At 40.1% G+C, this 57,671-nt stretch carries 53 protein-coding genes (2 of these 53 only partly in view); 24 read left to right on the top strand and 29 right to left on the bottom strand.

Annotation, left to right across the window (positions count from 1 at the left end; translation table 11 throughout):
* On the top strand, positions 1 to 1,771 hold the 3' portion of the coding sequence (locus tag G0Q07_RS19615) for a sulfatase-like hydrolase/transferase (protein ID WP_163348749.1). It extends 128 nt beyond the left edge of the window; 1,771 of the gene's 1,899 nt are visible here — the last part of the coding sequence; its start codon lies beyond the left edge, outside the window; the stop codon is at positions 1,769 to 1,771.
* 46 nt (positions 1,772 to 1,817) lie between these two features.
* Here the strand turns inward: G0Q07_RS19615 and G0Q07_RS19620 are convergent, their stop codons facing one another.
* The 11 genes from G0Q07_RS19620 to gpmI all read right to left on the bottom strand — a co-directional run bounded on the left by G0Q07_RS19620 (position 1,818) and on the right by gpmI (position 12,253).
* The gene (locus tag G0Q07_RS19620) at positions 1,818 to 2,150 is read right to left on the bottom strand and encodes a hypothetical protein (protein WP_163348750.1); all 333 of its coding nucleotides are present in this window, start codon (positions 2,148 to 2,150) and stop codon (positions 1,818 to 1,820) included.
* Between the two features lie 32 nt (positions 2,151 to 2,182).
* Complete coding sequence (locus G0Q07_RS19625; protein WP_163348751.1) at positions 2,183 to 2,686, bottom strand: hypothetical protein; 504 nt, start codon at positions 2,684 to 2,686, stop codon at positions 2,183 to 2,185.
* 6 nt (positions 2,687 to 2,692) lie between these two features.
* Positions 2,693 to 3,256: a hypothetical protein gene (locus tag G0Q07_RS19630; RefSeq protein WP_163348752.1), complete on the bottom strand. Its 564-nt coding sequence runs from the start codon at positions 3,254 to 3,256 to the stop codon at positions 2,693 to 2,695.
* Between the two features lie 4 nt (positions 3,257 to 3,260).
* The gene (locus tag G0Q07_RS19635; protein WP_163348753.1) at positions 3,261 to 6,278 is read right to left on the bottom strand and encodes an SPOR domain-containing protein; all 3,018 of its coding nucleotides are present in this window, start codon (positions 6,276 to 6,278) and stop codon (positions 3,261 to 3,263) included.
* Positions 6,279 to 6,280: 2 nt separating this feature from the next.
* Positions 6,281 to 7,099 (bottom strand): hypothetical protein, encoded by an 819-nt coding sequence (locus G0Q07_RS19640; protein ID WP_163348754.1) that lies wholly within the window; start codon positions 7,097 to 7,099, stop codon positions 6,281 to 6,283.
* Positions 7,100 to 7,160: 61 nt separating this feature from the next.
* Positions 7,161 to 7,724: a hypothetical protein gene (locus G0Q07_RS19645; RefSeq protein WP_163348755.1), complete on the bottom strand. Its 564-nt coding sequence runs from the start codon at positions 7,722 to 7,724 to the stop codon at positions 7,161 to 7,163.
* A gap of 144 nt (positions 7,725 to 7,868) precedes the next feature.
* Complete coding sequence (locus G0Q07_RS19650) at positions 7,869 to 8,498, bottom strand: hypothetical protein (protein WP_163348756.1); 630 nt, start codon at positions 8,496 to 8,498, stop codon at positions 7,869 to 7,871.
* 244 nt (positions 8,499 to 8,742) lie between these two features.
* The gene (locus tag G0Q07_RS19655) at positions 8,743 to 9,006 is read right to left on the bottom strand and encodes a DUF3109 family protein (protein WP_163349015.1); all 264 of its coding nucleotides are present in this window, start codon (positions 9,004 to 9,006) and stop codon (positions 8,743 to 8,745) included.
* Positions 9,007 to 9,245: 239 nt separating this feature from the next.
* On the bottom strand, positions 9,246 to 9,815 hold the full coding sequence (locus tag G0Q07_RS19660; protein ID WP_163348757.1) for a hypothetical protein: 570 nt from the start codon (positions 9,813 to 9,815) through the stop codon (positions 9,246 to 9,248).
* Positions 9,816 to 10,058: 243 nt separating this feature from the next.
* Entirely contained in the window at positions 10,059 to 10,634 is a 576-nt protein-coding gene (locus G0Q07_RS19665) for a DUF3109 family protein (protein ID WP_163348758.1), read from the bottom strand.
* 113 nt (positions 10,635 to 10,747) lie between these two features.
* The gene (gpmI, locus tag G0Q07_RS19670) at positions 10,748 to 12,253 is read right to left on the bottom strand and encodes a 2,3-bisphosphoglycerate-independent phosphoglycerate mutase (RefSeq protein WP_246222946.1); all 1,506 of its coding nucleotides are present in this window, start codon (positions 12,251 to 12,253) and stop codon (positions 10,748 to 10,750) included.
* Between the two features lie 245 nt (positions 12,254 to 12,498).
* Between gpmI and G0Q07_RS19675 the strand changes: the two genes are divergently transcribed.
* The 9 genes from G0Q07_RS19675 to G0Q07_RS19715 all read left to right on the top strand — a co-directional run bounded on the left by G0Q07_RS19675 (position 12,499) and on the right by G0Q07_RS19715 (position 25,519).
* A complete protein-coding gene (locus G0Q07_RS19675; RefSeq protein ID WP_163348759.1) occupies positions 12,499 to 14,898 on the top strand; it encodes an ATP-binding protein in 2,400 nt (799 codons plus the stop codon).
* A 75-nt stretch (positions 14,899 to 14,973) separates the two neighbouring features.
* Positions 14,974 to 16,251, top strand: coding sequence for an MFS transporter (locus G0Q07_RS19680; RefSeq protein ID WP_163348760.1), 1,278 nt, complete (start codon positions 14,974 to 14,976; stop codon positions 16,249 to 16,251).
* An 82-nt stretch (positions 16,252 to 16,333) separates the two neighbouring features.
* Positions 16,334 to 17,680, top strand: a complete 1,347-nt coding sequence (locus tag G0Q07_RS19685; RefSeq protein WP_163348761.1) for a sigma-54-dependent transcriptional regulator — start codon at positions 16,334 to 16,336, stop codon at positions 17,678 to 17,680.
* Positions 17,681 to 17,862: 182 nt separating this feature from the next.
* Complete coding sequence (locus G0Q07_RS19690; RefSeq protein WP_163348762.1) at positions 17,863 to 18,771, top strand: Cbp1 family collagen-binding glycoprotein adhesin; 909 nt, start codon at positions 17,863 to 17,865, stop codon at positions 18,769 to 18,771.
* Positions 18,772 to 18,904: 133 nt separating this feature from the next.
* Positions 18,905 to 19,765, top strand: a complete 861-nt coding sequence (locus tag G0Q07_RS19695) for a DUF4382 domain-containing protein (protein ID WP_163348763.1) — start codon at positions 18,905 to 18,907, stop codon at positions 19,763 to 19,765.
* 647 nt (positions 19,766 to 20,412) lie between these two features.
* A complete protein-coding gene (locus tag G0Q07_RS19700) occupies positions 20,413 to 22,545 on the top strand; it encodes a TonB-dependent receptor (protein ID WP_163348764.1) in 2,133 nt (710 codons plus the stop codon).
* Between the two features lie 248 nt (positions 22,546 to 22,793).
* Entirely contained in the window at positions 22,794 to 23,423 is a 630-nt protein-coding gene (locus tag G0Q07_RS19705; RefSeq protein ID WP_163348765.1) for a tetratricopeptide repeat protein, read from the top strand.
* Positions 23,424 to 23,630: 207 nt separating this feature from the next.
* The gene (locus tag G0Q07_RS19710) at positions 23,631 to 24,671 is read left to right on the top strand and encodes a sensor histidine kinase (protein ID WP_163348766.1); all 1,041 of its coding nucleotides are present in this window, start codon (positions 23,631 to 23,633) and stop codon (positions 24,669 to 24,671) included.
* Between the two features lie 80 nt (positions 24,672 to 24,751).
* Complete coding sequence (locus tag G0Q07_RS19715) at positions 24,752 to 25,519, top strand: LytR/AlgR family response regulator transcription factor (protein ID WP_163348767.1); 768 nt, start codon at positions 24,752 to 24,754, stop codon at positions 25,517 to 25,519.
* Between the two features lie 188 nt (positions 25,520 to 25,707).
* Here the strand turns inward: G0Q07_RS19715 and G0Q07_RS19720 are convergent, their stop codons facing one another.
* From G0Q07_RS19720 to G0Q07_RS19735, 5 genes are all read right to left on the bottom strand, one after another.
* Positions 25,708 to 26,091 (bottom strand): response regulator, encoded by a 384-nt coding sequence (locus G0Q07_RS19720; protein ID WP_163348768.1) that lies wholly within the window; start codon positions 26,089 to 26,091, stop codon positions 25,708 to 25,710.
* Between the two features lie 139 nt (positions 26,092 to 26,230).
* Positions 26,231 to 26,470 carry a DJ-1/PfpI family protein gene (locus tag G0Q07_RS20495; protein WP_203532615.1) on the bottom strand — a complete coding sequence of 80 codons (240 nt, stop codon included), beginning with the start codon at positions 26,468 to 26,470 and terminating at the stop codon, positions 26,231 to 26,233.
* Entirely contained in the window at positions 26,443 to 26,805 is a 363-nt protein-coding gene (locus tag G0Q07_RS20500) for a DJ-1/PfpI family protein (protein ID WP_203532616.1), read from the bottom strand. Before G0Q07_RS20500 ends, G0Q07_RS20495 begins: the two co-directional genes overlap by 28 nt.
* Before the next feature lie 224 nt (positions 26,806 to 27,029).
* Positions 27,030 to 28,031, bottom strand: a complete 1,002-nt coding sequence (locus G0Q07_RS19730; protein ID WP_163348769.1) for a family 43 glycosylhydrolase — start codon at positions 28,029 to 28,031, stop codon at positions 27,030 to 27,032.
* Positions 28,032 to 29,378: an MFS transporter gene (locus G0Q07_RS19735; protein WP_163348770.1), complete on the bottom strand. Its 1,347-nt coding sequence runs from the start codon at positions 29,376 to 29,378 to the stop codon at positions 28,032 to 28,034.
* 430 nt (positions 29,379 to 29,808) lie between these two features.
* Here G0Q07_RS19735 and G0Q07_RS19740 point away from each other — a divergent pair, with 430 nt between their 5' ends.
* The gene (locus G0Q07_RS19740; protein WP_163348771.1) at positions 29,809 to 30,744 is read left to right on the top strand and encodes a glycoside hydrolase family 43 protein; all 936 of its coding nucleotides are present in this window, start codon (positions 29,809 to 29,811) and stop codon (positions 30,742 to 30,744) included.
* Positions 30,745 to 30,929: 185 nt separating this feature from the next.
* Here the strand turns inward: G0Q07_RS19740 and G0Q07_RS19745 are convergent, their stop codons facing one another.
* A complete protein-coding gene (locus tag G0Q07_RS19745) occupies positions 30,930 to 32,297 on the bottom strand; it encodes a DUF4270 domain-containing protein (protein ID WP_163348772.1) in 1,368 nt (455 codons plus the stop codon).
* A gap of 202 nt (positions 32,298 to 32,499) precedes the next feature.
* Positions 32,500 to 33,300 (bottom strand): glycogen/starch synthase, encoded by an 801-nt coding sequence (locus G0Q07_RS19750; protein WP_163348773.1) that lies wholly within the window; start codon positions 33,298 to 33,300, stop codon positions 32,500 to 32,502.
* Between the two features lie 149 nt (positions 33,301 to 33,449).
* Between G0Q07_RS19750 and panC the strand changes: the two genes are divergently transcribed.
* The 10 genes from panC (at position 33,450) to G0Q07_RS19800 (ending at position 42,487) form a co-directional block, all read left to right on the top strand.
* The gene (gene panC / locus G0Q07_RS19755; protein ID WP_163348774.1) at positions 33,450 to 34,286 is read left to right on the top strand and encodes a pantoate--beta-alanine ligase; all 837 of its coding nucleotides are present in this window, start codon (positions 33,450 to 33,452) and stop codon (positions 34,284 to 34,286) included.
* Between the two features lie 19 nt (positions 34,287 to 34,305).
* Entirely contained in the window at positions 34,306 to 34,656 is a 351-nt protein-coding gene (gene panD / locus G0Q07_RS19760) for an aspartate 1-decarboxylase (protein ID WP_163348775.1), read from the top strand.
* Positions 34,657 to 35,614: 958 nt separating this feature from the next.
* Positions 35,615 to 36,094, top strand: a complete 480-nt coding sequence (gene rfaE2, locus G0Q07_RS19765; protein WP_203532617.1) for a D-glycero-beta-D-manno-heptose 1-phosphate adenylyltransferase — start codon at positions 35,615 to 35,617, stop codon at positions 36,092 to 36,094.
* A 76-nt stretch (positions 36,095 to 36,170) separates the two neighbouring features.
* Positions 36,171 to 37,529, top strand: coding sequence for a DNA repair protein RadA (gene radA / locus G0Q07_RS19770; RefSeq protein WP_163348776.1), 1,359 nt, complete (start codon positions 36,171 to 36,173; stop codon positions 37,527 to 37,529).
* A 143-nt stretch (positions 37,530 to 37,672) separates the two neighbouring features.
* A complete protein-coding gene (locus G0Q07_RS19775; RefSeq protein WP_163348777.1) occupies positions 37,673 to 38,098 on the top strand; it encodes a DUF4296 domain-containing protein in 426 nt (141 codons plus the stop codon).
* Between the two features lie 8 nt (positions 38,099 to 38,106).
* Positions 38,107 to 39,297 carry an amidohydrolase family protein gene (locus tag G0Q07_RS19780; RefSeq protein ID WP_163348778.1) on the top strand — a complete coding sequence of 397 codons (1,191 nt, stop codon included), beginning with the start codon at positions 38,107 to 38,109 and terminating at the stop codon, positions 39,295 to 39,297.
* Positions 39,298 to 39,350: 53 nt separating this feature from the next.
* Positions 39,351 to 40,367: a tRNA dihydrouridine synthase DusB gene (gene dusB / locus G0Q07_RS19785; RefSeq protein ID WP_246222947.1), complete on the top strand. Its 1,017-nt coding sequence runs from the start codon at positions 39,351 to 39,353 to the stop codon at positions 40,365 to 40,367.
* 8 nt (positions 40,368 to 40,375) lie between these two features.
* Positions 40,376 to 40,756 carry a YkvA family protein gene (locus tag G0Q07_RS19790; protein ID WP_163348779.1) on the top strand — a complete coding sequence of 127 codons (381 nt, stop codon included), beginning with the start codon at positions 40,376 to 40,378 and terminating at the stop codon, positions 40,754 to 40,756.
* Between the two features lie 277 nt (positions 40,757 to 41,033).
* Positions 41,034 to 41,780: a sulfite exporter TauE/SafE family protein gene (locus G0Q07_RS19795; RefSeq protein WP_163348780.1), complete on the top strand. Its 747-nt coding sequence runs from the start codon at positions 41,034 to 41,036 to the stop codon at positions 41,778 to 41,780.
* Positions 41,780 to 42,487: a class I SAM-dependent methyltransferase gene (locus G0Q07_RS19800; protein ID WP_163348781.1), complete on the top strand. Its 708-nt coding sequence runs from the start codon at positions 41,780 to 41,782 to the stop codon at positions 42,485 to 42,487. The genes G0Q07_RS19795 and G0Q07_RS19800 overlap by 1 nt, the downstream gene beginning before the upstream one ends.
* 57 nt (positions 42,488 to 42,544) lie before the next feature.
* Here the strand turns inward: G0Q07_RS19800 and G0Q07_RS19805 are convergent, their stop codons facing one another.
* Positions 42,545 to 43,834 carry a hypothetical protein gene (locus tag G0Q07_RS19805; RefSeq protein WP_163348782.1) on the bottom strand — a complete coding sequence of 430 codons (1,290 nt, stop codon included), beginning with the start codon at positions 43,832 to 43,834 and terminating at the stop codon, positions 42,545 to 42,547.
* A 140-nt stretch (positions 43,835 to 43,974) separates the two neighbouring features.
* Between G0Q07_RS19805 and G0Q07_RS19810 the strand changes: the two genes are divergently transcribed.
* Positions 43,975 to 44,415, top strand: coding sequence for an FKBP-type peptidyl-prolyl cis-trans isomerase (locus tag G0Q07_RS19810; protein ID WP_246222948.1), 441 nt, complete (start codon positions 43,975 to 43,977; stop codon positions 44,413 to 44,415).
* Positions 44,416 to 44,417: 2 nt separating this feature from the next.
* On the opposite strand, the gene G0Q07_RS19815 is transcribed toward G0Q07_RS19810, so the two are convergent.
* The 10 genes from G0Q07_RS19815 to G0Q07_RS19860 all read right to left on the bottom strand — a co-directional run bounded on the left by G0Q07_RS19815 (position 44,418) and on the right by G0Q07_RS19860 (position 56,123).
* Positions 44,418 to 45,035, bottom strand: coding sequence for a MarC family protein (locus G0Q07_RS19815; protein ID WP_163348783.1), 618 nt, complete (start codon positions 45,033 to 45,035; stop codon positions 44,418 to 44,420).
* Between the two features lie 221 nt (positions 45,036 to 45,256).
* Positions 45,257 to 47,380 carry a peptidylprolyl isomerase gene (locus G0Q07_RS19820; protein WP_163348784.1) on the bottom strand — a complete coding sequence of 708 codons (2,124 nt, stop codon included), beginning with the start codon at positions 47,378 to 47,380 and terminating at the stop codon, positions 45,257 to 45,259.
* Between the two features lie 164 nt (positions 47,381 to 47,544).
* Positions 47,545 to 48,810, bottom strand: a complete 1,266-nt coding sequence (locus G0Q07_RS19825; protein ID WP_163348785.1) for a hemolysin family protein — start codon at positions 48,808 to 48,810, stop codon at positions 47,545 to 47,547.
* 6 nt (positions 48,811 to 48,816) lie between these two features.
* Entirely contained in the window at positions 48,817 to 49,515 is a 699-nt protein-coding gene (gene lptC, locus G0Q07_RS19830) for an LPS export ABC transporter periplasmic protein LptC (RefSeq protein WP_163348786.1), read from the bottom strand.
* On the bottom strand, positions 49,490 to 51,133 hold the full coding sequence (locus G0Q07_RS19835; RefSeq protein ID WP_163348787.1) for a tetratricopeptide repeat protein: 1,644 nt from the start codon (positions 51,131 to 51,133) through the stop codon (positions 49,490 to 49,492). The genes lptC and G0Q07_RS19835 overlap by 26 nt, the downstream gene beginning before the upstream one ends.
* Positions 51,134 to 51,167: 34 nt before the next feature.
* Positions 51,168 to 52,262, bottom strand: a complete 1,095-nt coding sequence (locus tag G0Q07_RS19840) for a hypothetical protein (protein WP_163348788.1) — start codon at positions 52,260 to 52,262, stop codon at positions 51,168 to 51,170.
* Between the two features lie 168 nt (positions 52,263 to 52,430).
* On the bottom strand, positions 52,431 to 53,165 hold the full coding sequence (locus G0Q07_RS19845; RefSeq protein ID WP_163348789.1) for a type III pantothenate kinase: 735 nt from the start codon (positions 53,163 to 53,165) through the stop codon (positions 52,431 to 52,433).
* Positions 53,165 to 54,010, bottom strand: coding sequence for a carboxylating nicotinate-nucleotide diphosphorylase (gene nadC, locus G0Q07_RS19850; RefSeq protein WP_163348790.1), 846 nt, complete (start codon positions 54,008 to 54,010; stop codon positions 53,165 to 53,167). The genes G0Q07_RS19845 and nadC overlap by 1 nt, the downstream gene beginning before the upstream one ends.
* A gap of 4 nt (positions 54,011 to 54,014) precedes the next feature.
* Entirely contained in the window at positions 54,015 to 55,586 is a 1,572-nt protein-coding gene (gene nadB / locus G0Q07_RS19855; RefSeq protein ID WP_163348791.1) for an L-aspartate oxidase, read from the bottom strand.
* A 159-nt stretch (positions 55,587 to 55,745) separates the two neighbouring features.
* Positions 55,746 to 56,123 carry a cupin domain-containing protein gene (locus G0Q07_RS19860; protein ID WP_203532618.1) on the bottom strand — a complete coding sequence of 126 codons (378 nt, stop codon included), beginning with the start codon at positions 56,121 to 56,123 and terminating at the stop codon, positions 55,746 to 55,748.
* 186 nt (positions 56,124 to 56,309) lie between these two features.
* Here G0Q07_RS19860 and G0Q07_RS19865 point away from each other — a divergent pair, with 186 nt between their 5' ends.
* Positions 56,310 to 57,482: an efflux RND transporter periplasmic adaptor subunit gene (locus G0Q07_RS19865; protein WP_163348792.1), complete on the top strand. Its 1,173-nt coding sequence runs from the start codon at positions 56,310 to 56,312 to the stop codon at positions 57,480 to 57,482.
* A 17-nt stretch (positions 57,483 to 57,499) separates the two neighbouring features.
* A protein-coding gene (locus G0Q07_RS19870) for an efflux RND transporter permease subunit (RefSeq protein WP_163348793.1) crosses the window boundary here: on the top strand, positions 57,500 to 57,671 show its 5' end (the start). The gene runs 3,029 nt beyond the window's last position; the window shows 172 of its 3,201 coding nt (coding positions 1-172); its start codon is at positions 57,500 to 57,502; its stop codon lies off the right edge, out of view.

Below are 57,671 nucleotides of genomic sequence, written 5' to 3' on the forward strand. Positions count from 1 at the left end.
CAACAGTCCTTTTTTAGGATGTTACGGCGATGATTTTACAACTACACCCAACCTCGACAAATTAGCCTCGGAAGGATTTTTATACACTCACGCTTATGCAAATGCCCCTGTTTGTGCTCCTACCCGAAATACAATTTTAACCGGTGTTTATGCCAGTTCAAATGGCAACCAGCATATGCGAAGTTATTATCCGCTTTCAGAAACGGTGCTGCCCTACCCTGTTTATTTGCAACAGGCCGGTTACTACTGTACCAACAACAGCAAAACTGATTATAACACGAATAATGTTGATGAGCAAGCTATTTGGGACGAATGCAGCAAAACTGCACACTGGAAAAACAGACCGGCAGAGAAACCATTTTTCGCCGTATTTAACACTACAATTTCGCACGAAAGCAGTATTCATAAATCTATTCCGAATAATGAGTTGCGGCACAGTCCCGACGAAGTACCAATCCCCCCGTATCATCCGGCAACACCAGAGATGAAGCACGACTGGGCACAATACTACGACAAGGTGGAAGACATGGACGCTCAAATTGGAAAGTGGCTAAAAGAGTTGGACGATGCAGGATTGGCTGAAAATACAATTGTATTTTATTATGGCGACCATGGTGGAGTTTTGGCGCGCAGCAAACGTTATGTGTACGAAACCGGCACACAAGTTCCTTTTATTGTTCGTATTCCTGAGAAATACAAATATCTATTCCCTGAAAAACAAGTCGGAACAAAAGTAAACCGATTAATAAGTTTTGTTGATTTAGTACCTACACTGCTTAGTATTATTGGGGTTGAAATTCCGGATTATTTGCAAGGCGATGCATTTCTGGGCAAACAAAAAACTGCTGATCCTGAATATGCATATATGTTTCGGGGGAGAATGGATGAACGTTACGACATGTCTCGTGCCGTGCGCAATCAGCAATTCCGTTACATCCGCAATTACATGCCGAACCGAATATACGGGCAGCGTATAGACTATTTATTTAAGGCTCCTTCCATTCGATCGTGGAAAGAGGCTTACGAAAAAGGCGAATGCAACGAAGTACAAAGTGCCTTTTGGGAAACAAAGCCCGTTGAAGAATTGTACGATACGGAAAATGATCCCTGGGAAATTAACAACCTGGCCAACAATCCGGAATACAAAGATATACTGGAAAAAATGCGTGCTGCGAATAAAGAATGGGTAACACGAATTAAGGATACAGGTTTTATTCCTGAAGCCGACCGTGTTGACCGCGCCGGGGAAACACCTATGTACGATTACATGCGATCGGGGGAAGTGAATTTGGAAGAAATTATGGAAGCTGCAGAAATAGCTACATTAGGAAAAGTAGAGAATGTTGACCACTTAAAAAGTTACCTAAAAAGCAATGAAAGTGCAGTTCGATACTGGGGCGCTTCAGGACTACTGATTCTTGGAGATAAAGCAGTTTCTGCAATTCCGGATTTAAAAGCAGCCACCACCGATGAGTCGGCAAATGTAGTTTCTGTTGCTGCAGAAGCACTTTATAATTTAGGCGAAAAAGAAATGGCCAAAAAAGCTTTACTTTCTGTTTTGAAGAATTCTAACGAATTTGCCCGTTGCCATGCCCTAAACGTAATCGACTGCATTGATGAAAGTAGCAAAGAAATTCAGGAAGGAGTGGTTGATATGATTTCAAACGCCGATTCGAAAACCAGAAATAAATACGATATGCGGGCAGCAAAATGGCTAATTGAAAAGTGGGGATTAAATCCTGACGATTATAAAATTGACTTTGCCTGGTAACGAAAACGTAACACCGATTAAACCGATTAACGCTGTTTAATCGGAGTTATAGCTCATCGCCACATTCCCAAACCAATACAGGGCGGTGCTTGTTTTCATTAAAATCCACAGGATCTGCTGTAGCTCCCCATTCAACTCGTCGTCCATCGTAGTGATACACTTCGCAATCGGAACACGACCAGTAGCCACAATAAAGATGATAGAAATATTCCTCATTATAAGACCAACGTTGCACCTGACAACCATAACATTCTCCTGAGCTTTCGAGCTCGGTAAGCCGGGGTTTTAGCCATTCTGGTATAAGTATGGGCTCCGGCTCGCGGTCTTCGCACGAAACGAGTGCAAGTCCTAAAAATAACATAAGGAGTGCTTTTTTCATCGTTGTTTATTTACGTTAGTTTGTTCCATTTATCAGTCATCGTAAACGGTTAAAATCACATTAGTTTCATAATCCTTTGCTCCATGAACAATTGACAATCCCGACAGACGAATTTGAATGGGAATTTCAGTTATTTGCCCCTTGCCTCTAAAAAAATAACTCGATATATTCTCAATTCTCTGATAATTCGTGCCGTCATATATTTTACTTTTATTGTGTTTATTTTTATTCCCATAACCGTCTCCTGCCCTGACAATTTCAAGCTGTATTTCCTCATCCCATATTAAATCTTCCTTTCGAACTTCCAGCTTCCATTTTCTGTTAGGATTTAACTTCTTATCCCATTCGTCTCCCGATAAAACGGATAAATACAGCGACGATTCACTTTCTATCGAATTTGGAAAATCTGCTCCGGCATCACTAATTGTAAAACTGTTTTGGTCGAAGTCAATGGTACCGTCAACCAAAACTTCCATCACCTGCGCTTTAGGCACAAAACTGCAAGCCAGTAATCCTATTATTAGTAAAAATTTCATTTTCAATTAATTATCAGTTATTGTGTACAAAACGGTAAATTCGTAATCACCCATTGCCTCTATCTGTGTGAAATCTGAAATTTCAAGAAAGTACTTTAAATGGTGCCCCATGTTTACCCCGTCGCCGGTAAAACAGCTTCCAATTCCGGTAATTATTGGTCTAGGAGCACTAGCTACCTTTACTTTTCCTGCGGAACTCCCCTGATTTTTACTGCCAAAAGCCGATGCAGAAGAGGCTTCAATAAAAAACGAAATTCCCTTTGGAATTACTCCTTCTGATATTTCTGCTTTTATCGACCGGGTGTTTCCATTTTCACGAATAGCCGAAGAATAATTAATCCAAATGGATTCATTTGATTTATTCACAACTTCAGGTGCACCCCCTGGGCCGGAAGCAGCATTAATGCTAAACTCAACGTTTCCAATATCGGGTTCAATATCCAATATCGCAATTTCAGGAACCGAAAATCTTACGTTTATGTTGCCATTGCCCCATTGCGCCATAAGAGGCAAAGTGTGCATGCAAACAAAAGCTAAAACAAGTACTGCCTTTACAGCTAAATGTTTCATTTTATTATTTATCACTTTTGAATTCATTGTATGGTATTATTTTTTCGTCCTTAAATACAACAATAAATGGATTTGTATAGAACGAACTTAATCTTTTTCGCTCCTTTTGTGCTTCTTCAACAGTGTCGAACTTGCCAATAAAATATTTGTGTAAGTTATCAATTTGTTTTTCGAAATAAGAAGATTGCCCTCTCAGAAATTTTGAATTCTCTGCCAGTGACCTGCTGAATGCACCTATTTGTACCGAATAATATAGCTGTGACGTTTTTTTCTGAGGTTTTAAAACAGTCGTCACTTTCATAGGTGCAAAACCTTCATTTGCCGATAGTGTAGTATTTTGTGATTTGAAGATTATTTTTTTCTTTTTTGATTCCAAAACAATATCCACTTCGCGCTGTTCCCCTGGATTTAAATGGAAAGTATATGTGGATTGAGCAGCAGAATAACCCGCAGGAATAGTATTAGTATATATTCGAAACAAGACCTCTCCCGGCCTTACCAATGGGAAAGTAAATTCCCCTTCCTTATTCGTTGTAATTCTGTATGTTTCCAGATTCGACTTTAGTTCAATTAATATATTATCAGGTTGTGCGGATTGGTCATTTAAAACAGAAAGAGCACTTTCTCCCAGTTTTATCTGACCACTTAAACGAGCACCTTTCTGAATCTGTATATTTATTTCTGTTTCTTCATTTTCAATAATTTCTACTTCTAGTGGCATAGGAATATTGGGAATTTCGCCGATGTCTAAGCGAGCTCTATCAATGGTAAGGAGTTGGCGCCCCGGAGACAATAATTTAAACTCATACTCGCCATTCCTGTCTGTAACCGCTGTTTCGCTCGATATACGTATGAATACGTCGCTAACAGGTTCTCCGAGCTGATTTGTAATTCTCCCTCTTATTTTTCCGGCTTTTACGATTTGCTTGATCGGAATACCCAAACTGTAAGAATAAGTTGCAGATAAGGTAAACTCAGGATTATCCACCTCATTTTTAAAAATTGTGTAAAAACTACGTAAGGAGAAGGTATGTTTTTTCAGAAATTTATAATCCAGATTAAGCTGCATCAGGTTTCTGTTTCTATAATAATCATTAATGTCGTATGCATTTTGAATATAGCAGTTTAAACGAAGATTCTTTGAAATCCTGCTTGTGGCTGCAAGTCCTGCCATTAAACGACGTTGATCGCCGGAAACAAACTGATTGATGTTGGACCAGTTCCCAAATAATCGAACCGAATTTCGTGAATTGAATCTGTAAGTCAGATTTGCAGATGCACGGAAGCTATTTTGTATGTTTTTATTGGTTTCTGCTAAAAGGTTAGTTGTTTCTCCAATTTCACCGCGAAGAGTATAGTCAATTCTTTTGTATCGATGTCCATATTCCAGGTTCCACGAATCGGTTTTGTAATGAAACTTATCTTTAATCAAACGATCTTTGCTCTCAAATTCCCGCCAGTAAATTTTAACATTACCTCCCTGACTGATTCTGTAATTTAACGATCCCTGAATGGATTTTGAATAGGGAGCTGTAACAAAAAATGTATCGAGCTGAGCATTTCCAAAATCTTCTCTGGCATTAAAAGAAACACTCATTTTCTGCGAAATACGGGCGTTTATATTCGTCGAAAAAAATTTGGAGTTGGAGTAGTAACCCGGGTAATTTTTACCAACATTGAAATATATTCCCGATATTTGAAATATGGAAAATTGGCTGTTAATACTTGATCGTATGGCATTCGAAGTTTCATCGTCCACCATTCCTCGCGACAATTCCAAATCAACCTTTGTGCGCTTAAACGGATTTAGCTCAGTAACAAAACTAAACAGTTGAACAGGGTCATTCGATTCCTGATATTTTTTCCCTAAATAATAGAACGAGATATTATTTTTTGAATTAAAGTCAAATCCCGCAAATACTGAAAACTCATTTTCGATGTCTTCATAAAACCGCGGTTTTACATAAAAAAAACCAGCCCCAAATCCATTCTTTAGTAGAAATTTTGCCTCAACACCACGTCCAAATCTTGACGCCTCAGTAAGAGGCGTAACTGTGTATGATTTCTCGCCTAAAAATAAATCGATGTTTTTATTTGAATAGGAAAGATAATACTGGTCGTATAACCCCAGAAAACTAAGGTTCGTATTATTGGGCCAGCGCGCCATAAAACCAAGCCGGTGCTTCCCTTCCGGATCAAGGGTTCCGTTCCCATCAATCTGAAATTGTTTAGCCGACTCATAGTTGCCCCCTCTGTTTGTAGATAAATAGCTTACAGATGCTTTCACTGGGAATCGGAAAAATAAATCCTTTTTGGCTTTTCGTGAAGGCAGCACCATTGTTGACGCATACACACTTTCCAAAATTCTCTCGCCTACTTGAGCGCGAACCGTAAATGATTCCGTTTTACTTTCGAACAGTTCCTCTGACGTAGGTTTTGTAATTTGAATCTGAGTTGATTCCCCGGGATCTAGTTTCACATCTGGCGAACCTACCAAATCGCAGTTACTGGCATTTATGTACAACTTCTTATCGGTATTTCCAAGATTCCGAATCAAATAAGTAGCACTAATATTTTCTCCTGCCAAGATGTGGTTTTGTTGTTCAATAAGTTGAAACGTAATATTTTCGATTTCCAATATTTTTACCTGCACAATCTGTGATGAAAGGTTTATACCTACATCAGCTTTCATCTTATTTATCTGAATTGGATAGCTTCCCACCGGACAGTCAAAAGGAGCTCTGATGGAGACAATACTCAACTTTTTTTCATTGGGTTGCAAGCTAAGTTTTCCGGGCCGGGTAATTACAACCCATCTATCAGGGATGGAGAATTCATGCGTTACTTCTATGCTGTCTGAACTCTGGTTCTGAGTAACAAATGCCAGATTTACTACTTTCCCCGGAAGTACAGCAACTTCATTTTTAACAAAACGTACGTTTACATTACGCGCTGATTGAGCACAAACACCAAAATTTAGTGAGCTGAGTAATACGATTATTAAAAAACATTGTTGAAGCATTTTCAAATTTCAAGCGAAATATTAGTGCCATAAATATGGTCTTCATCGCAGTCGGCTACTAAAATTCCAGTATAATTCCCTGGTTTTATACCTTCCAGAACAAGAGATGATTTTATTGAAGTGCCTGGAAATGTTTTCCTGCGATCTGCTTTGAAAATACCCAGCGAGTTTCCGCTTGCATCAAATACCTCCAGACTCATCTCCGGTTTTAGAATGCACTCTCCTATATTCTCCACAGCAACATTTAAAACACCTACATCATTGTCTTTAACCAATTCCAATCCCAAAAATTGCAAGTCTTTTTTTCCAGTATCTCCAATAGTTGTTATTACCTGAATGGCGTATCTGATTGCAGTATTTATTTTTACTCCTCCAGTGGATGGAGTCGTGTCGGGCGTAGTAATTCCTTCCACCATTATTACACTCCAGTAAGTGCCTTTTAAGGAATCGTCTTGTGGTACGTTTACTTCAAAGTCGATGAATACTTTTTCGTTGGCTTCCAGAGTAATCAATTGAGGGCTGTAATTTATCCAGGCAGCATTTGAACGCTCCAAAGTTCCGGGAGAATCATGCGTGCTTTCTCCTGTATATGAGAACCAATAATCGCGCAAATAAATTCTTACACTTTTTTTATCCGTTCCGTTATTCTGTATTTCAATTCTATCTCTGTATGTTTCCCCTTGGTTACTGGCGTTTTCATGAGTCAGGCCATTTAAAACAAGGATGTTTGCACCGGCAGAACTGCCTATAGCGAACAAGATAAAAAAAGAAAAAAGGATTTTGACACAAATGCGATAGTTGACAATAATTGATTTTAACATCTTTGCTATTTTAAATGCTAAAATTATCAATCTTCTTGTTTTTAACAATTATTTTATGACTCTAATTATCGTCGGTAAGGGTATATATAACGCTAACAGAAGTTTCTCCTTTTTCTGAATTGCTGTAAAAACTATTTTCATCAATCTCCAGATTATACGAAAGCGGATGTCCGTTCTGAACGCCCACTCCAGTATAGCAACTACCTATTCCTGAAATAATATCTACCGGACTATTTGACAATACAATACTTCCATTGGATAATCCAAGTTCTCCAATTCCAGCGCCAATATTTTCTCCAACTTTTAGTTTAATTGAAATTCCATTGGGTATATCGCCAACCACTGTAGCTGTTATTTTTCTTTTCTGATTGCTTGTAACAATAGAAGAATAGTTCAACCAGATATTGGATTCTTGTTTTGACTGAAGATCAATTTTTTCACCAGCGGTTGTAGGTGCTGCTGATTGGAATTCAACGTTAGAATTTCCTTCAACCTTTAAAGACAACAAAGCCACATCGGGAATAATAACACTGGCCTTGTGCTCTGCTTCTTTGTCAGATGCTAAACCGTAATTAGCAAAAGAACTCAGAATGAAGAAGATTAAAATTGAGATCCTATACTTCATGCATCCAAAGTTAGATTATCGACGCATAAAAAACAATAGGACAATTGCCCGTTTTGGGGGGTTAAAAATACTGAGAAGGACAAAAAAAGAGGCAGACTTTAAAGCCTGCCTCACACTATCCCTTATCTCTTATCTAAAAGTCTACTATAAGCTTGTAATCGTATAAGTAATTGTTGTATCAAAATCTTTAGCAGTTAAAGCTTTGTAGTTGTCACTTGTTTCATCCATTTTCAATGTGTAAGTTAACTGGTGACCGGAACTGCTTCCTGTTCCTGTGTAACAGTTCTTGATGGTAGTGACTACTGGTTGTGAGTCGCCTGAAAGTACAATTGTTTTTTTCTCCGTTTTTCCTACCTCGCCTTTTCCTTTTCCTGCATCTTCTGCCGCTACCAATTCAATGGTTACTCCATTTGGAAGATTATCGCCCTTCATAGATACCGAAATACTGTTAGCGGAACTTTTTATGATCGATGAGTAGTTTAACCATACCGAATTGTCGCTTGCACTTTCTACATCAAAATTTAAACCCTGCCCTGCAGTTTCAGGCGCAGCCGGCATAAGCGCAATGGTTGCATCAGAAGAAATTCCTACTAATGAATAAGATGGAATACCAACTTTAATGTTATGTTCCGCGCCGCCTGAGCCTCCTCCACCGGCAGGCCCTACAACTGCTGCTCCACTCATTATTCCATCACCTCTATCTCTTTGGGCTTTTGCAAAATTAGATACCCCGAAAACAAAAATCGCTATTAAAATAAGTGTTACTTTTTTCATGATGTTGTGTTGTTTATTTGTTTGTAAATATTTCTTCAAAAAATTTTGTAGCGTCCAACTACACCACAACATAAGCAATCAAAATGCCATAACACCCAATCCATTCATTATCATACACTTACACTTCGCACCAAAGACAAATCACGTCCCTGCATGGGACATTAATTTATCTTTTGGGACAGCAACCCAAATAAGGACTGGTGAGATTAAACATAAAATAGAAGAAAAACCTTACGGGATTAGCCTATTTTTGCGACAGAATATACTCGTCTGCGATTTCGAGCTCCTTATACCACTCGGCACCATATTTTGCAGTGAGTGACTCCTTTAGGAATTTGCAAAGCGGAAGTTTTTCTGATGCACCACATCTACGACCTGGCTTGCAAATATCAAGTTCATGGTAGTTTACGGCATCAAAACGTTTGTATTCGGTAATTCGAATGAGGAATAAATGACAAGACAAGGGTTTACGGAATTTTGATTTCCCCTCAAAATATGCTTTTTCAATGGCACACTTTTAAATATCCTTTCTAATCACACCAATTGATATGTCAATTCGCTCACAAAGCAAAGAGACACATTTCAACCGAGCAGATTAGCACTTTAAATAGTTTCAGATTATCAGCCCATAAAAAGACAAGAAGTCAATTGCCTGTTCTGGGAAGTTAAAAATACTGAGAAGGACAAAAAAAAGGCAGACTTTAAAGCCTGCCTCACACTATCCCTTATCTCTTATCTGAAAGTCTACTATAAGCTTGTAATAGTATAAGTAATTGTTGTATCAAAATCTTTAGCAGTTAAAGCTTTGTAGTTTTCACTTGTTTCATCCATTTTCAATGTGTAAGTTAACTGATGACCTGAACTGCTTCCTGTTCCTGTGTAACAGTTCTTGATGTTAGTGACTACTGGTTGTGAGTCGCCTGAAAGTACAATTGTTTTTTTCTCCGTTTTTCCTATATCGCCTTTTCCTTTTCCTGCATCTTCGGCTGCTACCAATTCAATGGTTACTCCATTTGGAAGATTATCGCCCTTCATAGATACCGAAATACTGTTAGCGGAACTTTTTATGATCGATGAGTAGTTTAACCATACCGAATTGTCGCTTGCACTTTCTACATCAAAATCTAAACCCTGTCCTGCAGTTTCAGGCGCAGCCGGCATAAGCGCAATGGTTGCATCAGAAGAAATTCCTACTAATGAATAAGATGGAATACCAACTTTAATGTTATGTTCCGCCTTGTCTTTGTCTTTAGCGTTGACAGTTAATGTTCCGAATACTAAAAAAAGTGCTGCTAATGTTAATGATAATTTTTTCATGATGTTGTGTTGTTTATTTGTTTGTAAATATTTCTTCAAAAAATTTTGTAGCGTCCAACTACACCACAACATAGGCAATCAAAATGCCATAACACCCCAACCCCTAACTATCAGCCACTTATGATTCATGCCAAAACCAAACACGTCCCAATACGGGACATCTATTTAGCATTTGGGACATTTCACCAAATAAAGACCACTGGGATTAAATAGAAACCCAAAGAAAAAATTTACGGGATAAGCCTATTTTTCCGATAGGATATATTCGGCTGCAATTTCAAGTTCCTGGTACCATTCGGCACCATACTTTGCAGTAAGCGGCTCTTTTAGGAATTTGTAGAGTGGTAATTTTTCTGATGCACCACATTTACGACCTGGCTTACAGATATCAAGCTCCTGGTAGTTTACGGCATCAAAACGTTTGTATTCGGTAATACGAATGGGGAATAAATGACAAGACAGAGGTTTACGTAATTTTGATTTCCCATCGAAATATGCTTTTTCGATGGCACATTTCAGAATACCCTGTTTATTATAGTAGGAATAAACACATTGGCGGTCATCAACAAGTGGTGTTACTAAATCTCCATCGCTGTCGATAACAGAATAGCCTTGTTTTTCAACCTCGCGCTTATGCTTCTCGGGGAGCAAGTCTTCAAATGTGTGATATTCTTCTTTGATCAGAATTGCCTCTTCATCAGTAAGAGGAGCTCCCGAATCGCCCTCAATACAACAAGCACCTTTGCATTTCAGGATATCGCAAAGGAAATGTTTCTCAAAAACATCGCGACTTACTATGGCACGTCCAATCTCAACCATTTTTTCTAAAAAAATGTCATTCCGAACGAAGTGAGGAATCTGTTACAGATCTCTCACTGCATTCGAGATGACAATGTTTATGTAATTAAATTACTTAATAAGGTTCTTGCCCGTCATTTCTGCAGGAACTTCCAGCCCATGTCAGTTAATAGTGTCGGAGCAACATCAGCCAAAATACCGTTATCCAACTTAATTCCTTCTTTTTCAGTAACAAAGATACAAGGAACCGGATTCAGCGAGTGGGCTGTATTTTCTGATCCGTCGGCATTAACGGCATTATCAGCATTACCGTGGTCGGCAATAATCATGATATCGTAACCACCTTTTTGTGCGGCAGTAACCACATCTTTTGCACACGAATCAACAGCTTGCACTGCTTGATAAACCGCTTCGTAAACACCGGTATGACCAACCATATCGCCGTTGGCAAAGTTCAAACAAACAAAGTCAGCTTCTCCGTTTTCCAGTTTCGGGACAATAGCTCTTGTCACTTCCGGAGCCGACATTTCGGGCTGATGATCGTAAGTAGGAACTTTGGGAGATGCAACAAGAATACGGCTTTCACCTTCAAACTCATCCTCGCGGCCACCGCTAAAGAAGAAAGTTACGTGCGCATATTTTTCTGTCTCCGCAATACGGATCTGTTTTTTACCTGCCTTGGCAACTACCTCACCCATTGTGTTGGTAACGTTATCTTTCTCGAAGATCACATTAATACCTTTAAAATCGGCTTTGTAAGTTGTCATGGTGTACCACTGCAGGTTCATAGTATGCATTCCAAATTCGGGAAGATCTTTTTGAGTAAACGCAATAGTAGTCTGACGCAAACGGTCGGTACGGAAATTAAAGCAGATTACCACATCGTCTTCCTCAATTTTAGCCAATGGCTCTCCGGCCTCGTCAACCATTACAACTGGTTTCAGGAATTCGTCGGTTACCCCCGCGTCATACGATGCTTTCATTGATGCCAAAACATCAGTTGATTTCTCGCCTTTCCCCTGCGTGTATAAATCGTAAGCCAATTTTAAACGATCGAAGTTATTATCACGATCCATTCCGTAATAACGACCAATCAAAGAAGCAAATTTTGCGTTTGTTCCTTCCAGCGCTTTCAGATCGTTTTCAAGAAAACCAATACCCGAACGCGGATCTGTATCCCGCCCATCTGTTAAACCATGAACAAAAACATCTTCCAGTCCCATATCGGTAGCAATTTGTGCAAGTGCTACCATATGCGAACTTAATGCATGAACTCCACCAGGGCCTATCAATCCCAACAAGTGTACTTTCTTATTATTTTCTTTTGCGTAATTATACGCTTTTAAAATTTGCGGATGCTGCCACAACGACTTGTCTTTAATAGCAAGTGTAATTTTAACCATATCCTGGTAAAGAACACGACCGGCACCAATGTTAAGGTGCCCCACCTCTGAGTTCCCCATTTGGCCATCAGGTAAACCAACATTTTGGCCGCTTGCAAGTAATTGCGAGTGTGGATATTTTTCCATTAATGAATCCATAAAAGGAGTTGGAGCAGTTGCTACAATATCACTTTTCGATCCATCACCGATTCCCCATCCATCGAGAATCATCAATAAAGTTTTCTGATTATCAGCCATTATATTCTGTTTTTATTAAATAACATTTTTAGAACGGACAAAAATATCCTTTTTTAATTCATTAAGGAAATTACAGGTAATATGTTCAGGTTGATTTAACAATCTTTTGGAATTAATTGTTACACCTCATTTAATTCAGCAATGTTTGTTTTGCAAAACAATATTCACCTGCATATCTTTACGTTTAAACAAACGGCATGCAACTTATAAACCTTGCATCTGTTTTAGTTGTGAAGTAAACTTTAATGAAACGAATAAAAATTGAAATACCGGTTATTCTACTCACCATCGTTATTATCTCGCTGTTGGGGTTGTCGGGGAATTTTGTGTACAAAAGTTTATCCGAAATTGTTAATTCAATGCTTTCCGAATCAAAACCAGACAACACACTTATCCTGGTAAAAGATATAGCGATCGACCTAAACGAAACCGAAAACATGGTAAGGCTTTATTCGCTTAGCAACGACAATGATTATCTCGAGAATTACAGAAGCGTAAATGAATCGCTGGAAGCAAAGTTTGAAGAATTACAATCCATTTACAACATCGACAGCAGCCGGCAATTGCTTGTTGATTCAGTTCTTCTACTCGCCCAACAAAAGATCGTTGTTTGGGAAAAGACACTAAATCTGCACCTCTCTCGCGGAAACGAACATGAAGCTTTTAACCAATATACTGAAACGCTCGACACCGTGCTGAACGTGCAAGACACTGTTCATTTCGAGGAAGCTGAAAAAAGAGGCTTTTTTAAACGCCTTTTGAAAAAACCCCAACCACCAACTCCTGTTATTGTAGATCGTACGGTGGAAAAGCAACGACTGCAACAAGAAATAGAAGCACTTGAAAAAGAACTGGCGCAGCGTAATCAACAAATGAGTTCGGCCGAAGCAGTTTATATGCGCAAAAATCTTGAGATCAGCGAAAATCTTTCGGAGATAATTACGGCACTGGAAAGGCAGGAAGAAGAGAGTTTTCTGCAACAATCGCAGGAAGCAGAACTGCTGGCAAACGAAACCTACGAGCGGCTGTCTTACTTTGCGTTGTCGGTATTTCTACTACTGTTTTTGGTATTGATTCTGTTTTTCCGCGATCTGCGAAAATCACGCTCGTACCAAAAAGTACTGAAGAAAGCCAAAACACACGCGGAAAACCTGGCGCGCACGAAAGAATTATTTGTTGCCACGGTAAGTCACGAAATGCGAACTCCTGTTAATGCCATTTACGGACTGAGTGAACAACTACTGCAAAAACAACACGATGAAAAAACACAGGAAGATTTGCGGGTAATATTCGACTCGACCAAACATTTAACTGAATTGGTGAATGACACCTTTGATTTTTCGCGGCTTGAGAAACAAAATATCCAGCTGATGCCTGTGCATTTTTTGCTGGACGATCTTCTACACAAAATTATACTTTACAACAAACCAGTAGCAGAAGCTAAAAACATTCGTTTTATTGTAGAAAGAAATAAATTAGAGAAGCTCGTATTATTTGGCGACGAAGGGCGACTAAAACAAATATTAAATAACCTCATTACCAACGCCCTGAAATTCACCGATGAAGGGGAAGTGAAATTAACAGTTGCTGTCAAAGAACAAAAAAAGCAAATATACCTCGAGTTCGAAATCTCCGATACAGGGATTGGTATACCCACTGAAAGCCAGGAAAAGATTTTCAACGACTTTGTACAACTGGATACCGGCATTAATAAAAAAGCCGGCGGCACAGGTTTGGGACTTTATATTGTAAAAAAATTGGTGAATTTGCTAGGTGGAAAAATAACTATTGAAAGTGAAGAGAATAAAGGAACGTGCTTTTTCGTATCTGTTCCGCTGGAAAAAGGCGACAGCACCAAGCTTCAACAAACCTTTAAAAGTTATGACACTCCGGCAGCATTAAAAGGCAAAACTGTTTTAATTGTCGACGATGCGGCCTTTAACCGGTATCTGCTAAAAAGTATTTTTACCAAATGGAAAGTTGATTTTGATGAAGCAGAAAACGGACAGGAAGCAGTTGATCTGGCAGCACAAAACAACTACGCCCTTATTTTTATGGATATCCGAATGCCGGTGATGAACGGAATAGAGGCCGCTAGTAAAATTAAGGCCTCAGGCCACAAAAGCAGAATAATAGCCCTTTCAGCAAATTCAGATGCGAATAGTATAAACGACAATGATGTGTTTAACGACTCGCTGAAAAAACCTTTTGATGAAGCCGCGTTATACAATATTATTTGCACCACAGTGGAAGAAAAACCGGTAAATGAAAAAGCAAATCAGGAGAAATCGTTGAGCTATCAACCCGATCTGAGCGAACTTAAACGGATGGGAAATGGCGATCCCGAATTCCTAAAAGAAATGATCGACCTGTTTTTAAAAACCAGCGAAGCCAGCATGCAATCGATGGATGAAAACCTGGAAAGTAAAAATTACGAAGCCATTGCCGAGCTCGCACACAAACTGGCATCGCCGGTAAAATACATGAATGTAACCGGTGTTTACAACACAGTAAAAGAGTTGGAAGAGCTTACAAAAGAAGGTGGCAATTCCACAACTATTGGCCAAAAGACTGAACAATTGCGCAACGAAATTTCAGTGCTGAACAAAGAACTGGAAGCACTTCTCAAAGAAAAGTTCAAATAACTGATAAATATTGCTTTCTGAATCCGGGCATATTCAATACATTTGTTTTTTACTGAAAATCAAATCCGGAATTATATGCACAATAAACAAGTTACAATACCAGGATGGCTGCGGTGGGTAGCACTGGTAGCCGTAAGTCTTACTATGTTTGGCAGCTACTACATGTACGACAGCGTGGCCTACGTTGCCAAAGATTTTATTGAATTATTAGGTTTCAGCCAAACGAACATTGGCCAACTTTATACCGTGTACAGTATTGCCGCGGTAATCGTTCTTTTCTTCAGCGGCATTTTTATCGACAAATACGGCACACGCGTTTCTATGGTATTGTTCGGCGCCATTTGCAGTGTAGCAGGTTTTGTTACCGCATTTAGCGACAACTTAACCATAATACTTATCGGCAGATTTATATTAGGATTTGGTAGCGAACCATTAATTGTTGCGCTTACAGTTGCGCTCGCAAAATGGTTTAAAGGAAAAGAACTTGGCTTTGCACTAGGTATCAACTTGCTTATTGGCCGAGGCGGATCGTATTTTGTGGACCGATCGAACACTTGGGCCAGCTCGATATACGATATGGGATGGCAACCGGTATTGTATCTTGCCGCCGGAGTTGGACTGCTTTGCTTTTTTGGCGGCGTTATCTATTATTTTATCGAGCGCTGGACACAAAAACGTTATGTACTTGGTGAAGCTGAAGAAACAGAAAAACTTGATTTTAAAGGCTTGTTTAAATACAGTCCTTCGTTTTGGTATGTGGTTATTCTTTGTTTAACATTCTATTCGGCCATTTTCCCATTCCGTGGCTTTGCACCCACATTTTACCAGGATGCACATGGCGTAACGGAACAAATGGCTGGCAAACTCAATAGTGTTTTAATTATGGCAACTATGTTTGCAACCCCGGTAATCGGACTACTGATCGACAAGATCGGGCGCCGCGCACTAATGATGCTTATTGGGTCAATAATTATTCTCCCGGTATATGTGATGTTCGCTTACGGTAACATGTCGTTGTACATTCCCGTTACTTTAATGGGAATATCATTTTCGCTGATACCTGCAGTAATGTGGCCTTCGGTAGCCTATATTGTTGAAGAGAGGAAGCTGGGCACCGCTTATGCATTAATGACCTTATTGCAGCAGCTTGGAGTAGCAGCGATGGCCTGGCTGATTGGTGTAACCAACGATGTTTCAGGAGCTTCGGCAAGTAATCCTGAAGGATATATTCCCGGAATGTGGATATTTAGCATACTCGGTTTTGTTGGCTTACTATTCAGTTTCCTTTTACGCCGGGCAGAAAAAGGACCAAAAGGACATGGGCTTGAAGAGCCAAGCGGCAGTAAAAACTAATTTAATAACGTAAACCAGAACAATACCATTTATAAAATGTAGTTTAGAAGAACGGAAATCCGGAAACGGAGAATAGCTAAGAATGGAAGTTAAGACCAGTAAAATATTTGTAGTTGAAGATGATGAATGGTACCGTCGTTTGCTGGTACACAATCTTTCCATGAATCCGGACTATGAGGTTAAAGCTTTCGGCACCGGTAAAGAATGTTTGAATAACCTGCACGAACTACCCGATGTTGTTACCCTGGATTATCGGCTGCCCGATATGAAAGGCCTCGAGGTTTTAAAACAGATAAAAGCGATTAACGAGGATATTCAGGTTATTCTCATTTCGGAACAGGACGACATTGAAGTGGTTGTTGATCTGCTAAAACATGGTGCTTACGATTACATTGTAAAATCAAAAGACATACGCGAGCGACTGCTGAATACTGTAAACAATATTAGTAAAGAGTTTAAACTCAAAAACGAAATCCGCTCGCTGCGGCAGGAAGTTAAAAAGAAATACAGCTACGAAAACACCATTGTGGGTAACAGTCCGGCCACGCAAAAAATTTACAAGCTGATTGAGAAAGCCACCCGCACCAATGTTACTGTTTCCATAAGTGGCGAAACCGGCACCGGTAAAGAATTGGTTGCCAAAGCCATTCATTACAATTCATCACGTGCCAAACAACCTTTTGTTCCGGTAAACATGGCGGCTATTCCGAATGAATTGATCGAGAGCGAACTTTTTGGCCACGAAAAGGGTGCTTTTACAGGAGCCGCCGCACGACGAATCGGCAAGTTTGAAGAAGCACATTCCGGCACTCTGTTTCTCGATGAAATTGCCGAGATGGACATTTCGTTACAGGCTAAACTTTTGCGGGCCTTGCAGGAAAAAGAAATTATCCGAATTGGCAGCAACAAAGCCGTTAAAATTGATTGCCGTATTATAATTGCCACCAATAAAAACCTGCTGGAAGAGGTAAAAAAAGGCAATTTCAGACAAGATCTTTACTACAGATTCTATGGGTTACCCATCGATCTTCCACCATTGCGCGACAGAGGAAATGACGTTATCGTATTGGCAAAAAGTTTCATCCAGGAATTTTGCACAGCGAATAAACTTGAGCAAAAACAACTTTCTCCGTCTGCCAGTAAAAAATTACTGGCCTACCCTTTTCCGGGCAATGTGCGCGAACTGAAATCTGTTATAGAACTGGCAGCTACCCTTACTGATGAGAAGGAAATAGCTGCCGACCATTTACTGCTTGAGGATGCGGAAAACATTGAAGGTCTGCTTACAGAAGAACTGACCCTTCGCGAATACAACCTGCGCCTGGTAAAACGAATGCTCGAGAAATACGACAACAAACCCAAAGTAGTTGCCGACAAACTGGATATTGGCGTGGCTACCATCTATCGTATGCTCAAAGAAGATCACTAATTCCAAATCCAAATTATCATTTTGATAATTTCACTATCATATTGATAGTATCCACCCTCTCTCCTATTTTCATAACACATTACCTCACTGCACCTTACCAGCTTTTTATTTTAATGGCACAACAATTGGCTAATAAGAGACAGATTATTCAAAAAACTAATAAGGAGGAAATAATCATGAAAATGAATAGAAAATCACAAAATGCAATTAGCATCAGTTTAGCGGTAATATTAGTTATTGTCGCTTTGGTTGGTATTTCAACCTACACACAAAAAACAACTGAGATTAATGAATTACAAACGCAGAATACCGGTATAAATCAGGATTTGCAGGAACGCGACTCAATGGTAAATGAGCTGGTTGGTGCTTTCGATGAAATTGAACAGAACCTGAAATTTATTAAAGAGAAACGCCAGGTTTTATCGGTTGAATCGCAAAAAGAAGGAAATTACGATAAGAAGCAGGCAATCATCGAAGACATTACACTGATGAACGAAATGCTTGAAAAAAGTAGTGAGCACATTGCAGAGCTCGAGCGCAAATTAAAAAACTCGGGTATCCAAATGAGTTCATTCAAAAATAAAATTGCTGCACTCAATCAAAGTGTTGATGAGCAGAATACTCAGATTGTAGCACTGCAACAGCAAATTGAAGAGCGTGATGTAATGCTTGCCGATATGTCGCAGAAAATTGACACCATGCAGGTTGAAATCCAGGCAAAACAAGATTCGTTAATTCAGAAACAGATGGTTATCGACGAAAAGATTTATGAGTTAAACAAAGGTTTTGTTGCCTATGGTACTTATAAAGAGCTGGAAGAGAATAATGTTTTAACAAAAGGCGGAGGTTTCCTGGGATTAGGAAAAGAAGTGAAGCTTAAAAGAAATCTTGATCAGCAATATTTTACCGAGCTCGACATTCAAGATACCAAAAGTATCCCATTGTTCTCGAACGAAGCCACAATCATATCAGAACACCCGGATAGTTCGTATTCGTTTGTTGAACAAGACGGTGTGGTTGCTTACCTGAACATTGAAAATCCGGAGGAATTCTGGAAGATCTCGAAATATGCAGTAATAGAAATTAAATAATATAGGTTTGCTGAAAGCAGAAGCGCGTGCAACAGAGGTTGTTCCCTTCTGCTTTCGTTTTAAACGAACTAAAATCCCCAAATTGATAACAGGAAAACAAACAATTTTATAAGAAAACACAAACAAAAAAGACATGAAGAAAATTGGATTAGCACTTACAGCAATTGTTCTAGGATTATTTTTAATGGTGGCATGTAGCGACTCGGAAACGCAGCCCATTGCCGATGGTAGCGGTAAAGTTAACGTATATCTTACCGACGCTCCATTCCCCATCGAACTGGTGTCTCAAACCATTGTAACAATTGACAGAGTAGAGATTAGAAAACATGAAAACGATACAACCGAAGCTTCGTTCATTACCATTATGGATGAACCTTTTGAAATTGACCTGCTTACCCTTTCAAACGGAATTACGGAACAACTGGCATCCATTGAGCTAGAAGCCGGAAGTTATGATATGATGCGAATGCATGTTACCGAGTCAACAGTAATTCTTGCCGACGGAACAGAATTCGACCTTAAAATCCCAAGTGGATCGAGCAGTGGATTAAAAATTAAAATAGAGCCGGAATTAACCATCAACAGCGGAGAGACTTCTGACGTATTACTCGATTTCGATGTAAGCAAATCGTTTGTGGCAAAAGGGAATTGGAAAGGCGGAGTGATTAAAGGATTCAACTTTAAACCGGTTGTTCGCTGCGTATTGCTCGACCGTGCCGGAAGAATTGAGGGAACAGTTAGCGACACAGCAAATGTTCTTCTTCCCCATACATCTGTAAATTTATGGACAGAAGTAAATGACATTGAAGAAGACAGTTTGCTTACCACTGCCTTTACTGACCAAATGGGACAATATCAGCTTATTGGAATACCCGAGGGTACTTATTATATGATTGCGGAGCAGGATAGCTTCCTGACTGACACGATTTGGAATGTGGATGTATTAAAAGGAGAGTCAACCCAGATTGATTTTATGTTGACTCCTGAACCGTAAATGGTTGCAAGAGTGAGAATCATACTGTAATCAATCAGTTTGGTTAAGCTTAGTGGTTTTCAAGTATGGGCTGCCCGTTAATTCGGGCAGCTTTTTTTTGTCTAAATCGTAGATATTCTGGAATAGGGTTAAGGTTGCTTCGCTTTACTGCCAATGACAGATTTTCCGTAAGACCCTGAAACAAGTTCAGGGTGACGTTCTTAATATGTAGTGCAAACATAACCAAGTACGTCATGCTGAACTTGTTTCAGAATCTCTGTCATTCTTTCATTATGCCATTCAAAAAAATGGTGGACTCTCGCAATGACAGACTTTATTGTATATTGATGAGTAGGGTTTGGCTGGCGGCCAAACCCTCTATAAATCTGTGCATGAGCAGAGTCCTTGCAAGCGTAGTGAGGCAATCTTAATTTGCAATTTCTTTTTTATCAACCCTACTAAGTATTATTCTGTCAGTTACAATTCATCCCCAAAATTCCACAGTTCAGTAAAGCAAATTTCATGAGTTGGTGTTTTCGGCGCAATTTTGAAGCAGAAAACAAAACAACAAGTCATGAAATGAGCATTCAAATAAATTCACACCAATCAAAATGATTCGATAAAATGCGAATTACATACGATGCTTATTCAATAAACAATTTAATCGTATGAAAACAATTTTTACATTTCTCTTTCTTTCTCTTTCCATTCACACTTTTGCTCAGGTAAACATTTCAGGGAAAGTACTTACCAAAAATGGCGAGCCCATTCCGGGAGTGAATATTTATCTTGAAAACACCTACGACGGAGCCAGTTCGGATAGTGAGGGAGATTTCAGTTTCCAAACTACAGAAACCGGAGAACAAACACTAATTGCCTCTTTTATTGGCTACAAAACCTGGAGCGAAAGTATTGATCTACAAAACGACTTGGTTCTGCAAATTGAAATGCAGGAAAGTGTAAACAGCATTGACGCAGTTACCATAACTGCAGGAAGTTTTGCTGCCGATGATGAGTCGCGTGCCTCCGTGATGAAATCACTGGATGTATATACTACACCAAGTGCCAATGGCGATGTGATGGCTGCCATTCGAACCATGCCCGGCACACAGGCCTCTGCCGACGATGGACGTTTATTGGTACGCGGTGGCGATGCCTACGAGACTTCTACCTATATTGATGGGTTGGTTGCATCAAAACCGTACTATTCAAAAACTCCCGATGTGGCTACCCGCGGGCGGTTTGCGCCATCTTTATTTAACGGTGTTCAATTTAACACCGGTGGTTACTCAGCCGAGTACGGGCAGGCGCTGTCTTCGGTTTTGGTGCTGAAATCTACTGATCTTCCTGAGGATGATAATACAGGCATTTCGCTAATGACGATTGGCGCTGAGGCCAACCGCACTGAACGTTGGGAAAATACTTCGCTGAATGTATCGGGTGGATATACCAACCTGAGTTTATACGATAAGGTTTTTAAAAGTAATGTAGACTGGGAGAAACCTGTAGAATCGGTAAACGGAGCTGCAGTTTTTCGCCACAAAACAAGCTCTACAGGGATGTTTAAAGCCTATGTTACTGCTGATTATGGCGATCTGGCTTACCTTGTTCCGGCTGGCAACGACGGAGAGAGTATGAGGATCAGTAGCAAAGGCGGAACCGTTTATTCCAATCTATCGTACCGCGACTGTCTTTCAGAAAAATCGTGCTATCGTATCGGTGTTTCTTCCATGTATCAGGATAACCGGATTGGGTTAGGTGCCGACGATGTGAATACCAAAGAACTAAACATCGAATCGCGCTTTGCCGTTGTGCACGATCTTTCAGAAGGGGTGAAATTAACCTGGGGGGCGAACGAAACTTACAACAAATACGATCAGGATTACATTGAAAATGAAGGTGCTGTATACAATGGCTCTTTCCACGACCATTTGCTTGGTGCTTTTATTGAACCAGAGATCAAATTCACAAAAAACTTTGGCATTCGTCCGGGATTGCGTACTGAATATTCGTCGGTGATTAATAAACTGAGCGTAGCACCACGCTTTGCTTTGGCTTTAAAAACCGGAGAAAAAGCACAACTGGCAGGAGCCTGGGGATTGTATTATCAAACACCGCAAGCCGCCTACCTGAAAATTAACACTGATCTGGATTTTGAACAAGCTATGCACTATATTCTCAGCTATCAATTTGGCAATAACTCGGAACGTTTGTTCCGTGCAGAAGCTTATTACAAAAAATACGATAAGCTTATCACTTATTCGGCAGGTGAAAACGGATTACCCGAAAACCTGCAGAACGATGGAAGCGGTTATGCCGCAGGTTTTGATATCTTTTGGCGCGATCAGCAAAGTATTAAGGGATTCGACTACTGGATTACCTATTCATACATCGATACCAAACGAAAATACCAGAACTACCCCCAAAAAGCCACACCTTACTTTATTTCCGACCACAATTTTTCGGTGGTTGGAAAATATTGGGTGAATAAAATAAACACCCAATTTGGAGCTTCGTTTACGGCTGCCAGCGGACGTCCGTTCAATGACCCGAATTCCATGGAGTTTAACAGCGAACGCACTAAAATGTATTCTGATCTCAGCCTGAATATGAGCCATGTATTTTACATTGGCAATCAGTATTCGGTGTTGTACTGCTCGGTAAACAATGTTTTGGGTAATAACAATGTGCTGAGCTACCGCCCAACAAACATTGCCGATGCCCAGGGAAATTATGCGCTGGTTCCGGTAAAACGCGACCTGAAACGTTTTGTGTTTATTGGATTGTTCCTGAATTTTTAAAAAGTCACAATATTGCTGTCATTTCGACGAAGAATGAGGAGAATTGAAAATCAGCGAAGCTAAATCTCAGAATGGAAACAGATTTCTCACACCTCGTACCTTGGCATTCGAAATGACACTGAAAGAAATCTACAATTCATCTCACAAAATCAACAGTTCGGTAAGAAAGAATTTCATAAGCGCCCTTTTCAGCGGAAATTTGAATCAGAAAACAAATCAAACGGTAATAAATATTAAAACTCAAAATCATGAAAACAATTATCACCATCTTACTCGTTGTCCTTTCAACTACTGCTTTTTCTTCGAAGTACGAAGAAACCATGAAAACAAACATCGACAAATTGTACCAGTTGCACACATCTGCCGAATTGCAGGCTTTAGCCAACAGGTTTGAACGTATTGGCAATGCCGAGCAAGACAAATGGTTGCCCAGCTATTATGCAGCGTATTGTTTTATTCGCTCTACCTTTTTTGATGAAATGGAAAATGATGCCAAACATGCTCAACTGGACAAAGCGCAGGCTTTAGTTAATCAGCTGATAAAAACAAACGACGATGAATCGGAAATATATGCGTTGCAGGCTTTGTTGTATCAAATTCGGATAACCGATATGAGCAAAGGCGCCCAATATTCGATGAAAGCTGCCGATGCTATTAAACAGGCAGAACGTTTAAATCCGCAGAATCCACGTGTATATTATCTGCGCGGAAGCAATACTTTCCATACGCCTAAGTTTTTTGGTGGCGGTGCAGAGAAAGCTAAACCTGATCTTGAAAAAGCTGCCGAAATGTTTGATTCAAATCAACAAACCGATCCTTTAATGCCTACGTGGGGTAGCGTTCATAACGAGCAGTTACTTAGTCAGTGTGAGGAATAGAAAGTAAGAGATTCCTCGCCATGCTCGGAATGACAATCATGGGTTATTTCAAGAGTTGGGAGAAAAATTATACTCTATCTGTCATTCTGAGCGAAGTGAAACGAAGCGTGAGAATCTCATTATTCTAACGTTCTACGTTATCATTATCTTCAACTCATTCTTAATTTTACTATCTTGAAATCACATAAAACAAATAAAACAATCTACATGCGAAAGCGCGTTGTTATTAACTGGCTGGTAGCCTTTGTTGTTTCTATTCTTATTGGAATGGTTACTACCGTACTTATGGGCGGTTCGTTAAACGTGCCATTCAAACAGTTTGTTTGGAATGCCGGTTATTCATTAAGCCTTGGGCTTCCACTGTTTGCTAATGGTTTTTTGTTTAGCTGGTTCGAAAAACGGTATATCGATTGGGTAAATCGTCCGGGCACCAGTGTTGTACGCGCTTTGCTGATGCATTTTGTGTATTCGAGTGCTGTAATCTGGACTGTTAACTGGTTTTGGTTTATTCATGTAATGGACCGAGATTGGGCTACGTTTTTACAATACAACAGCGGAACCATTATTTCGGAGTACATTATTTTTATAATTATAGCGTCGATAATTTATGCCATTTCGTTTTTTAAAGCCTGGCGCAACGAAGTACGGCAAAAGGAAGAGGTGAAACGCGAATCGCTGGCCTTACAATATAAAGTGCTGCAAGATCAGATTAATCCGCATTTTCTTTTTAATAGTTTGAATGTGTTGGGAAGCCTCATCGATATTGATACGGATAAAGCAAAACAGTTTACGCGCGAACTCTCGAAGTTTTACCGCGATGTGCTGCAGTATAAAGACCTCGACATTATCTCGCTGAAAGAAGAGATTGATTTTGTAACCAAATACATTTACCTGCAGCAAATTCGTTTTGGCGAGGCGCTTCAGGTTGATATTATTGCCAACGAAAAGGTAGAGGGGAAAGTTATTCCGCTTTCGGTACAGGCATTGGTAGAGAATGCCATCAAACACAACGAAATATCAAAGGCTAATCCGCTAAAGATTTTAGTGGCAATTTCCGACGATTACGAATTGCTTGTTGAAAATAACCTTCAGCCAAAAACACAGCTGGAAGAGTCCAGCAAAACGGGTCTTAAAAACATGGCCGGACGCTATGAATACCTTACCGGGAAACAAATGATTGTAACAAAGAACGGCGGTTTTTTCCGGGTATGTGTTCCGCTTATAAGAGTTGAAGGAATGAAGGATTGAGTTTTGAATGCGTAAATGCAGAAATGCTTTAATGCCTGAATAAGAGAAGACTTGAGGCTTGCAACTTATAGCTAACAAAAATGAAAATACTGATAGTAGAAGACGAACCATTGGCAGCAGCACAGCTGGCTGCTCATATTTCTGCCTTAAACCCGGAAGCAAAAATTGTGGCTGTTTGCGATACGGTAAAAGCTACGGTTGAATGGTTGCAAAACAACGAAGCGCCTGAGTTGGCATTTTTTGATATTCAGCTGGGCGACGGATTGAGTTTTGAAATATTTGAGCAGACCAACTTTAACAAGCCCGTAATTTTTACCACGGCTTACGACGATTATGCCATTCGTGCTTTTAAAGTAAACAGTGTAGACTATTTATTAAAACCCATTGAACGCGAAGAGCTAAAAAAGGCACTGGATAAGTTTGAACAGCTGGCCCAACCGTCAACTTCTTCTTTTACGCCTGAAGTGTTACACGAAATGGTGGCTTCGCTGAAAAAGAAAAACTACAAAGAGCGTTTTCTGGTGAAAGTGGGTACACATCTTCGGGTGATTGAAACTGCCGATGTGCTGTATTTCTACAGTTTTGAGAAAGGTACTTACGCCAAACTTTCGGATGGGAAGGATTATCTGCTCGACCAGAGCCTGGAACTGGTGGAAGCGATGGTTAACCCGAATGTGTTTTTCCGGATTAACCGTAAATACCTGGTGGCATTAAAAAGTATCAATGATGTAATTGCCTACAGTAATTCGCGTTTAAAACTAAAGGTTCAACATGCCAACGATGGTGATTTTCTTGTGGCCCGCGAAAAAGTAAAAAGCTTTAAGAGTTGGCTCGAAGGCGGGGTTTAGTTTGCAGTAAGCAGTCGCAGTTGGCAGTTCTGCAAAAGTCTTCCCTACTGTTGCACGATTATTTCATTTGTTTTTTCGTTTATCTTCCCCCGCGATAGTGGTGTTTCAAAAGGCCTTCCCGCAAAACTTCGGATCCATTTGTGTTTTTAACGACACTTGAGGACGTTGAAGAATCTAGTGAGCGAATATTAATTGCCGGTGGTATCGTTGATATGCCTGTTTATTAATCGCTCAATAGCTCCTTTATCAAAAGGTTTCATTAAATAGTCGACAATTTCGCCATTGTTTAAAGCATTCATAATTTCGGGGTTTTGCTGGTAAGCCGACAATATGGAGCAGGGAGTATGCTTGCACACACTTTTTATTTTCCGGATAAATTCAAGGCCATTCATTACGGGCATTCTCATGTCGGATATTACAAAATTAATATTGGGGTCGTTACAAAATATCTCCATGCCTTTCATTGCACTGTCGGCGGTTAACACTTCAAAACATTCTGAAAACGTTAATTGAAAAACCTTGATGTTTAATTCTTCATCGTCCACATAAAGAATTTTGGGTTTGTTATTCATCTTTTATTCTGTTGGTGGTAATATAACTGTTAAGGTGGGTCCTTTGTTTAATCCCGACTCAAATTCTAGATTTGTCCGAAACCCGCTCAACTACCGATTTGTTTTCAAATTACGCTCCTCCAGCTTTTTTTGAGAACTCCTAAAACCCCATTAACTCCTGAACTTTCGCTACATTTTGTTTGGTTGTTAACATCTCCAACAACAAGAAAGCCACTCCCGCTGCTGTGGATGGATTCCACGAAGTGATCAAATTATCGTCGATAACAATGGGCTGATCGAGTACATTTACTCCAAAACTTTTCAGTGCTTCGCGTCTTACGTCACTTCGGTATGTTGTACCGTTTTTACCTTTTAAAATACCACTCTTTCCAAGGGGCAAAGCCCCGCACAAATTGATGCAATAATTTTATCGTTTGCCCGAAATTCCCGAATCAAATAGAGAAACTTATCACTGTATGCATCGGTGTAAAAATCGTACACTTCAAATCCTCCGGGAATTGCAAGTGCGTCGAATTCGTTTACATCTACCTCGTCTATCAGATAATCGGCAATCAGTTTATGACCGAAAGCACTTTTAATTTCTTTGGTTACTCCGCAAATGTAAAGCTTTGTTGAGCAGTCGCCTTCTTCCATGTTCCAACCTATTACATCGATAAACACACTTGCTTCAAAGAATTCGAATCCATTGGCTAATAACAGTAATACTTTTTTCATTATGGCTTATAATTTTAGTATGAGTTGACTTATAATAAATAATGTTTCAATCCGTGGCGGCTTTCTCTTGCTTCTATTCTTTGCGGGCTCAACGCGATATGATGCGAATTTAACAAAAAAGATCAGCAATATATTTTGGGGATCGGGCATAAAAAAGGGCTGAATCTATAAAACAAATTCAGCCCCAGACTCTGGTTTTACCTTACGGTAATTTATCGTTTCAACTAAAATTTAAACACCGGTTTTCCGTCAGCATCAAAATTAACTTCCATAACCCTTGCATGACGGTTAGGGTCGTACAACGGATCTTCAATTATCTCATCAAGCGGGCGTTTATCGCTTTCAGGAACAACCGCCGGATCGCCAACAGCTTTCTCGTAATCGCGGGCATGATAAATACACAATGGAGTTTTATCATCTTCAGCCACGGTAAAACAGTTGTGCCCCGGACCGTAAATTCCCTTTTCATAATCGGTTTCCAGCACCGGATATCTCGATTTCTTCCACGAATTCCGATCCAGCAGATCCGCATTTTCATCGGCTTCCATCAGTCCCATACAATAACAGGCGCCTGTGGCACTTGCCGAAAAGGTAATATAGATTTTGCCTTTGTTTTTTATCACCGCCGGCCCTTCATTTACCCAGAAATCAACGCGTTCCCAATCGTAATCGGGCGTGGTAAGCATAAACTGTATGGTTTTTAGTTTGATGGGCGATTCCATTTCGGCTAAATACAGGTTCGATGCCGCAAACTGCCCACCGGTTTTTTCTGCCCAGCAGAAATAGCGTTTGCCCTTATTCTCGAAAATGGTAGCATCCAGGGAAAAGTCGATGAACGATTTTTCATCGCCATCAGCTGCCTGCATCATCCCCAGCTCAATCCACTCATCCTTTAGCGGATCCTGGCCTTTGCATTCCAACACATAAGGACGCAATTTCCAAATATCTTCTTCTTCGCTGGCGGCAAAATAAACGTACCACTTGTTATCGAGGTAATGAATTTCAGGAGCCCAGATATGGCGGCTCATGGGGCCGTTTTTGTGTTTAAACCATACATCAAATGTTTCTGCATCTTTTAAGCCGTCTATGGTTTTCGATTTCCGGAGCTCGATACGATCGTAGGTTGGTACCGAGCCGGTGAAATAATAATAACCATCGGTATGTTTGTACACGAACGGATCGGCGCGTTGCTCAACCAATGGCGCATTTTGTCCTGTAGTATCCATTTAAATATGAAGTTTTGCTTTTATCGTTTCGTAATATTTATCGGTGATTTTATAGCGGTAAATCAACATTCCGTTAATGACATGAAAAACACCCGGGATAATGGTTAGCATAAGAGCCAGTCCCATCAGCGTTGTTTTTGTTTGAATTTCATCAGGAATATATCCGAAAGCATCGAGCAACAAACCGACTACGGCTCCGGCAACTCCCATACCTGCTTTTTGAGCGAAAGAAATACCTCCGAATGAGAGTCCTGAAACACGTTTACCGCTTTCGGCATGGCCGTGGTCTACTGCTTCGGCAATGGCCGACCAAAATACCGGTGCGTGGACATCAACCACTACTGAAAGAATAAAATAAAGTACGTAAGCCAATATTATACTGTCGGGTTTTGGCTGAACCAAAACAAACATCAATACACTTAGCACACCGACTCCCAGCTGCGACATCCAGAACAGCTTTACCTTACAAAAATGTTTGGTAATAAGCGTTGACAGAGGCATGGCCAAAATAGCTCCGGCTACACCTGTTGCCATAAAAGTCGACTGCATGCCGGCATCGCCTCCCAGGTAATATTTGGCATAAAATATAGCTACCGAACTACGAATTACGTAACCGGTTGTTCCTGACAGACACGATCCCCACAGAATTAGCCACTGCTTGTTTTTGAGGAGTAATTTGAATTGCTCGAGCAGCGGTTTTTTATCTACAACATGTTCAATACGTTCTTTGGTGGTAAAATAGCTAAACAAGAAAAGCAAGGTTCCCATTAGCGCCATTAAACCCATGGCCAGCTGATATCCTCGTCCCATATCGTCCTTCCCCAGTTTTTCAGCCAGAATAGGAACCACAATCGACACCATAAAAGCGGCAACCTTTGCAAAGAAAAGACGGTAGCCGTTTGCTGACAGCCGTTCCTGCGGGTCGTTAGTTAATACACCAATCAGCGAAATGTATGGAATTGTAACAGCGGTGAACATCAGCGTAACAAAAATGTAGGTGATATAGGCATAAATCAGTTTCCCGGCATAATCAAAACCGGGTGTGGTGAAGGTTAAGAACACCGAGATGCCGAAAGGAACCGACAGATACAAAAAGTAAGGTCGGAACCGGCCACCTTTAAATTTATACTTATCGGTAATCAGTCCCATAAGCGGATCGCTAATTGCATCAATCAGTCGTACCAGTAAAAACATGAGGGCGACATCCCTGGGTTTGATTCCAAAAATATCGGTATAAAAATAAGTGATGATGAGGAACATGGACGAAATAACCACGTTAACGGCAGCATCTCCCGATCCATAGCCGATTTTTTCAAGTAAGGTTAGCTTTTGAGCTTTAGCTTTCATTGATTTAATTATAAAGTTTGATCTTCAATAGTTAATGAGCGAATATCTTTCAGTCCATTTAGCGCTAAGCTTTTTTGGGATATTTTGCTTGATGCAAATATAGTTGCAATGGTGGAAAACAGGTGGAGTTATGAATAATTAAGGTGGACAGATTACTCGATCAGTAACGATTAAAACACCTGGAGATAAATAATCATTTTCTTAACGAACAGAAAACTAACAACAGCCAATATCTGAAAACGCTCCATTTCGGTATTTAACAGGTGAGTTTCAAAATGCTTTCTTTATTTTTGGGGCAAACAATTACTATGAAACGAACATGATTTTTTATTCTTCAAATTCACAAACCTGCCTACCGCAGGCAGGCAAGAAGAATTAAAATTCATCGAGAGTTACATCGAATACAAGTGAAATATACAATTTTAATGAGATGAAAAAGTTACTTTTTGTTATCACCATCGTCACACTTTTTGTGGGCTGTAACACGAAAACAAATAATTCAGAGGTCTACTTGTTTTCGTATTTTAAAGACAACGGACAAGATGGATTACACCTCGCTTACAGCAGAGATGGTTATCATTTTCAGGCTTTGAATAACGATTCTTCCATTCTAGCTCCACAGGTAGCCGACGATAAATTAATGCGCGATCCGTGTATTATTCAAGGGCCCGACAAACGTTTTAATATGGTTTGGACTGTAAGCTGGAACGACAGGGGAATCGGTTATGCCTGGTCGGAAGATCTGATCAACTGGTCGGAGCAACAATTTGTGCCGGTAATGCAACACGAACCAACAGCCAGAAACTGCTGGGCTCCCGAAATTATTTACGATGACGAGCAGGAACAATTTATGATTTACTGGGCCACAACAATACCCGAAAGGTTTAAAGCCGGCGAAACGCAAGGCGACAGCGAATACAACCACCGGATGTATTATACGACTACAAAAGATTTTGAGGATTTCACACCCACCAAACTTTTATACGATGAAGGCTTTAATGTGATTGATGCTGTTATTAAAAAAATAAATGGCCAGTATTTCATGTTTTTGAAAGACGAAACCCGATATCCGCCCAAAAAACACATACGCATTGCCAAAAGCAATTCGTTGTATGGTGGCTATAAACTGGCATCCGAAGCCATTTCGCCCGACTGGGTGGAAGGACCAACAGTTGCGCAGGTAAACGATGCCTGGGTTTTGTATTACGACGAATATACCCGCCACCACATGGGAGCCATGCGATCGACCGATTTAACCAACTGGGAAGTGATAAACGAGAGTATTAGTTTCCCCGATGGAACACGCCACGGAACTATTTTTAAAGCAGACGAGTCGGTATTAAATGGTTTATTGGAGGCTTTTTAACCAGCCATCCGATTAAGAATTCCATTGGTTTATCACTCATTTCAAAAAGCAATTCGCCGTGTTTTATTAAACAGGTTAAACACCTTCCGGCAACAAACCTGGTAATTCAGAAATAAACACAGTATTACCATCACACAAAAAAATGTGCCGGCATAAAGGGAAATCGCAAATAATTCAGAGTATTATTAATCCAGAAATTTTGAATATGTGATCTTCATATCAACACCACCATTTTTTGCACTTTTCAGAATTACCCGGTTAGCAATGTCCGAACGACGCCCTGTTGTCAGGTAAAATCCCTGGTTTCCAACAAAATCATCATCATCCGGATCGGTAACATCAATGATACGTTGAACGTGCTGCGTAATATTAAAACGATAAGTGTAATCGCTGGTATCTAAAGCCCCACCATAAAAGGTAGGATTAAAGAAGTAATCTATAGGGCGGTATTCCTCTCCGTCGGGTGCTACAAAAGTAAAAAGCAACTCGTTTGGCGGCGGATAATTATGAATATCACTTGCAACGGTATCAACATGAAAAATGATTTCAGCTTTATTAATCCCCATATTTATTGAGTCTTTCCAACTTTCCAGCCCCGAAACGGTTATGCGTGATTTTAGACCACCGGTTGGTTGCACGTAAATCAAGTCGTCTTCTACATCTTCCTGGTCAAGATTATCCAAAAACGGAACACCGGTGTAATCGTGTTTAATTTCGCTAACCCGCGAGCTATACTGAGTTATTAGGTAGGCTTGCGACAAAGTATCGGGTTCTTCGCCTTCCTCCGGGTTCATATTCTCGTCGTTGTTATAATACACCAGCAAAGCCGATCCCTGAAAAGAACTGGTTGCTGCGGTATGCAAAGTAATTAATGAACCTTCTCCTGAAACATCTGCACTTTCAAGATACAGACCTTTAAAATACTGGAGAAAAATATCGTTATTGATCATATCAAGCGAATCGGCATTAAGCAGTTTTTCGCCCAAAGCATTATCTAGCGGAATAGTTAGCAGCTGGTAATTCGTATCCTGACTTGCAGAATCGAGTTCAACTTCTGGTGTATAATCAAACTCGGCAAGTGGTACATCTGATGCCATGGATTTCAAATCGATATCCTGGGTATATTCTGCATCCGGATCGAGGTACGTTTCCATTTCGTACACTTTAATTTGCTGAGTTGTTGTTGTATCGCCATACACACTTCGGTAAAACAGGTACAGTCTCACAGAATCAACAACGGCATTTGTCCCAAATTCAGGAAACGAAGTCAATCGAAACTGGGTAGCGTAATTTGCTTTGGTTTTTCCAAAAATCGGATCATTTAATGTTCCCAAAAGGTTTGTTCCACCTTTGCTGGTAACAATTCCATTTTCAGTAAATGTATAAGATTCAATTTTATCCGAAACAGAGATATTTCGAACATTTATCAGGTCTTCCTCTGGAAGCAAGTCCAATCCTAAACTGTTTACATCGTTATTGCAAGCAACCAAAACGCTTACAAGAACAAATAATCCTCCAAATATCTTTAATAACCTTGCAGTACTGAATTTCATGTCAACTATTCCAATTTATTTTAGGAAGCTTTACCTACTGCAGCCAATACAATTTAGCCTAATTAAACAGTTATGATTGCTTCTTCAATTTTCTGATTTCCGAAAAATTACACAAACATAGAAAATTACAACGAGAGCTATTCTGAAATCGGAGTAAAATTGAACTTTTTAAATATAATTTTGATTCTTTAACATCGCAGCCTTACACTTTATCGTAAAACTCGTTGTAGGCGTCAATGTACGTTTCTTTTGGTTGGTAATCGAGGAATAACTTATCGCTATCCTTGATATACTTTTTAACATCAGTGTTAATGTTTTCAGTTCCCTGTACAACAGCATCTGAATAATCGATAGCCATTTTGCTTACATTGGTATAAGTTGGTTCTTCAATGGTTTTCACATCGTCAGAAGTAATACCTTCGAGCAATAGTTTCTCATTAAATTTACTGTCGAGTGTCTGCTTAAAATCATCGTTATAAACCGAGTAAACCAGTTTTGAGTTCTGGAATAACGGATCGTTGTAGTAATACTTTTTAATGTACAAGGGCACTAACGAAGTCAACCAACCGTGGCAGTGAATAATATCAGGTGCCCAGCGCAACTTAATTACTGTTTCGAGCACACCGCGGGCAAAAAATACCGCACGTTCGTCATTATCTTCAAACTCGTTACCATCCTCATCGTGCAGCACAGCTTTGCGTTGAAAATAATCTTCATTATCGATAAAATACACCTGCATACGAGCAGCCTGTATAGAAGCTACTTTTATAATAAGTGGATGATCTGCATCGTTAATCACAAGGTTCATACCCGACAAACGGATTACCTCATGTAACTGGTTTCTACGCTCATTTACACAGCCATACCGTGGCATAAATGTTCTTATCTCTCTCCCTCTCTCCTGAACGCCCTGTGGCAGGTAACGTCCAATTTCCGACATCTCGCTTTCTGGTAAATAAGGGGTAATCTCTTGTGAAATATAAAGAATTCTTTTCTTTTCCATTAACCAATAGTGCAGTTAAAAACAGGGTGCAAAAATAGTAAAAATAACCGAACTATCAAGTTAAGTTCATTAGTTTCAGTCACTATCCTTATTTTTTTCGCTGATTTAACAATTAAAATTACTTACTTTGCAGCCGCAATTTTTTAGGTATGAAACTGGTTAACACAGTAGAAGAGTTACACGCTGAAATACAACGCCTTAACCCAGACAAAACAGTGGGTTTAGTGCCCACTATGGGGGCGCTGCATCAAGGACATATTTCGTTGGTAAAACAAGCTGTTTCGGAAAATCCGATTGTGGTGGTAAGTATTTTTGTAAATCCTACTCAATTTAACGATCCGAATGATTTGGAACATTATCCACGCACACTTGAAAACGATTTGAAATTATTGGAGCCAACAGGCTGTTCTATCGTTTTTGCACCAAATGCCAAAGAAGTTTACCCCGAACCGGATAAACGTAAATTTAACTTTGGAATTTTGGAACAGGTGATGGAAGGCCAACATCGCCCCGGCCACTTTAATGGTGTAGCTCAGGTGGTTAGCAGGCTTTTCGAGCTGATTAAGCCTGCCAAAGCCTACTTCGGATTGAAGGATTTTCAGCAATTGGCGATTGTTAAAAATATGGTGAAACAACTACAACTTCCTGTGGAAATTGTACCTTGCGCCATTATTCGCGAAGAAAGTGGTTTGGCCATGAGCTCGCGAAATGAATTATTGACTGATGAACAACGGAAAAATGCTGCCGTAATTTCGGAGACTTTGTTTAAAGCCAAAGAACTTAAGGGGCAGAAATCCGTAAAAGAAATCACGGATTGGGTGACAGAAACAATAAACAAGAACCCCTTCCTGGATGTTGAATATTTTGAGATCGTTGACGACGAGCAGCTTCAACCGGTTAATAACTGGAATGAAAATTCAACTTACTTTGGGTGTGTTGCTGCTTTTTGCGGAAAGATCAGATTAATTGATAATATAGTTTTTTAAGACCGAAATAAGCATAGTTATGCAAATTGAAGTTTGTAAATCGAAAATACACAAGGTTACCGTTACCGAAGCAAACCTGCAATATGTTGGAAGTATTACCATCGACGAAGATTTGATGGATGCGGCGAACCTTATTGAGAATGAAAAGGTACAGGTTGTTAATATTAATAACGGCGAGCGCCTGGAAACCTATGTAATCAGAGGAGAGCGCGGATCGGGAACAATTTGTTTAAATGGCCCGGCAGCACGGAAAGTGGCAGTTGGCGATGTAGTAATCATTATCTCATATGCATTAATGGATTTTGAAGAAGCCAAAAGCTTTGAGCCAAGTTTGATCTTCCCCGATATTGAAACGAATACCGTAGTATAAAATACATTTTATATAAATATGAACCTCGTAGTTTTTACTGCGAGGTTTTTTTATTTTTTTGAATAATAGCAACGATCCGATCCGTGTACTTTTAATAAACATGGATCGGATCCTTTTAATGGATCAACCGCAAATCCGGTGGATTAAAAATTTTATAGACAGCAAGAGAAGAACTGTAACTTTCTGCCTGCCGGCGGCTTTCATCTTTGCCCCCGACGAAATGTCGGGATTTCTGCTTTGCTCCAACTTGAAGCAAAGACGAAACACGAGGAAGGCATTTCCGAGCCAAGGCTGCTTCTGCTTCTTCCCTTACGTTTTCATAAAACCTAAGTTCAGACGGGTGATCTCCTCGCCCACTCGGAGCTTCCCGTTCTCACTAAGTTTTCATTTATCTCATTATAATTGTTAATTTTTAAGGCATTCGATTTAACTCGCAAAATGATTGCCTTACATACAATGCAAGTTTTTGCTTTGCTCGTTTCAACTCTGGGCAACGACCAAAAGAGGCCGTTCCACTGATGCAACGTCAGCTACATCAAGAGCGTGGCCTCGTCCGGTGAGCCGGAAAACAAGCGGTGACGGCGTTAAAAAATTACTGCTGTTTGAGGAGGAACGACTGCCTGTCCCGATCGTAGCATCGGGAAGTTTCAGGAATTTTAGACGGCATCGCGTACCTGCCTGCCGGTAGGCAGGGCTTTTCCGAGTGAAGCGGGCGCAGCATTGAGTTTTGTGTTTACTATTTGGATCAAGCCAAATAGTAAAATCCGTCCGATAGGACAAAAGCATGTTTCTTATGGTTGGTGGCTTATTTGAATTGATTCGGAAATTTTCCTCCACCAGAAATTTCAGGTGATCCCTTTTAATGACTGCAACGTTTTTTATTTGCTACTGTTTCAATGCCATGAAGGTTTTATTCCTTCAAAAGGAATTTATCACTATTTTTGACGCTATGAATCTAATGTCTAAATCAAAGATTTTTACTGATTTTGAATCGCTTTATCCCCTGCTTTCAATCTGGAAAGGCAGCGATAACACCATTGTTTTTACCAACGGGTGTTTCGACCTAATTCATAACGGACACATTGATTCGCTCCAGAAATCGGCAGCATTTGGCACCAAACTCATTGTTGGGTTAAACTCTGATGTGTCGGTAAAGCGATTAAAAGGCGATAAGCGCCCCATTTTAAACGAGCAGGCACGCGCCGAAATCCTAGCTGCGTTTGAATGCGTTGATGCAGTGATTCTTTTTGATGAAGAAACACCGGCCGAGATTATTGCAAAGGTTATTCCCGATGTTTTGGTAAAAGGTGCACAATACGAAATTCATGAAATTGCCGGCCACGACACCGTACTAAACAACGGCGGAAAGGTGGAAACACTGGAATTGATTGAAGGAATTTCAACCAGCGAAATAATTAACCGAATTAAGAAACTTTAAAAACTCTGTGTAAATCTCTGTGGTAATTTTTTCATCGCAGAGTAAACAGAAAACCGCACAGAGAAACACAACTAAAATGGCAAAAACAAAAACCATATATACCTGTCAGAACTGTGGAGCACAATCGCCCAAATGGCTTGGGAAATGCTCCACTTGCAACGAGTGGAATACCTACGTTGAAGAGATTGTAGAAAAGAAACAATCCTCCGGAAAACTGTCCTTGCAAATTTCGGGAAACCAGCCCATCACGCTTGAAAATATTGAAATGGCCAAAACCCAGCGCATTTCAGTTGGTATTGAAGAATTCAACCGTGTATTGGGTGGAGGAATCGTTCCCGGATCACTCATACTTTTAGGTGGCGACCCGGGAATTGGGAAATCAACACTGGCACTTCAACTAGCGATGGGATTAAACGGAAAAAAGATCCTATACATCTCTGGCGAAGAAAGCTTGCAGCAGATTAAACTACGCGCTGAACGTTTGAGCAAAACAAAAAGTAACTGTCTGTTTCTAAGCGAAACTTCATTGGAGCATATTTTGGCACAATCTGAACAGGCAAAACCAGAGCTGCTTATTATCGACTCCATTCAAACCATCTCAACCGAATTGATTGAATCGTCACCGGGCTCGGTTGGGCAGGTACGCGAATGCACTTCGGGCCTGTTAAAATTTGCCAAAAAGAACCATGTTGCCGTGGTTCTGATCGGGCACATCACAAAAGAAGGTAGCCTTGCCGGGCCAAAAGTGCTGGAACACATGGTTGACACGGTTTTGCAATTTGAAGGAGATACCAATTATATGTACCGCATTTTGCGCTCAAACAAAAACCGATTTGGCTCCACGAACGAACTTGGAATTTTTGAAATGCGCAGCGATGGGTTGCGTGAAATCACCAATCCTTCGGAGCAACTAATATCAAAAGTAAGCCACGATGTAAGCGGCACTGCTATTGCAGCAACAATCGAAGGTGTGCGACCTTTCCTGATCGAAATTCAGGCACTGGTAAGCTCGGCAGCTTATGGCACACCACAGCGTTCGTCAACCGGTTTTGATTTGCGCCGGCTGAACATGCTTTTGGCCGTACTCGAAAAACGGGCAGGATTTAAACTCATTGCCAAAGATGTTTTCTTGAATATTGCAGGCGGCCTAAAAATAAGTGATCCGGCAACCGACCTGGCTGTTATCTGTTCCATTCTTTCGTCAAACATTGATATTGCTATTAACCACAAAATATGTTTTGCCGGCGAAGTTGGACTTACCGGCGAAATACGCGCCGTAAATCGCATTGAGCAGCGCATTGCCGAAGCAGCAAAACTCGGTTTTTCACGTATTTATGTACCTTCACTAAACAAAGGTTTCGATGCCACAAAATTTAAAATCGACATTGTAAAAGTAAGTCGCGTGGAAGAAGTGTTTAAAACCATTTTCGCGTAATTGATTAAATGAATGCCGATGTGAATTGTCACCCTGAACTTGTTTCAGGGTCTGTATTTATAGATGCTGAAACGAGTTCAGCATGACGTTCAGAAGGCAATTAAATTTAAATAGAACAAATAAGCTTTTTTAACGACCTTTTTTTGAAAAACGATTCAACTATTTATAATTTGGCAGCCATAATGAAGAAGGCCTTACTCATATTATTTATTGCTGTATTCGCATTCACAGCTTGCGAAAACGAAATCATGCCCAAACCCGAGCAGTTGATCAAAGAAAAGAAAATGATCAATATGCTGGTTGATGTGCATTTAGCCGATGCTGCTTATACCCAATTCAGGTACGATTCGGTAATGCTAAACAGTCGAACAGAGAACTTTTATTATTCGGTTTTGGATAAATATGAAGTACCCGATTCAGTTTTCGAGCAATCGTTGGTGTACTACGCCAGTTTCCCAAAAGATTTTGAAAAAATGTATCGTAAGGTAATGAGCCAACTCAGTGAGATTGAGCAGGAACATTCAGGCCGCAAAGAAGAACTTCTGAAATTTGAAGAAGAAGAAAATTAACAAGTAAGGTGAGAAAAATCGCCGCTACATACGTCTTCCCCGGAACAGGTTCGCCAATAAAAAACGGAATTTTAGTTTGTGACGATGAAGGAACAGTAATCGACATCCTCGATCGGGGAGATTCATTTAAAGAAGAAGCCGGAGTTGAGTTTTACAGCGGCATTCTGGTGCCTGGCTTTGTAAATGCACATTGCCATCTTGAACTTTCTCACTTACATAACAAAATTGAAAAAAATATCGGATTTAGTGGTTTTCTTGAGAAAATCAACCTGTTGATAAACGAGTTGGCCGACAAAGAAAAAGCCATGCAAATTGCCGACCGAAAAATGTGGGCAGCAGGCATTGCAGCTATTGGTGATGTTTCCAATTCTGGTCTTTCGATTCCGGTAAAACAAAAAAGCAAAAACTATTACCATACTTTTGTTGAGGTTTTTGGGTTTCATCCATCGCGCGCAGATCGAGCGTTTTCAAAGGCGGAGGAAGTACTTGAATCGTTTAAGAAAGCCAAACTGTCTGCAACCATCGTTCCGCATTCGCCTTATTCGGTTTCGTACAAGCTGTTTGAAAAGATTAAAAAACACGCCCAGAAAGAAGGAGGACTATTATGCATCCACAATCAGGAAAGCGAGGACGAAACGAAATTCTTTATATCGGGAGATAATGAAATTACAAAACACTTCAGAAACAATTTAAAACTTGACACCACACATTGGAAACCTACCGAAAAATCGTCTATACAATCCGTAATTCAGTATTTACCAAACGAAAACCAACTTCTGCTGGTACACAATACTAACACCGAAAAAGCGGATATTGAAGCATTAAAACAACACCGAAATCTTTCGAACACCTTTTTTGTTTTGTGTCCCAATTCAAATCTTTATATCCAAAATGAGCTGCCTCCGATGAATCTTTTTCAGAAAGAAAAACTACAGATTTGTTTGGGAACCGACAGCCTTGCATCCAACACCGAACTTTCGATATTGCAGGAAATGATTACCGTTCAGCAACATTTTCGTGACGTTTCGCTGGAAGAACTACTTACCTGGGCGGGTATAAATGGAGCTAAAGCGCTAAAAATAGAGGACACTTTCGGATCATTCGAAAAAGGCAAAAAACCCGGTGTAAACCTAATTTCAGGCATCAATTTCAAAACAATGCGATTGACTCCAAAAGCAAAAGTTAAACGATTGATTTAAACGAAAATCACTCCCAAATTTTTTTAGCTATTTTTGCAGCAATTCTTTGAAGAATGATGAAAATTGGCAACATAGAACTGAAAGGTACTCCACTTTTTCTGGCACCGATGGAAGACGTCACCTACAAGTCGTTTAGGATGATGTGCAAAAAGTTTGGTGCCGACGTTATGTACACCGAGTTTGTATCGTCGGAGGCATTGGTGCGCGATGTGGAAAAAACCAAACGAAAAATGCATTTGTTTGATTTCGACCGCCCGGTAGCCATTCAGATATACGGGCACAACATCGACTCCATGGTGAGGGCAGCACAGGTAGCTGAAGAATTTGAGCCTGATTTTATCGATATCAACTACGGTTGCCCCATGAAAAAAATTGTACGTCACGGTGCAGGATCGGCCATGCTAAAAGATTTGCCCAAAATGCAAAAAATGACTGCCGAAATTGTAAGGGCGGTAAAAACGCCAGTCACTGCAAAAACACGTCTGGGTTGGTCAGCCGGAGATCTTCCAATTGGCGAAGTTGCAGAACGCTTACAAGACGCCGGAATTCAGGCCTTAGCCATTCACGGACGTACACGCGAGCAATTGTACAGCGGAGAAGCCGACTGGACATTGATTGGAGAAGTAAAAAACAATCCAAAAGTTCAGATTCCAATCATCGGAAACGGCGATATTAACAGTGGCAAAAAAGCAAAACAATTGCTTGATGAAACGAGTGTTGATGCCTTGATGATTGGGCGCGGAGCCATTGGCCGTCCATGGTTATTCCGCGAAATAAAACATTACCTGCAAACCGGAGAAGAACTGCCCCAACCAACAGTGAATGAAGTGGTAGAAACCTTAAAAGAACAACTCCATCTTAACCTAGAATGGCGCGATAATGAACGATCGGGTATATTAATGATGCGCCGTCATTTTGCCAAATATTTTCCCGGTCTACCGAATTTCAGAGAACTTAAAATTCAGTTACTACGGGCCGAAACAAATGAAGAGGTACACGTTATTCTTGAAAAAATAACCAAAGAGTATGGTAACTTTCAGCTCGATTTTTCAACTGCAAGCTTAAAATAGAACAAACAATGGACAACAGGTATTCAAAATATTTCTCGGAACAATCGATGTGGGAGAAGCTCAAGAAATTTGGGAAAGCTGCTGGTGCTAAGGTCGTATATGCAGTATTGCTACTCTTCTACACATTTGAAGACAAAGGTGTTGGGCTAAAAACAAAGCTCAGCATTGCTGCAGCACTAGGCTATTTTATTCTTCCCACCGATGCCATTGTTGACCTGACTCCTTTAATTGGGTTCAGCGACGACCTGGGCGTACTGCTTTTTACTTTGTCGGCTGTGGCGGGCAGTATTACTCCTGAAATTAAAGCCAAAGCGCGCGAAAAACTTCACGAATGGTTCGGGGAAATCAATCCCGACGAACTTAAAGAAATTGACAATAAGACATTTTAGATTTTTTCACAAGCACGTTAACATAGGTTAAACCACTCCGTTTGTGAATGTTGTGGCATGCACTTTGCATATATCTATACAGATGGATATGTAAGTACAAGTATATTCATTAAAAGAAGGCCTCGGCCTTCACATGGTTTTGTTTTTTGTTTTTTGTTTTTGAGGAGGTAGAATTTACCTTTGAATTGTTAGCTAGACAGGTCCCGCAACTGCGGGACCTTTTCTTTTGTCCCTGTTCAACATTTATTATTACATTAGCGATTCATCTGATCGTATTATGCTTACACTCGATTTTACTATACTTCAGTGGATTTTACTTGCTTCATGTGGCATGCTGATCGGCATGTCGAAAGTTGGCGTGCCAGGCGTTTCAATGCTGGTTGTTCCAACTCTGGCACTAATATTTGGAGGAAAAGCCTCTACCGGAATTTTACTTCCCATGCTAATGATGGCCGATCTTTTTGGTGTAGGTTACTACCACCGTCATGCCGAGTGGAAATACCTGTGGAAACTGCTGCCCTGGGCTTTTGTGGGAATTGGCATCGCCCTGTGGGTTGGCGAAGTGGTAAACGACACTTGGTTTAAAAACATAATCGCCATTTTAGTTTTTCTGTGTATTGGCCTTATGCTTTGGCGCGACCGCAAAAAAGGACAGAACCTCTTCCCCGACACGTGGTGGTTCTCTGCACTAATGGGTGTTTTAGGAGGTTTCGCAACGATGATCGGGAATGTGGCAGGACCTATTTTTGCCATCTACCTCCTGGCCATGCATTTGCCAAAAAATAAATTTATTGGTACCGGCGCCTGGTTTTTTCTGATCGTTAATTTCTCGAAGTTTCCATTACATATTTTCGTATGGAAAACCATTAACTGGGATACCCTGACACTCGATTTGATGCTTTTACCCGCCATCGCAATTGGTGCTTTTGCCGGGATTAAACTGGTTCAGAAAATATCAGACAAACTGTACCGCACCGCCTTAATAATTGTAACCGCCCTGTCGGCATTTTTACTTTTAATCTAATGGAACAACTGCAACAATTTTTTCAGGATAAAACAGTACACACCCTTTTGGACGTTGGAACCGGAAGCGGGGATTTTATTACTGTTTTAAAAAAGACTTTTAAGGATGCAAAGTTTACAGGAATTGATCCCGACAAACCATCGCTGGAAGAAGCAGCAAAGATACATCCCGATGCAAAATTCAGAAGTATGACCGGAGAACGACTTGATTTCCCTGATTCAACTTTTGATGCTGCAAGTATTTCAATGGCCATGCACCATTTACCCGATGTTCAGCAAACTTTGAATGAAATGAAACGTGTGGTAAAACCAGGAGGATGGCTTATTATAAACGAACTGTTTAGCGACAACCTGAATCCTGCACAGGAAGTGCATAAAAGTATGCATCATTTCAGAAGTACGGTTGACCGATTGAATGGTGTTTGCCATAATAAGACTTTTTCCCGTGCTGAGATATTGGAGCAGATTGAAAAAGCAGGATTGGAAACTTGCACAACCTTTAACCAGAATAAAGCTCTTGTAGAACCATCTCCTGAAGAAATTGCTGAGCGAAAAGACAAGTTAACAGAAATGCTCGGTCAGATTAAAGACAAGCCCGAATACCACGCATTGAAAAAGCAAATCCCCGAAATTGAATATGCTTTACAAAGACATGGATTTCAAATGGCAACACGGGTTGTTGTTATTGTACAGGTAAAAAAAGATTGATTGAGATTGATGTAGATCGTTTGCTCAAAACCAGCAGCTCGAGGCTATTAGCTAATTCTACAGCCTATTATTCACAATATTATTATAAATTGAACCGAACTGTAAGCGAATTCCAACATTTGCTCCAACCTCGAACGAAGAAGGCAATTGAACCTTATTCAACAAAACATCTTCCAGCGAAACGTCTCCTTTAGGCAGGTAAATCTGGTCGTGTACATTTTCAACACGGAATCCCATTCGCACCGAAAGCCCCCGAATAATACGCACCGAAAGATCGGTATCAAATGTAATCCTGTTCTTGGTCCAGTCGTGCATATAGTTTGTGGCATTTAGTCCGGCTTCAATTTCTCCCCAGGTTTGTACAATCTGAAGATCGAGACGTAAAGATTGCTCCCAAAGGCTTTCTTCCATTTTATCATAAATGGATTCTTCATAATATTTCATCCACTCGAGCCCAATATAATAAGCAATAGTAAATACTTTCCGGTCCGATATGTCCCACGGAAAAATGTTGTACTCAATTGCCGGTTTAACAGTTATGGAATACTTTGTGTTGCGGTAGTTGCTATTATATAAATTACCAAACAACCCGGTCGACCAACGTGATGATAAACTTTTTACCGCACTTGTTGATGCGTAAGTTGACGTATTATCTGAACGATAAACTTCGCCATCGCTGGTATATTTTTGCGTATCTACCGATCGGCGTGCATTGTTACGAATTCTTATATTCTCAGTTACCTTATCGGCACGCGCATTAAACGAATAGCTATAATTCTTTTTGCTTTCTTCCAGGTTTGCCCAGCCACTAACATCGCCTCTAAAAGTCCAGTTATTCCATGGGTCTTCAACTTCATCAGCCTGTGCCACTTCAGTTTCGCCACGGTAAAGAAAACTCAATTGATTAGATGCTTTTGTTTGGTTTACAAAAGGCATTAATCCCAGCGAAAGTGCGTTTTTCAGCTTTTGGCGCTCTTCCTCACCCGTATCGTCGGCAAATGTTGTACAGGTAATGGTAAAATCGTTAAAATTTTCGAAAGTAAGATTGTTATACATCAACGAGTAAACCATACCTCCCGAACCACTTCTCTGGTTCGTAATTATAATGTGCACATCCGTAACAGCCGGATCATTTACAAAATCGGCAAAACGCATATTCCGGCGCATATAATCCATATCTAACCGAACACCTTCGATATAAACTTTAATTTTTGCGTCGCGCTTATCGTACGACAGCGATCCACGACTTTTTATCCGTGTATCTTTTTCGGGCTTTTCGGCAGCCGAAACACTATTAACTACGAGACAAAGGAAAATTACAGAAACGGTGATAAAACGATATATCATTTTGGCCCTCCTTATCAGGTTCAAGTTGATTTAAAAAAAGTATACAAATAGTAAAAGCAGCGCAAATATAGAATTTAGACCTCAATAAATAAAACTTACTTTCTGATTTTCGTTTACTTTGTATTACTTCTTAATAATGAATGAGTAAGATGGCGCGCAGAGAGAAAAAATCACGAAATAAAGGATCGGCCGGGAACAATCGTAAATCGGGTGAAGATTTTTTACAAAATAACAAGCAAAAAACAGGTGTTTTAGAAACCGACAATGGTTTGCAGTATTTAATTATGGAAGAAAAGCAAGGCCCAAAACCCGGACTTTTCGATACGGTTAAAATACATCAGCGCGCTTTACTGCTCGATGGGAAAATACTCGAAGATACCTATCGTCAAAACCAACCCGACGAGGTTAAAATAGAAGAACTTATTGAGGGCCTGCAGGAAGGGTTACCGATGATGAGCGTGGGCAGCCGTTATAAATTTTGGGTACCCGCCGAACTGGCATGGGGACGAAAAGGAACAGGTAACAAAATTCCACCAAACGCAGTGTTGAGTTTTGATATACGTCTGGTTGAGATTTGCTGAAATTAGCTCCAGTGAAGATTGAGCCATGTTTTCACCCCTGCCATAATCATTTCAATAGCCACCGACCCCACAAAAAGTGCCGTAATACGTCCTGCCAAATCAAAGTAGCGTTCAATTAATTCTTCTCTTTTTTGGCGGATCACATCGTGTAAATATTTTAACAGGATTAAAACCAATATACACAATACAGTAGCCACAACAATAGCTGTGCACGATATCAAAATATCGTTGCGTTTACCAATAACAACACTGGCACTAATGGTACCCGGACCAATTAAAACCGGCATGGCAATGGCTCCGGCAATGTGTTTTGATTCGCCGCGTAATATCTCAATAGCCGTTGGCCCGCGAAACACAAACTGTAGTCCGATTAAAAGGAATACAATTCCACCAAATAACTGAAACGATGCAAAACGAATTTGTAACACATCGGAGAATATTTTGTCGCCTACAACGGCGAAACAACAAAAAGCAACACATGAAATAAGGCCTGCACGAATTAAAACTCGCTGAAATTGGCGGTTATCGAGCTTCTGAACTACATCGATTAAGTATACAATTACTAAAAACGGATTTAGTAAAACGAGTAATAATAGTACTGATCTAATGAATTCATTCATGTCTAAATGCAATTTTTAAGTTGTTTTTGAGTTACTTCCGGTTTGCCGGTGTTCACTAGCCATCGGCGGCAAATATAAAAATAGATATTAGGAATCCAATAGGTTTAAAATATCAATCGTTACAGGTAAATATTCAGGAAAACAAGTCTCTAAATAATTTCTTGTAACAAAAAAGCCGCTCCGAAAAGGAGCGGCTTTTAATATCGTTTTGCGATTCTCTACTAATAGAATTTCGCTCTTTTGTCTTCAATTTCTACCGAGTTGCGGTGTACATTAAATACCTCTGCTCCTACACGGTATGTATTGGTTTGTGCCAATCGCATTTTCTCGGCAGCTACATCAACACCAACACCCTCGTTTACCGAAGTTGGCATAACAACATAAACGCCGTTATTTCCTGCAATTGGTTCTGATACTTCGTCAACCTCAAGTGTAGTAACTGTACCAATTACTGCCGGTTCTACTCCCATTCCCGGAACAGAAAACGAGTTAAAGTTTACTGGGCCTGCATTTTGTACGTCAGTATCAAGAGCAGCAGCACCAGCCAAATCGGCATTTTCGTTTAGGGCCGTTGCAGCTTTCTCAATCAACAATTCAGCTTTTTTCTCTTTTGTTACGGCTAACTCAACTCGTGCTTTCACATTATCAAAAGGAGCAATTCCTTCTTCAGTAGCACTGGCCAAAACAGCTATTACAAAATTGTCGCCCAATTCAAAAATACGCGAATCCTGATTGTTAGTAAGAATATCATTAACCTTAGCTTCGTAGGCAGCTCTGATTAGCGGACGAGCACTTTCCAGACCAACAATTGCACGATCGTTCTCGCCTACATTTGCCACTCGTTTTGTGAGACCTTGCTCACTTACTGCTGCATTAAATGCTTCGCTTGTAGTGTTCTCGCCGGCAAACTGACTTGCTTTTGAATAAACGTTTTGGTAAGTTCTTGTACTTGGCACTACAATGCGTGTAAGATATGCCACCTGCACCTGACGTGATAGATCTCCACGATCGGTAGTTTGTATCAGGTGAATTCCAAATTGCGATGCAACAACTGTAACACTATCGGTTGTATTGTTAAACGCTGCATTCTCGAATGGTTTCACCATTTGTCCACGCTGGAACCATCCCAGCTCACCACCGTTGATTGCAGAACCCTGATCGGCAGAATTAGTGCGTGCCAATTCAGCAAAATCAGCTCCGTTTTCGATCATCGTCTTTAAGCTGTCGGCCAATTGCTGTGCAGCAAACGCCTCGGCTTGTGTATTATATTGTAGCAAAATATGACGAGCCTCAACCGAATCGGGCATCATTTCCGATTTGTACAATTTAGCCAGAGTAAATGTTTCTGACTCTTTATACGGACCGTAAACAGCTCCTACTTCAGCACCTTCATCGAAAATCCAGGTACCAATTGCTTCGGGCAAATCGTCTTTTTTGTTCCATTCATCAACAAAAGCGATGTCTGAATTTGTATCTACAAACTGAATTGTATTGTCAGTTTCTTCAAAATCAGCTTTAATATCATTGATCCACTCTTCGGCCTCAGCAAAATCTTTTTCCGATGGTTCTACCGGGTAAGTAATGTATTCAATTCTTCTGCTTGCTTCCGATTCGTAATCTTCTTTATTTGCATTATAATAATCTCTCAGATCTTTATCAGTAATTGTAATATCTTCGTCGGCAACACTACTGTGTGGCAAAGCGATGTAATCGAAGTTAACCGATTTGCTGCCGGCAGTAGCACTGGCTTCAGCCTGATCGCCTGTAACATACAAACCTTGCGCTACCATGTTGGTGTATTTTCCTTGTGTGCGTTCTTCAACAATTTGCTGTTCAATGTTTAACCAATAAGCACGCTGATCGGGAGCAACCATTCCGGTTTCCAGATTTTTCAGGAAACTAACCACTGCATTACGATCGAACTGACCGGTTTCAGGGTTGCTGAATATTTGACGTACAATTTGGTGCGGGTTTGATCCCTGAAGCATATCGAATAACTCGTCTGAACTAACTTCAATTCCAAGATCTTCATAAGTTTCTCCCATCACGATCTCGGCAATTTTCCTTTGCCAGGCCTGGTCGCGTACTTGTGCCCAGGTATTATCATCTAATTGGGACTGCCCATAGTTTTGTTTGAATATCTCCCCTAACTCTTCTACCTCTTGCTGAAATTCAGGATATTGGATTGATTCGCCATCAATTACTCCAACTTCTAACCGGTTTCTCTGAAACATCGACGAACCTCCTTGTAACAAATCGCCAAGGATAAATGCTGCCAATGATAAACCGATTACAATTGCTACCAACAATCCTGCTTTCGTTCTAATGTTTTGTAACGTTGCCATTGATTTACAGTTATTTTTTGTCTAAAATCGTTTGAATTTTTCGAGCTACGAAGATAATAATTTTAACTGTTTTACCTCCAATATCGAACATTTTTTACAGACGCTACCAATGGGCTTAAAATTATCAGATTTTCAGCACCTTACATGCACCATGTTTTATGAATTTAATCGCCTGGAAGCTCGAGTTTTACCAATTCAATTTTAGTATTGGTTGCCTTTAGTATTTTAAACTGGAATTTTTTAATTTTTATAATGGTATTCACCTTGGGGATACTTTCATAGTTGTATAGAATAAAACCGGCGAGAGTTTCGAAATCTTCATTTTCCGGCAGATCAAGAAAATACTTGTCATTCAGCATATCAATCTCTGCACGTGCTGAAAAAATGAACTCGGTATTACTTATTTTCTTTTCTATAATACCTTTTACGTCATGCTCGTCTTCAATCTCACCAAATATTTCTTCCAGAATATCTTCGCTGGTTACCATCCCTGCTGTTCCGCCAAATTCATCAACAACAATTGCAATGCTACGGTGCTCCTGAATAAATGTACTAAGCAGTTTATTTGCCGGCATGGTTTCGGGTGCAATCAATACGTTTTTAATAAACGGGTCAATAGTGTGCGGATTTTTAAACAACACGGAAGAATGTACATAACCGATGATATTATCAATACTTTCGTTAAAGATAAGTATGCGCGAATAACCGGTTTCAACAAATTTTTGCCGCAGCTCATTAATCGAGGCGCCGGTTTCCATCATTTCAATTTCGGTACGCGGAATCATTACTTCCCGTAACTTTATTTTCGAGAAATCGAGCGCATTTTTAAACAGTTTAATCTCGGTTTCAATAATTTCTTTTTGTTCCGGGTTTTTTCTGTCGTTTTCTTTTATAAACTCATCCAGATCGATCCTTCGGAACACTTTATTTTTGTCTTCGTTGCCCGGTTCGGTTTTAAAAATATTTCTCAAAAGAAAATTTGTAATACCCATTGAGAAGCGTGATACGGGGAAAAATACCACATAAAAAAACGCCAGTGGTAGTGAGAATATATTTAGCAACGAATTAGGGAAAATGCGGAATAACGTTTTGGGTAAAAACTCGGCAAATAATAAAATTATAAAAGTTGAGATTATAGTTTGCAGGAACAAAACCAACGAATCGGACTGGATAGAGTTGAGCAAAACAGGTTCCAGCACTGCGGCAAAAGCAATACCGTAAACTACCAGTGCGATGTTGTTCCCAACCAGCATTGTGGCAATGTATTGCCCGCCATTGCGGGTTAAAAACTTAAGTAGTTTTGAGTTAAACGGATCAGATTGTTTATCCAGCTCGAGGCGCAATTTATTCGCTGAAACAAAAGCAATCTCCATTCCTGAAAAAAAGGCCGAGAGAATGATCGTCAACAGAATCAGCAAATATGGATTCATAAATCGCTAGTTAAATTTTAATTGTTCGCGGGGTGGTTCTTTTGAGAGAACCGGATCATCAGGACTGGCTGCAGGATTTTTACTGGTATTGCCCGTTTGCCCGGGTTGGTTTTCATTGTCTACTGCTACGTAAATAACGCCTTTAGGGTTTTTAATCTTCCAATTCTGCATATTCTGGTCGGATGTTAATCCTGTCCCGGTAATAATTTTATCGGCGCTAATAATCTTTACATATTCTTCGGTGAAGATCGTTTCGTTTTTTTCGTCCCAAATAAGGTGTTCTGTCTTCAGCGAGTCGCCATTCTCGTTAGTAACAATCACATTATTTTTGGCTTCCCACTTCTCTTCTTTAATAAACTCTTTGGCATAATCCGCCTTAATACTCGAGATTATTTTTTGATTCTCGTCGTATTTTATCAGCAACAATCCTTCGGGGAACTCGTGAAACGTTTTACCATCATTTTCAAAGCGCAATAACCTGTCTGCTTTTAATGAAAAACGTACAGTACCTGAATCGGTAGATAGTGTTTCAAAATTTGTAGCCTCTAAAACGGGTAGGTTTTCGGGGGTACTAAAGGCTTTAATCTTTTCAATGTCGTTTTTCTTACAGGCAAAGAAAAGTATTGCAGTTCCCAATACGAGAACTGCAATACGAAATGTTTTTATAAGCCGCAATATTTTAGAAGCGAACTTTTGTGTTTTCATTTATCCAACCTCCAACTTTATAAGTTGTGCCTTCCTGGAGTCCTTCCATAAATGCTTCTTCCTTGTTAGGAAAATATTGTCTGTATTTCCTCAGGTTTTCTGATGCGTCAATTGAACAGTCTTCACCGCGGCGCGCTTTTGCAAAATAGTCGCATGCTAACCAGAATACTGCTGATTTTTCCAATGCGCTTCCTTCGAACTTCTGAGAGGCTGATACATAAATGTTTGCAATTAACATGTTGGCCTCACAATAATCAGGATTTAACTGAAGTGCTTTTCTTGCATCGCTACGTGCGCCTATCAGGTTACCATCTTTTGCGTAACGTATATAACCTCGCTCGTAGTAGTATGTGGCTAAAAGTTCGTCATCAGTTTCCTGGTCAATAGCCATTTGATAATACTCTCTTGCTTTTTCCAAATCGTCTTTTTTCAGGAATCGACGAGCCATGTTGAACGCTGCTTCTGCCGAAGGATCAAGTTCGTACAAACGCTCTGTAGCCATCCCAAAAAGCTCTGTTTCAGTACAATCTGCTCTCCCTAAACGACGAAGCATGGACTTGATAAAATCTGCATCATTTGAATTCTCCTGGTATTGTGGAGCGTAAATACTAACCAGGGCTTCGCAATCAGCAGCACCCGATTTCCCAAAGATAGTTTCAATATAAGGAAGAACTGTCTCCTGCACTTGTTCTACTTTGGTTTCGTCTTCGTTTGCTTCAACAATAGCATTGGCAATAGCCATGCTTTCTTCGTAGTTCTTTACAACCTGCTCTTTTGGGAGTTCTCCATATTTGAATAAAGCCACAGTTGTTCGCATGTATAACAGAAGCACCGGTGGTTCTGTTTGATCGCCTTGCAGTTTTACCGATTCTGACAACCACTCGTAAGCTGATTTATGAATTGCTTTTAAAGCTTCACCTTCAGAAGCTTTATCTCTGTCTTGACTCAATTTGTATTTTAACCAAGATGTACCTTTTCGGCCTAACAGGTAACCACGCTCGCCAAAATACTTCATCCGTTTGTCGTACAACTTCATGTATAAATCAATATACTTATCACGCTCCGCATCAGTTGTTGCACTCTCAATTTGATACTCATAAATCTTAGAACCGTGAATGTAAAGGTTCGTAGTAGATTTAGGATACTTGATATACAGTTTCTTCCAGTGTGGAATAGCTGATTTATAGTCTTTTTGTTTGAAAAATTCAGTATATAATGAAAGTTCATTCAAGAAGTCTCTGTCCTGAGCCTTAATAAGTTCGTCCAATGTACTCAGGTTAATTTCATCGCTTTCAACGTCGGCATCATCGCCAGAAGGAATACTTCCTGAGAATGCAAAATCAAACACATTGCCCGATTTGTCTTCAATGTCTAATTTTTTTGATTCATCAATAAAAGTGAACCTAATGTATTTTGTTTTTTCATCAGCTTCAACTTCATATTTCCCATCGAAGCTGGTCAACATTTCTCCACCTTTATGTGCTTCAACGGTAATACCAGCTGCCGGTTCTCCGTCCATATAAACAGTTCCTTTAATAACTCTTTGAGCCTGGGCAACTGTAATACCGACCATTACAACTGCGGCGATTAAAAGAGATATGCGTAAAATAGTTTTCATAATGAGTTTTATTTGTTTTTCTTTTTTTTGAGTTTTATTCAATTCTTCGCTGCATAAACCACAAGTCGTGTAAGCTTACACTTACATTAACTTTTGCATATTTTTCAAGTACTAAATTGTACTCTTTTGTTCCCCTTTTTCCGAGCTCGGCACTTATATTAAGTGTAGAGTTCGAACGGTACAGTGGTAATCCAACACCAAAACTTATGCCAAAGTCTTTTATATGCTGTCCGGCAAAGGTGTGGTAAGTTTGTTCATATTTAAAACCTGCGCGATATGCAACCCGGTTAATAAAACTTCTGATCGAAAACTTATCCGGAATCCACTCAGCCCCAACCGCAAATTTATTTAAATCTGTTAAAAAATTGCTTTTGCCTCCTAAAAATCTAGCGTTGGCCCATCCTTCGTGGTAATAATCAAGGTTAATTTCGTATACATCTTCTTTAGCGAACGATAATCCTCCGCCTAAAGTCATTGGAAAAGCCAACTGTCCTTCCTCTTCTTCTTTGTACATTAAAGTGTCCTGATCAACCGCTCCCCCGTAGGATAAATTCTTTTGAATTATATCCGAAACAAAGTCGGTATATTCAGGTGAATTGGCAAACACAAGACCAAATGTTAAACTTTTATCATTTTTCATGGGCAGGGTTGCCTGCATTCCAAGGTCCAACCCAAAGTCTCGAATTCGAAGTGTTGAATAGCGTTGCACATTATAAAAACTGGGATCGGCGAATGTAACTTCCGTATTTCTGGTCAATTGCCCAAACCGGTAATTCAAATTTGCACCAACCGAAATATTCTTAATCGGTTCGATAGCAAGCCCCCACCTGGCATTCGAAATGGTTCCGGCTCCGTAATAAGTTGTATACACGTTGCCAACGTTGTTAATGTCGGCCTGTGAAGTAACAAAATAACCTACATCGGAATAGGGTGTTAAACTTAAGCTTGTTGCCATCCATTTCGTTATTCTGAAACTCATGGCAAAATACTTAAAGTTGACATCGTTAGATTCCATGCTTGTAGTTTCGGTGGCACTTTTGGCAAATTTGCCTTCCAAGCCAAACTCAAATAAAAAATTAAGCGAATCAAGTGATGTGTAACTGGCGGGATTGGCCGCATTTATCTGCATATTGTATCTACTTGCAAGGCTTGCCCCCCCATCGCAGACGAACGTCCAAGCGAATACGGTTGCAAATCACCCAATCCGTAACGCGAATATGGCGATGTGGTGTTATTATTAAACTGCGCAAATAATACAGCCGGGATAAATATTAACCCGGCGATCAAAAAACTTACTCTACTTACTCTCCCCATTATGTTGTAAAATGCGGTTTAAACCTATGCTGGTTAAATTAAAGTGTACAAAGAAAGAATTTTTTAATTTCTTATCAAAAAATTCGGCATCGCCCCCAGTCATAATAACTTTTAAATTATTATAATTTTCCTTAAATGAGGTAATTGCATGGTCTACTTCGAACACAATACCGTGTTGTACTCCGGCTCTAATTGCCTGCTCGGTTGTTTTACCAATTAGTTCTTTAACTACTCCCTTTTCTACTTTAGGAAGTTTTCCTGTAAACTGGTTTAATGCCCTGAATCGCATTTCCAAACCAGGTGAGATATTTCCACCCAGGTATTGTCCTTCGGCAGTTAACAAATCGTAGGTAATTGCCGTTCCGGCATCAATAACCAAAACATTCGTTTTTTCATACAGGTCGAATGCTCCCACAATTGCCGCAATGCGGTCTTTTCCTAAGGTCTCTTTCGACTCGTAACAGTTTTCTACAGGCAATGGTGTTGTGGCGTTTAGTTCAATAAATGTATCAAACTGTTTCGTTAAGGCTACTTTTAATTCATCAGGATAATCTTTTACCGACGATAAAATTGCACTTTCCAACCCTTCGTATTCTTGTTTTATTGTTCTCAACAAAGCAGGCGAAAAAGCATCAACCGATACCGTTTTTACCACCTCGTTTTGGGTACAAACCGAATACTTTACGCGCGTATTGCCTATATCTATTACAAGATTCATTAATCAATTATACGCTGACTGATGTCGAGTGCTTTTACTGAATGCGTTAATGCACCTATCGAAATATAGTCTACACCGGTATGCGCTACTTTGCGAATTCGTTTGATGGTCATATTTCCCGATGCTTCAATTTTTGCACGCCGATCAATAATTTCAACGCACTCTTTCATCATTGTGGAGCGCATATTGTCGAGCATAATAATATCAACATCGGCAGCCATAGCTTCTTTTACCTGATCGATGGTTGTTGTTTCCACTTCAATTTTTATACTTTTTGGAATGTGTTTACGAATGGCTTCAACTGCTTTAGTAATACTTCCGGCAACCTGAATGTGGTTGTCTTTAATCATCACCATGTCGTACAATCCAAAACGGTGGTTTGAAGCTCCTCCCATACGCACAGCATACTTGTCGAGGTAGCGGTATCCGGGCAAGGTCTTTCGGGTGTCCAGAATTTCCACTTTTGTTCCTTCTGTTTCTTTCATACACAAGTTTGAATAGCTGGCAATTCCCGATAATCGCTGAAGAAAATTCAGTGCTTTACGTTCGCCGGTTAACAATGCGCGGAAGTGTCCTTTAAACTCGGCAATTACATCGCCGGGTACCACATGCGATCCGTCGGGCATAAGTACTTTCCATTCCAGGTCTTTGTCGAATTTTCTGAAAACCATTTCTGCCACCTGCAAACCTGCAATTACTCCTTCTTCTTTGGCAACAAGCTGCGCTGTTTTCACAACGTTACTATCAATCAGATTGTTTGTGGTTATGTCTCCGTCGCCTATATCTTCGGCGAAGGCCATGTCGAATAATACTTCGGCCGATTTTAATGTTTTCTCATCCATCATAGCTTTACTTTCTTATGGGTTCAAACTCAATGTTCTTGTTTTTTTGTTGAATAATATGTGTTTTAAAATCAGGATTCTCCTGCTGAAAATCTTCCCGGATATGACCGCCGCGACTCTCTTCGCGAACCAGTGCCGATTGTGCAATGAGTTTACTAATAACCGACATATTCCTGATCTTAATTAAATTATATTCGTGCTGATTGTTGTCGAATTCTGAAACAATTTCAGAAAACCGGTTAAATGCAGATTCCAGGTCTTCGCGATTTCTTACAATACCCAGTTTTTTTGACATAATTTGTGCCAACTCGTTCTGATATTTCAGGAAAACCTTCTCGTTATTTACATCAAGCGTTATCGGCTCTGGTTTTTCAAGCAGATGTTCCGACGCCACTAATTTTGCAGCCTTTTCACTGGCGCGTTTCCCAAAAACCAGGCACTCAAGTAACGAGTTGCTTGCCAAACGATTGGCACCCATCACACCTGTTGATGCTGCCTCGCCACAAACAAAGAGGCCCGAGATATTTGTTTCAGCATCGAGATTGGTACAAATTCCGCCAACCATATAATGAGCTGCCGGAGCAATCGGTAACTGATCTTCAGTTAAATCAAAACCAAACTCTTTTAACTGCTTATCAATATTTTTAAACCTATTCTTGATCTTTTGCTTATCAAGGTGTTTTAACGACAAAAAAATGTGGTCTTGATCCGATTCCTGAATTTGCTTAAAAATGCTGTAAGCCACCACATCACGCGGTGCAAGCTCGGCCAGCGGGTGAATATCTTTCATAAAACGTTCGCCTTTCGAATTCAACAGCCACGCTCCTTCTCCACGAACCGCCTCACTAATCAGGTAAGCTTCCTTGCCCGGTATATTTAAAGCCGATGGGTGAAACTGAACAAATTCGAGATCGGCCAATCGGGCGCCTGCATCGTAAGCCAACGCAATGCCATCGCCGGTTGCAGTATGCGGATTTGTTGATCGCGCAAAAACCCGAGACAAACCACCCGTTGCAATAATTATAGCTTTGGTTTTGAATATGATATTTTTGTTGGTTTTAAAATCGTACGCCTGAAGTCCAACTATCGCTTCGTTGTGCTTCAGTAGTTTTACAGCCACAACATATTCAAAAGCCTCAACATTCTTTTTTTCCCGTATCAATCGTAGTTTAAAGCAAGTTAGCTCTTTTCCGGTAGCATCGCCGCCGGCATGTAAAATCCGACGTTTGGTGTGCCCTCCTTCCAGTCCAAGCACATATTTGCCGTTTTCCTTATCGAATTGCATACCTAAATCAATAAGTTCCTTCACTCGCTCGCGACCTTCGTTAACCAGTACTTCTACTGCGTCATTATCGCAAATTCCACGCCCGGTAATCAGCGTATCCCGGGCATGTTGCTCAGGCGAATCCTCATCGGCAATGGCTGCCGCAATTCCGCCTTGCGCATAATATGAATTACTAACATCAAGTTGCGACTTGGTAACAATCGCAACGCGTCCGTATTTCGAAGAGTGATAAGCAGCCGACAATCCTGCCAGCCCACTTCCTATTACAACCGTATCAAATTCAAGTATTTGCATCTGTTTTATATGCTTCCCGCAAACGAGCGTGCAAAGTTAGCATTTCTTTTAAGCAAATACCTAAAGTTTATCAATTAGGTTTTACTTTAACTCCACAAAGCGATGCATTGGCCGGCAAAAATAACAGTTGGGTTTTATATGCATTTTTTCATTCCCTTATCAAGCATTTTCATCGGGTAAATAATCGGGGCGAATTGGAGTAAATGCCTCCAAAACTTTAGCATCCTCAAGCACATCAACCTGATGTTCAACATTCTCCGGAATACACCAACTGTCGCCGGCTTCGGCAATAATCCATTCTTTGTCAATACGAAAATTCAATCTCCCCGAGATTAAGTAACCGGTTTGTTCGTACGGATGACTGTGCGAAGGCAGCTCACTTCCTTTTTCCAGTTTGAATTCACACAAAATTGTTTTCTCTTCAAAGGCCAGTGGGCGCATTTCAACGCCGGGCAATAGTGATTTAAACGAACGAAAATTACGCTTGGTAAACATCTTGTATTTTTTGGTGTTTCCGCTAATGTAAAAATTTATCATCTAAATTAAACCTTGTATTACCTAACGAGTCTTTGATTGTATTCATTTCAAGTATACACAAGTTAAATGTTAAGCACCCAATGTGTAGTTTTAACAGATTAAAATTTGATACATTAAAAAATTAATGATTTTTGCGCTTTAAATAAACCTACGTTAATTTAGAAATTCAAATAAAATAAAATAACCATGAGTTGGAGAAAAATTACATTTATAGTTGTTGCCCTGATTGTTCTGCTAGGAGGAGCGGCAATACTATCAAAACTTTTTATTTCAATGAAACCGGAACAAACCGAAAGGCCCAATGTTGAAATGAAACGATCGGTAAAAGTGGAAACCGTTAATTATGATGAAGTTACCTCTCCTCTTTGGGTTCAGGGGAGAGCCGTATCGGGCAGCGAAGTTTTGCTTGTTGCTGAAGCATCGGGAAAAATTGAGCCCGGAGCAGTTGTATTACGAAAAGGAACATCATTTAAAAAAGGCCAGGTGTTGGCCGAAATATACAAGGATGAAGTAGAACTAGCATTAAAAGCACGAAAGGCTCAGTTTCTGACTACGATGACATCTTTATTACCTGATATAAAAGTTGATTTCCCGGACCAGCTTAACGCTTATGAAACTTTTTTTAGGGCAATAGATCTTGATAAGGACTTGCCTGAAATGCCCGATGTTAAAGATGATAAACTAAAAGTATTCTTGGCCAGCCGGGGCGTTTTAAGCGAATACTACGGCATTAAACAAGAAGAAAAAAAATTGAAACGTCATACCCTTCATGCTCCTTTCAACGGAACGTTTACGCAGGTGAATTACGAAGTCGGTGCTTATGTCAATACCGGCGGACAAATTGCCCAAATGATCCGCACCGATCATGTGGAGATTGAAATACCGGTACCAAACGAAGACAGCGAGTGGATAAGAATTAACGACAAGGTGATGATCCAATCTAACCAAAACCAAGCTAAAATTGCAGGGAAAGTGGTTCGTAAATCAGATTTTATTGAGAACGAAACACAATCTCGCAGTATTTTTGTAATGGTTAATCAAGCTCATGCCGACCAGGTACTTCCCGGCGAATATTTCGAAGTTCAGTTTCCGGGACAAAAAATACCGGATGCCATGGAAATTCCACGTGGAGCTATTTTTAACTCAAATACGGTTTATATTGTTGTAGACGGAGAGCTAAAAAAACGCGAAATAAACGTTATAAAACGCAATGAGACCACACTTGTTTTTAATGGTTTGCCCGAAGGGTCAAAAGTGGTTGCCGAACCATTAATTAATGTAAAAGAAAATACTCCGGTAAATATTATGGGCGAAGAAAACAACAAGCCCAATTCCGGAAATCAAGCTAAACCACAATAGAAAAAGGAGACAGCTCAATGAAAAAGATAGTTGAACTTTTTGTAAAATTTCCCTTTTACGCGAATCTGATCCTGCTTTTCCTGATTGTTGTGGGTAGCATAAGTTTTCTTTCCATGAAGAAATCTTTCTTTCCCGAGCGCGAATCGCATATGATCACTGTTCGTGTGGTCTATCCCGGTGCATCGCCGG

This window comes from Draconibacterium halophilum (assembly GCF_010448835.1).
Classification (GTDB): domain Bacteria; phylum Bacteroidota; class Bacteroidia; order Bacteroidales; family Prolixibacteraceae; genus Draconibacterium; species Draconibacterium halophilum.

What these genes read in the sequence shown, in the direction of transcription:
- G0Q07_RS19645 (WP_163348755.1), bottom strand. Translation starts at nt 7,724, where the DNA reads ATGAAGTATAGGATCTCAATTTTAATCTTCTTCATTCTGAGTTCTTTT.
- G0Q07_RS19700 (WP_163348764.1), top strand. Translation starts at nt 20,413, where the DNA reads ATGAAAACAATTTTTACATTTCTCTTTCTTTCTCTTTCCATTCACACT.
- panC (WP_163348774.1), top strand. Translation starts at nt 33,450, where the DNA reads ATGAAACTGGTTAACACAGTAGAAGAGTTACACGCTGAAATACAACGC.
- G0Q07_RS19680 (WP_163348760.1), top strand. Translation starts at nt 14,974, where the DNA reads ATGCACAATAAACAAGTTACAATACCAGGATGGCTGCGGTGGGTAGCA.
- G0Q07_RS19730 (WP_163348769.1), bottom strand. Translation starts at nt 28,031, where the DNA reads ATGGATACTACAGGACAAAATGCGCCATTGGTTGAGCAACGCGCCGAT.
- G0Q07_RS19795 (WP_163348780.1), top strand. Translation starts at nt 41,034, where the DNA reads ATGCTTACACTCGATTTTACTATACTTCAGTGGATTTTACTTGCTTCA.
- G0Q07_RS19635 (WP_163348753.1), bottom strand. Translation starts at nt 6,278, where the DNA reads ATGCTTCAACAATGTTTTTTAATAATCGTATTACTCAGCTCACTAAAT.
- G0Q07_RS19710 (WP_163348766.1), top strand. Translation starts at nt 23,631, where the DNA reads ATGCGAAAGCGCGTTGTTATTAACTGGCTGGTAGCCTTTGTTGTTTCT.
- nadB (WP_163348791.1), bottom strand. Translation starts at nt 55,586, where the DNA reads ATGCAAATACTTGAATTTGATACGGTTGTAATAGGAAGTGGGCTGGCA.
- nadC (WP_163348790.1), bottom strand. Translation starts at nt 54,010, where the DNA reads ATGATGGATGAGAAAACATTAAAATCGGCCGAAGTATTATTCGACATG.
- G0Q07_RS19845 (WP_163348789.1), bottom strand. Translation starts at nt 53,165, where the DNA reads ATGAATCTTGTAATAGATATAGGCAATACGCGCGTAAAGTATTCGGTT.
- G0Q07_RS19815 (WP_163348783.1), bottom strand. Translation starts at nt 45,035, where the DNA reads ATGAATGAATTCATTAGATCAGTACTATTATTACTCGTTTTACTAAAT.
- G0Q07_RS20500 (WP_203532616.1), bottom strand. Translation starts at nt 26,805, where the DNA reads ATGAAAAAAGTATTACTGTTATTAGCCAATGGATTCGAATTCTTTGAA.
- G0Q07_RS19825 (WP_163348785.1), bottom strand. Translation starts at nt 48,810, where the DNA reads ATGAATCCATATTTGCTGATTCTGTTGACGATCATTCTCTCGGCCTTT.
- rfaE2 (WP_203532617.1), top strand. Translation starts at nt 35,615, where the DNA reads ATGTCTAAATCAAAGATTTTTACTGATTTTGAATCGCTTTATCCCCTG.
- G0Q07_RS19835 (WP_163348787.1), bottom strand. Translation starts at nt 51,133, where the DNA reads ATGAAAACTATTTTACGCATATCTCTTTTAATCGCCGCAGTTGTAATG.
- G0Q07_RS19620 (WP_163348750.1), bottom strand. Translation starts at nt 2,150, where the DNA reads ATGAAAAAAGCACTCCTTATGTTATTTTTAGGACTTGCACTCGTTTCG.
- G0Q07_RS19695 (WP_163348763.1), top strand. Translation starts at nt 18,905, where the DNA reads ATGAAGAAAATTGGATTAGCACTTACAGCAATTGTTCTAGGATTATTT.
- G0Q07_RS19805 (WP_163348782.1), bottom strand. Translation starts at nt 43,834, where the DNA reads ATGATATATCGTTTTATCACCGTTTCTGTAATTTTCCTTTGTCTCGTA.
- G0Q07_RS19675 (WP_163348759.1), top strand. Translation starts at nt 12,499, where the DNA reads ATGAAACGAATAAAAATTGAAATACCGGTTATTCTACTCACCATCGTT.
- gpmI (WP_246222946.1), bottom strand. Translation starts at nt 12,253, where the DNA reads ATGGCTGATAATCAGAAAACTTTATTGATGATTCTCGATGGATGGGGA.
- G0Q07_RS19630 (WP_163348752.1), bottom strand. Translation starts at nt 3,256, where the DNA reads ATGAAACATTTAGCTGTAAAGGCAGTACTTGTTTTAGCTTTTGTTTGC.
- G0Q07_RS19860 (WP_203532618.1), bottom strand. Translation starts at nt 56,123, where the DNA reads ATGATAAATTTTTACATTAGCGGAAACACCAAAAAATACAAGATGTTT.
- panD (WP_163348775.1), top strand. Translation starts at nt 34,306, where the DNA reads ATGCAAATTGAAGTTTGTAAATCGAAAATACACAAGGTTACCGTTACC.
- lptC (WP_163348786.1), bottom strand. Translation starts at nt 49,515, where the DNA reads ATGAAAACACAAAAGTTCGCTTCTAAAATATTGCGGCTTATAAAAACA.
- G0Q07_RS19685 (WP_163348761.1), top strand. Translation starts at nt 16,334, where the DNA reads ATGGAAGTTAAGACCAGTAAAATATTTGTAGTTGAAGATGATGAATGG.
- G0Q07_RS19650 (WP_163348756.1), bottom strand. Translation starts at nt 8,498, where the DNA reads ATGAAAAAAGTAACACTTATTTTAATAGCGATTTTTGTTTTCGGGGTA.
- G0Q07_RS19690 (WP_163348762.1), top strand. Translation starts at nt 17,863, where the DNA reads ATGAATAGAAAATCACAAAATGCAATTAGCATCAGTTTAGCGGTAATA.
- dusB (WP_246222947.1), top strand. Translation starts at nt 39,351, where the DNA reads ATGATGAAAATTGGCAACATAGAACTGAAAGGTACTCCACTTTTTCTG.
- G0Q07_RS19720 (WP_163348768.1), bottom strand. Translation starts at nt 26,091, where the DNA reads ATGAATAACAAACCCAAAATTCTTTATGTGGACGATGAAGAATTAAAC.
- G0Q07_RS19735 (WP_163348770.1), bottom strand. Translation starts at nt 29,378, where the DNA reads ATGAAAGCTAAAGCTCAAAAGCTAACCTTACTTGAAAAAATCGGCTAT.
- G0Q07_RS19865 (WP_163348792.1), top strand. Translation starts at nt 56,310, where the DNA reads ATGAGTTGGAGAAAAATTACATTTATAGTTGTTGCCCTGATTGTTCTG.
- G0Q07_RS19790 (WP_163348779.1), top strand. Translation starts at nt 40,376, where the DNA reads ATGGACAACAGGTATTCAAAATATTTCTCGGAACAATCGATGTGGGAG.
- G0Q07_RS19750 (WP_163348773.1), bottom strand. Translation starts at nt 33,300, where the DNA reads ATGGAAAAGAAAAGAATTCTTTATATTTCACAAGAGATTACCCCTTAT.
- G0Q07_RS19745 (WP_163348772.1), bottom strand. Translation starts at nt 32,297, where the DNA reads ATGAAATTCAGTACTGCAAGGTTATTAAAGATATTTGGAGGATTATTT.
- G0Q07_RS19660 (WP_163348757.1), bottom strand. Translation starts at nt 9,815, where the DNA reads ATGAAAAAATTATCATTAACATTAGCAGCACTTTTTTTAGTATTCGGA.
- G0Q07_RS19820 (WP_163348784.1), bottom strand. Translation starts at nt 47,380, where the DNA reads ATGGCAACGTTACAAAACATTAGAACGAAAGCAGGATTGTTGGTAGCA.
- G0Q07_RS19715 (WP_163348767.1), top strand. Translation starts at nt 24,752, where the DNA reads ATGAAAATACTGATAGTAGAAGACGAACCATTGGCAGCAGCACAGCTG.
- G0Q07_RS19625 (WP_163348751.1), bottom strand. Translation starts at nt 2,686, where the DNA reads ATGAAATTTTTACTAATAATAGGATTACTGGCTTGCAGTTTTGTGCCT.
- G0Q07_RS19810 (WP_246222948.1), top strand. Translation starts at nt 43,975, where the DNA reads ATGAGTAAGATGGCGCGCAGAGAGAAAAAATCACGAAATAAAGGATCG.
- G0Q07_RS19740 (WP_163348771.1), top strand. Translation starts at nt 29,809, where the DNA reads ATGAAAAAGTTACTTTTTGTTATCACCATCGTCACACTTTTTGTGGGC.
- G0Q07_RS19640 (WP_163348754.1), bottom strand. Translation starts at nt 7,099, where the DNA reads ATGTTAAAATCAATTATTGTCAACTATCGCATTTGTGTCAAAATCCTT.
- G0Q07_RS19840 (WP_163348788.1), bottom strand. Translation starts at nt 52,262, where the DNA reads ATGCAGATAAATGCGGCCAATCCCGCCAGTTACACATCACTTGATTCG.
- G0Q07_RS19665 (WP_163348758.1), bottom strand. Translation starts at nt 10,634, where the DNA reads ATGGTTGAGATTGGACGTGCCATAGTAAGTCGCGATGTTTTTGAGAAA.
- radA (WP_163348776.1), top strand. Translation starts at nt 36,171, where the DNA reads ATGGCAAAAACAAAAACCATATATACCTGTCAGAACTGTGGAGCACAA.
- G0Q07_RS19705 (WP_163348765.1), top strand. Translation starts at nt 22,794, where the DNA reads ATGAAAACAATTATCACCATCTTACTCGTTGTCCTTTCAACTACTGCT.
- G0Q07_RS19800 (WP_163348781.1), top strand. Translation starts at nt 41,780, where the DNA reads ATGGAACAACTGCAACAATTTTTTCAGGATAAAACAGTACACACCCTT.